At 41.3% G+C, this 57,671-nt stretch carries 51 protein-coding genes and 3 pseudogenes (1 of these 54 running past the window's edge); 16 read left to right on the forward strand and 38 right to left on the reverse strand.

The window, feature by feature from the left end; all coding sequences use genetic code 11:
- Nucleotides 1–132 precede the first annotated feature (132 nt).
- Entirely contained in the window at nucleotides 133–1,527 is a 1,395-nt protein-coding gene (gene mnmE, locus H6G86_RS27070) for a tRNA uridine-5-carboxymethylaminomethyl(34) synthesis GTPase MnmE (protein WP_190936909.1), read from the reverse strand.
- A 207-nt stretch (nucleotides 1,528–1,734) separates the two neighbouring features.
- Here mnmE and H6G86_RS27075 point away from each other — a divergent pair, with 207 nt between their 5' ends.
- Nucleotides 1,735–1,935 carry a hypothetical protein gene (locus H6G86_RS27075; RefSeq protein WP_114082835.1) on the forward strand — a complete coding sequence of 67 codons (201 nt, stop codon included), beginning with the start codon at nucleotides 1,735–1,737 and terminating at the stop codon, nucleotides 1,933–1,935.
- A gap of 369 nt (nucleotides 1,936–2,304) precedes the next feature.
- Here the strand turns inward: H6G86_RS27075 and H6G86_RS27080 are convergent, their stop codons facing one another.
- The 10 genes and pseudogenes from H6G86_RS27080 to H6G86_RS27120 form a co-directional block, all read right to left on the reverse strand.
- Entirely contained in the window at nucleotides 2,305–3,705 is a 1,401-nt protein-coding gene (locus tag H6G86_RS27080; protein WP_190936910.1) for an alkaline phosphatase PhoX, read from the reverse strand.
- Nucleotides 3,706–4,413: 708 nt separating this feature from the next.
- Entirely contained in the window at nucleotides 4,414–6,045 is a 1,632-nt protein-coding gene (locus H6G86_RS27085; protein ID WP_190936911.1) for a mucoidy inhibitor MuiA family protein, read from the reverse strand.
- A 103-nt stretch (nucleotides 6,046–6,148) separates the two neighbouring features.
- The gene (locus tag H6G86_RS27090; protein WP_190936912.1) at nucleotides 6,149–7,090 is read right to left on the reverse strand and encodes a LysR family transcriptional regulator; all 942 of its coding nucleotides are present in this window, start codon (nucleotides 7,088–7,090) and stop codon (nucleotides 6,149–6,151) included.
- A gap of 241 nt (nucleotides 7,091–7,331) precedes the next feature.
- Nucleotides 7,332–8,129 carry a beta-carboxysome assembly protein CcmO gene (gene ccmO / locus H6G86_RS27095; RefSeq protein WP_114082839.1) on the reverse strand — a complete coding sequence of 266 codons (798 nt, stop codon included), beginning with the start codon at nucleotides 8,127–8,129 and terminating at the stop codon, nucleotides 7,332–7,334.
- Nucleotides 8,130–8,185: 56 nt separating this feature from the next.
- The gene (gene ccmN / locus H6G86_RS27100; protein ID WP_190936913.1) at nucleotides 8,186–8,959 is read right to left on the reverse strand and encodes a beta-carboxysome scaffolding protein CcmN; all 774 of its coding nucleotides are present in this window, start codon (nucleotides 8,957–8,959) and stop codon (nucleotides 8,186–8,188) included.
- Between the two features lie 165 nt (nucleotides 8,960–9,124).
- Nucleotides 9,125–9,382, reverse strand: coding sequence for a RuBisCO small subunit-like domain-containing protein (locus H6G86_RS38920; RefSeq protein ID WP_242064997.1), 258 nt, complete (start codon nucleotides 9,380–9,382; stop codon nucleotides 9,125–9,127).
- A 96-nt stretch (nucleotides 9,383–9,478) separates the two neighbouring features.
- Nucleotides 9,479–11,140, reverse strand: a pseudogene (gene ccmM / locus H6G86_RS27105) (beta-carboxysome scaffolding protein CcmM); the annotation flags it as partial.
- Nucleotides 11,141–11,239: 99 nt separating this feature from the next.
- Nucleotides 11,240–11,542: a beta-carboxysome shell vertex protein CcmL gene (gene ccmL / locus H6G86_RS27110; RefSeq protein WP_012410634.1), complete on the reverse strand. Its 303-nt coding sequence runs from the start codon at nucleotides 11,540–11,542 to the stop codon at nucleotides 11,240–11,242.
- A 6-nt stretch (nucleotides 11,543–11,548) separates the two neighbouring features.
- On the reverse strand, nucleotides 11,549–11,893 hold the full coding sequence (locus H6G86_RS27115; protein ID WP_010995041.1) for a carbon dioxide-concentrating mechanism protein CcmK: 345 nt from the start codon (nucleotides 11,891–11,893) through the stop codon (nucleotides 11,549–11,551).
- Nucleotides 11,894–11,982: 89 nt separating this feature from the next.
- Entirely contained in the window at nucleotides 11,983–12,291 is a 309-nt protein-coding gene (locus tag H6G86_RS27120; protein WP_012410633.1) for a carbon dioxide-concentrating mechanism protein CcmK, read from the reverse strand.
- A 658-nt stretch (nucleotides 12,292–12,949) separates the two neighbouring features.
- On the opposite strand from H6G86_RS27120, the gene H6G86_RS27125 reads away from it, so the two are divergent.
- The 4 genes from H6G86_RS27125 to H6G86_RS27140 all read left to right on the forward strand — a co-directional run bounded on the left by H6G86_RS27125 (nucleotide 12,950) and on the right by H6G86_RS27140 (nucleotide 18,620).
- A complete protein-coding gene (locus H6G86_RS27125; protein ID WP_190936915.1) occupies nucleotides 12,950–14,806 on the forward strand; it encodes an NAD(P)H-quinone oxidoreductase subunit F in 1,857 nt (618 codons plus the stop codon).
- Between the two features lie 180 nt (nucleotides 14,807–14,986).
- Complete coding sequence (locus H6G86_RS27130; protein ID WP_190936916.1) at nucleotides 14,987–16,492, forward strand: NADH-quinone oxidoreductase subunit M; 1,506 nt, start codon at nucleotides 14,987–14,989, stop codon at nucleotides 16,490–16,492.
- 114 nt (nucleotides 16,493–16,606) lie between these two features.
- A complete protein-coding gene (cupB, locus tag H6G86_RS27135; RefSeq protein WP_190936917.1) occupies nucleotides 16,607–17,737 on the forward strand; it encodes a CO2 hydration protein CupB in 1,131 nt (376 codons plus the stop codon).
- A 25-nt stretch (nucleotides 17,738–17,762) separates the two neighbouring features.
- Nucleotides 17,763–18,620: an oxygenase MpaB family protein gene (locus H6G86_RS27140; RefSeq protein ID WP_190936918.1), complete on the forward strand. Its 858-nt coding sequence runs from the start codon at nucleotides 17,763–17,765 to the stop codon at nucleotides 18,618–18,620.
- 48 nt (nucleotides 18,621–18,668) lie between these two features.
- Here H6G86_RS27140 and H6G86_RS27145 read toward each other — a convergent pair.
- The 6 genes and pseudogenes from H6G86_RS27145 to H6G86_RS27170 all read right to left on the reverse strand — a co-directional run.
- Nucleotides 18,669–19,370, reverse strand: a pseudogene (locus H6G86_RS27145) (Uma2 family endonuclease).
- An 80-nt stretch (nucleotides 19,371–19,450) separates the two neighbouring features.
- On the reverse strand, nucleotides 19,451–20,410 hold the full coding sequence (locus H6G86_RS27150; RefSeq protein WP_190936919.1) for a hypothetical protein: 960 nt from the start codon (nucleotides 20,408–20,410) through the stop codon (nucleotides 19,451–19,453).
- A 3-nt stretch (nucleotides 20,411–20,413) separates the two neighbouring features.
- Entirely contained in the window at nucleotides 20,414–21,577 is a 1,164-nt protein-coding gene (locus H6G86_RS27155; protein WP_190936920.1) for a DUF3696 domain-containing protein, read from the reverse strand.
- Nucleotides 21,574–22,692, reverse strand: coding sequence for a DUF262 domain-containing protein (locus H6G86_RS27160; protein WP_190936921.1), 1,119 nt, complete (start codon nucleotides 22,690–22,692; stop codon nucleotides 21,574–21,576). Before H6G86_RS27160 ends, H6G86_RS27155 begins: the two co-directional genes overlap by 4 nt.
- Before the next feature lie 68 nt (nucleotides 22,693–22,760).
- Entirely contained in the window at nucleotides 22,761–22,934 is a 174-nt protein-coding gene (locus tag H6G86_RS27165) for a hypothetical protein (protein WP_190936922.1), read from the reverse strand.
- A 109-nt stretch (nucleotides 22,935–23,043) separates the two neighbouring features.
- Nucleotides 23,044–23,172, reverse strand: a pseudogene (locus tag H6G86_RS27170) (Uma2 family endonuclease); the annotation flags it as partial.
- Nucleotides 23,173–23,349: 177 nt separating this feature from the next.
- Here H6G86_RS27170 and H6G86_RS27175 point away from each other — a divergent pair.
- Nucleotides 23,350–25,131, forward strand: a complete 1,782-nt coding sequence (locus H6G86_RS27175; protein ID WP_190936923.1) for a M61 family metallopeptidase — start codon at nucleotides 23,350–23,352, stop codon at nucleotides 25,129–25,131.
- A 111-nt stretch (nucleotides 25,132–25,242) separates the two neighbouring features.
- Here H6G86_RS27175 and pyk read toward each other — a convergent pair whose 3' ends face one another.
- Nucleotides 25,243–27,012 carry a pyruvate kinase gene (pyk, locus tag H6G86_RS27180; protein WP_190936924.1) on the reverse strand — a complete coding sequence of 590 codons (1,770 nt, stop codon included), beginning with the start codon at nucleotides 27,010–27,012 and terminating at the stop codon, nucleotides 25,243–25,245.
- Nucleotides 27,013–27,391: 379 nt separating this feature from the next.
- On the opposite strand from pyk, the gene crtR reads away from it, so the two are divergent.
- On the forward strand, nucleotides 27,392–28,282 hold the full coding sequence (crtR, locus tag H6G86_RS27185; protein WP_190936947.1) for a beta-carotene hydroxylase: 891 nt from the start codon (nucleotides 27,392–27,394) through the stop codon (nucleotides 28,280–28,282).
- 32 nt (nucleotides 28,283–28,314) lie between these two features.
- Here the strand turns inward: crtR and H6G86_RS40210 are convergent, their stop codons facing one another.
- Nucleotides 28,315–28,623 (reverse strand): hypothetical protein, encoded by a 309-nt coding sequence (locus H6G86_RS40210; protein WP_190936925.1) that lies wholly within the window; start codon nucleotides 28,621–28,623, stop codon nucleotides 28,315–28,317.
- A gap of 41 nt (nucleotides 28,624–28,664) precedes the next feature.
- On the opposite strand from H6G86_RS40210, the gene H6G86_RS38930 reads away from it, so the two are divergent.
- On the forward strand, nucleotides 28,665–28,838 hold the full coding sequence (locus H6G86_RS38930; RefSeq protein ID WP_242064996.1) for a hypothetical protein: 174 nt from the start codon (nucleotides 28,665–28,667) through the stop codon (nucleotides 28,836–28,838).
- A 506-nt stretch (nucleotides 28,839–29,344) separates the two neighbouring features.
- Here the strand turns inward: H6G86_RS38930 and H6G86_RS27200 are convergent.
- From H6G86_RS27200 to H6G86_RS27225, 6 genes are all read right to left on the reverse strand, one after another.
- A complete protein-coding gene (locus tag H6G86_RS27200) occupies nucleotides 29,345–29,920 on the reverse strand; it encodes a Uma2 family endonuclease (protein WP_190936926.1) in 576 nt (191 codons plus the stop codon).
- 597 nt (nucleotides 29,921–30,517) lie between these two features.
- Nucleotides 30,518–32,308 carry a sensor domain-containing diguanylate cyclase gene (locus H6G86_RS27205; RefSeq protein ID WP_190936927.1) on the reverse strand — a complete coding sequence of 597 codons (1,791 nt, stop codon included), beginning with the start codon at nucleotides 32,306–32,308 and terminating at the stop codon, nucleotides 30,518–30,520.
- A 9-nt stretch (nucleotides 32,309–32,317) separates the two neighbouring features.
- Nucleotides 32,318–33,298, reverse strand: coding sequence for an ABC transporter substrate-binding protein (locus H6G86_RS27210; RefSeq protein WP_190936928.1), 981 nt, complete (start codon nucleotides 33,296–33,298; stop codon nucleotides 32,318–32,320).
- 432 nt (nucleotides 33,299–33,730) lie between these two features.
- Nucleotides 33,731–34,144, reverse strand: a complete 414-nt coding sequence (gene aroH / locus H6G86_RS27215; protein WP_190936929.1) for a chorismate mutase — start codon at nucleotides 34,142–34,144, stop codon at nucleotides 33,731–33,733.
- A 102-nt stretch (nucleotides 34,145–34,246) separates the two neighbouring features.
- Nucleotides 34,247–35,068: a signal peptide peptidase SppA gene (sppA, locus tag H6G86_RS27220; protein WP_163930209.1), complete on the reverse strand. Its 822-nt coding sequence runs from the start codon at nucleotides 35,066–35,068 to the stop codon at nucleotides 34,247–34,249.
- Between the two features lie 544 nt (nucleotides 35,069–35,612).
- Nucleotides 35,613–35,909, reverse strand: a complete 297-nt coding sequence (locus H6G86_RS27225; RefSeq protein WP_190936930.1) for a hypothetical protein — start codon at nucleotides 35,907–35,909, stop codon at nucleotides 35,613–35,615.
- Nucleotides 35,910–36,368: 459 nt separating this feature from the next.
- Between H6G86_RS27225 and H6G86_RS27230 the strand changes: the two genes are divergently transcribed.
- The 4 genes from H6G86_RS27230 to plsY all read left to right on the forward strand — a co-directional run bounded on the left by H6G86_RS27230 (nucleotide 36,369) and on the right by plsY (nucleotide 39,977).
- Complete coding sequence (locus H6G86_RS27230) at nucleotides 36,369–37,166, forward strand: MlaE family lipid ABC transporter permease subunit (protein WP_190936931.1); 798 nt, start codon at nucleotides 36,369–36,371, stop codon at nucleotides 37,164–37,166.
- A 107-nt stretch (nucleotides 37,167–37,273) separates the two neighbouring features.
- Entirely contained in the window at nucleotides 37,274–37,690 is a 417-nt protein-coding gene (locus tag H6G86_RS27235) for a DUF3119 family protein (protein WP_190936932.1), read from the forward strand.
- 137 nt (nucleotides 37,691–37,827) lie between these two features.
- A complete protein-coding gene (locus tag H6G86_RS27240) occupies nucleotides 37,828–39,102 on the forward strand; it encodes a DUF3086 domain-containing protein (RefSeq protein WP_190936948.1) in 1,275 nt (424 codons plus the stop codon).
- Nucleotides 39,103–39,299: 197 nt separating this feature from the next.
- Nucleotides 39,300–39,977, forward strand: coding sequence for a glycerol-3-phosphate 1-O-acyltransferase PlsY (gene plsY / locus H6G86_RS27245; RefSeq protein WP_190936933.1), 678 nt, complete (start codon nucleotides 39,300–39,302; stop codon nucleotides 39,975–39,977).
- Nucleotides 39,978–40,030: 53 nt separating this feature from the next.
- Here the strand turns inward: plsY and H6G86_RS27250 are convergent, their stop codons facing one another.
- The 11 genes from H6G86_RS27250 to H6G86_RS27300 form a co-directional block, all read right to left on the reverse strand.
- The gene (locus tag H6G86_RS27250; protein WP_041566350.1) at nucleotides 40,031–40,291 is read right to left on the reverse strand and encodes a hypothetical protein; all 261 of its coding nucleotides are present in this window, start codon (nucleotides 40,289–40,291) and stop codon (nucleotides 40,031–40,033) included.
- 59 nt (nucleotides 40,292–40,350) lie between these two features.
- On the reverse strand, nucleotides 40,351–40,590 hold the full coding sequence (locus H6G86_RS27255; RefSeq protein ID WP_114082867.1) for a hypothetical protein: 240 nt from the start codon (nucleotides 40,588–40,590) through the stop codon (nucleotides 40,351–40,353).
- A 570-nt stretch (nucleotides 40,591–41,160) separates the two neighbouring features.
- Entirely contained in the window at nucleotides 41,161–41,733 is a 573-nt protein-coding gene (locus H6G86_RS27260) for a hypothetical protein (RefSeq protein WP_190936934.1), read from the reverse strand.
- Nucleotides 41,734–41,847: 114 nt separating this feature from the next.
- Complete coding sequence (locus H6G86_RS27265) at nucleotides 41,848–43,437, reverse strand: TrbI/VirB10 family protein (protein ID WP_190936935.1); 1,590 nt, start codon at nucleotides 43,435–43,437, stop codon at nucleotides 41,848–41,850.
- An 8-nt stretch (nucleotides 43,438–43,445) separates the two neighbouring features.
- Nucleotides 43,446–44,138 carry a hypothetical protein gene (locus H6G86_RS27270; RefSeq protein WP_190936936.1) on the reverse strand — a complete coding sequence of 231 codons (693 nt, stop codon included), beginning with the start codon at nucleotides 44,136–44,138 and terminating at the stop codon, nucleotides 43,446–43,448.
- A 74-nt stretch (nucleotides 44,139–44,212) separates the two neighbouring features.
- Nucleotides 44,213–45,013, reverse strand: a complete 801-nt coding sequence (locus H6G86_RS27275) for a hypothetical protein (RefSeq protein ID WP_190936937.1) — start codon at nucleotides 45,011–45,013, stop codon at nucleotides 44,213–44,215.
- A 117-nt stretch (nucleotides 45,014–45,130) separates the two neighbouring features.
- Nucleotides 45,131–46,180, reverse strand: coding sequence for a hypothetical protein (locus tag H6G86_RS27280; RefSeq protein ID WP_190936938.1), 1,050 nt, complete (start codon nucleotides 46,178–46,180; stop codon nucleotides 45,131–45,133).
- Between the two features lie 75 nt (nucleotides 46,181–46,255).
- On the reverse strand, nucleotides 46,256–47,086 hold the full coding sequence (locus H6G86_RS27285; RefSeq protein ID WP_190936939.1) for a hypothetical protein: 831 nt from the start codon (nucleotides 47,084–47,086) through the stop codon (nucleotides 46,256–46,258).
- Between the two features lie 230 nt (nucleotides 47,087–47,316).
- The gene (locus H6G86_RS27290; protein ID WP_190936940.1) at nucleotides 47,317–50,064 is read right to left on the reverse strand and encodes a putative type IV secretion/conjugal transfer ATPase; all 2,748 of its coding nucleotides are present in this window, start codon (nucleotides 50,062–50,064) and stop codon (nucleotides 47,317–47,319) included.
- Complete coding sequence (locus H6G86_RS27295; RefSeq protein WP_012410598.1) at nucleotides 50,012–50,389, reverse strand: hypothetical protein; 378 nt, start codon at nucleotides 50,387–50,389, stop codon at nucleotides 50,012–50,014. The genes H6G86_RS27290 and H6G86_RS27295 overlap by 53 nt, the downstream gene beginning before the upstream one ends.
- Nucleotides 50,390–50,403: 14 nt before the next feature.
- Nucleotides 50,404–51,024, reverse strand: a complete 621-nt coding sequence (locus tag H6G86_RS27300) for a hypothetical protein (RefSeq protein WP_190936941.1) — start codon at nucleotides 51,022–51,024, stop codon at nucleotides 50,404–50,406.
- Between the two features lie 436 nt (nucleotides 51,025–51,460).
- Between H6G86_RS27300 and H6G86_RS27305 the strand changes: the two genes are divergently transcribed.
- The 3 genes from H6G86_RS27305 to H6G86_RS27315 all read left to right on the forward strand — a co-directional run bounded on the left by H6G86_RS27305 (nucleotide 51,461) and on the right by H6G86_RS27315 (nucleotide 52,916).
- Complete coding sequence (locus tag H6G86_RS27305) at nucleotides 51,461–51,652, forward strand: hypothetical protein (protein WP_190936942.1); 192 nt, start codon at nucleotides 51,461–51,463, stop codon at nucleotides 51,650–51,652.
- Between the two features lie 397 nt (nucleotides 51,653–52,049).
- Nucleotides 52,050–52,478, forward strand: a complete 429-nt coding sequence (locus H6G86_RS27310; protein WP_179074149.1) for a hypothetical protein — start codon at nucleotides 52,050–52,052, stop codon at nucleotides 52,476–52,478.
- 204 nt (nucleotides 52,479–52,682) lie between these two features.
- Nucleotides 52,683–52,916, forward strand: coding sequence for a DUF3134 domain-containing protein (locus H6G86_RS27315; protein ID WP_114082879.1), 234 nt, complete (start codon nucleotides 52,683–52,685; stop codon nucleotides 52,914–52,916).
- Between the two features lie 117 nt (nucleotides 52,917–53,033).
- On the opposite strand, the gene mltA is transcribed toward H6G86_RS27315, so the two are convergent.
- On the reverse strand, nucleotides 53,034–54,326 hold the full coding sequence (mltA, locus tag H6G86_RS27320) for a murein transglycosylase A (protein WP_190936943.1): 1,293 nt from the start codon (nucleotides 54,324–54,326) through the stop codon (nucleotides 53,034–53,036).
- A 121-nt stretch (nucleotides 54,327–54,447) separates the two neighbouring features.
- On the reverse strand, nucleotides 54,448–55,794 hold the full coding sequence (locus H6G86_RS27325; protein WP_520449385.1) for a proton extrusion protein PcxA: 1,347 nt from the start codon (nucleotides 55,792–55,794) through the stop codon (nucleotides 54,448–54,450).
- A gap of 87 nt (nucleotides 55,795–55,881) precedes the next feature.
- Between H6G86_RS27325 and H6G86_RS27330 the strand changes: the two genes are divergently transcribed.
- Nucleotides 55,882–57,671, forward strand: the 5' portion of a protein-coding gene (locus H6G86_RS27330) for a PD-(D/E)XK nuclease family protein (RefSeq protein WP_190936945.1). Its footprint extends 388 nt past the window's final position; the window shows 1,790 of its 2,178 coding nt (coding positions 1–1,790); the start codon lies at nucleotides 55,882–55,884; the stop codon falls past the right edge of the window.

The following is a 57,671-nucleotide window of genomic DNA, read 5'->3' on the forward strand; positions in this document are numbered from 1 at the left end:
TACCAGCCACCACCGAATCTAGCGCAGCGTTCCCCTGTTGCGTCAATGTTCACAGTCCCGGTTTTTTGTTCACGATCGCTTGACTTTTAAGACAGTCGCTACTAAGATTACCAAAAACAGAATAGTTGGGGTTTATTTACCAATGCAAAACTTGTTAAAAATCCTATCCAAAACTGATTCTGTTACTTCTTCTCCAGTAATCTCTCCCAGTGCTTGAATTGCACCGCGTAAGTCAATTGTCCAAAAATCTAGAGGGAGCTGCTGGACAATTGTTGTTTGTACTTCTTCCAAAGATATTTTAGCTTGAGTTAAAGCTGCTGCTTGCCTTTGATTAATGGCTAAATCCATGTCAGCTGCTTGGACTTCTTCTGCTTTGACTAACTCTAAAATTGCTACTTCTAAAGCATCAATACCTTGATTTTGAGCTGCTGCTGTGACAATTTTAGATTTTGGATTGGGTATTTGAGATTGAAGAGTTTTTCTTTCGCTTTCTTCTACTAAGTCGATTTTGTTAATGACTAGAATTAATGGATGGTGTTGTACTTGTTCGTAAATTTCTTGATCGCCTTCTGTCCAACCTGCTGAAGCATCGATGGTAAGCAAGACTAAATCAGCTGCATTGGCGGCACGACGCGATCGCTCCACACCAATTTTTTCCACTTGATCTGTTGTTTCCCGAATCCCGGCTGTATCTAGCACTTGTACGGGAATTCCCCCGACAACTAGCTGGGATTCAACCACATCGCGGGTTGTACCAGGTAAGTCTGTAACAATGGCGCGATCGCTCCGACTCCAAGCATTCAATAAGCTCGACTTACCCACGTTTGGCCGTCCCACAATTGCCACTTTTAAACCTGCGCGTAGCAACTCACCTTTGTCTTTGGTTGCCAATAACCTCGTTATTTCGGCGGCAATTTTCTCGATTTCTGATATTATTGCTTTATCATCCAACGGCGGTAAGTCTTCTTCAAAATCGATTCGAGCTTCGATTTCTGCCAAAATATCTAGACAGTTAGCGCGTAACTGCCGAATCGGATGAGCTAATTTTCCCTGTAAACCAGCTAAGGCAGTTTGGGCAGCTTGAGGTGATTTAGCTCCCACTAAATCAGCAATACCTTCGGCTTGAGTTAGATCCAATCGCCCATTCAAAAAGGCGCGGAGGGTAAATTCTCCTGGTTGCGCTAATCTTGCACCGTTTTCTAAACACAGTTGTAATACCTGTTGCACTGCCATAATTCCCCCGTGGCAATGGAATTCCACTACATCTTCACGGGTGTAAGAACGAGGTGCTTTCATAATCAGCAATAGGGCTTCATCTACCAACTGTCGCGTTTGAGGATGACGAATATAACCGTAGAGAATCTGGTGAGTTTCCCAAACTTGTCGCCCTGGTGCGTGAAAAAGAGTTTGGGCTAGAGCCATTGCTTCAGAACCGGATACCCGCACAATACCAACACTACCCTGTTGGGGGACAACAGCAGTTGCGATCGCAGCGATAGTTCCAGTAGTAGCAAAAACTTCTGACATGAGTGCCCTTCATAAGAGTGAAAAGTTAGGAGTCAAAATCATAACTCATAACTGATAACTTTCTAAATGGTAGGTGTTTAGACTAATAGGATAGCAACTGGCAAGGTAAAATTTACTTAGAGGTTAATGCCTGATAGTAAAGAGTTTGGGGTGAATATTAGAACTCACAACTTTATAACTTATAAGTTTTAGAGAGAGGAATTTACTGTGGAGCAAAAGATTAACTGTGCTGTCGCCTGTGTTAACGGGTGTGTTTTAGGGGATAAATGTCCGAATATCGAGTATAGAGAGGCGGCCGCAAAATTTATTGAAGATACTCCCCTAGACAAAATGTTGGAATTGGCACAAGAACGTCTGCGGAAAAAAATGACGGAACCGCCAAAATGGGTTTTTCCTGAAGATCCATAACACTGATGTTAATAGGCACAAGCAAGACAGCGAGGAGCTTAAATAGTATCTGGATCTATATTTAATTCTCGCAGTTTTGCTGCCAAGCGATCGCTACGTTGTTTCTCTTATTGTGCAACTTCTTGTGGTGTCGAAATTAGTTATCCACCAGGAGTAAAAAAGGGCCACAGACATAGAAGCACTATAAGTTTAGCCTAGCAGTGAAGAGCGTAGATGCTATCTCTAAAAACCGTTCGATCATGATCTCGTCCACATATTGTTTTATATGCATTCTTGCAATCTCACCCAAAATCTACTAAAAACAGGGCTACTCCGAGAATAAACTGGAGTACCCTGCAAGTTATCAAATCACTTAGATGTAACTAAACCTTATGCTCGGTTTCTGCTCCAAGGGCCCCAAATCGCACAGGTAATTCCAGGGTCTTGAATATTGACAAACATTGTATGGCCATCAGGTGAGAAGCAAGCACCTGCGAATTCACTGCCGTTAATAGCATTTGCTGCAAACCGATAAAGATCGCCTTCGGGGGTAACGCCAATCACGAATTCAGTATTGCTACCGTCTTCGCACAAGAAGAGATCTCCAAAGGGAGCCACGGTAATATTGTCGGGGAAATTCAGTATATCCTCTGCGGGAGACTCTACAATCAGGGTGATAGTACCACTGTTAGGATCATTATTGTTGGGTTTATAAGCAAAAACCTGCCCTTGTCCTGCATTGCCACCGCTAGTACAGGTAAAGTAGATCAAGCCGCCGTTGCCATACTTAGCACCCTCACCCCGCCTAAAGATAGCTGCACCCTTATTTTGCCCCTGAACCCGTACTGAAGTGGCGGTGCTATTGGTAGCGGGATCAACATTATCAATCTTCACCCATTCAACTTCCAATGGTTGGTTTTTATACTGAATAAAATTCGTGCCGGTATCAACTTTAAACATTCCTTTTATAGCTAGGGCCTCAAGCACTCCACCACTAGTCTGAAGGTCGCCATATTTAGTAGGACGGACATTAGGACGGAAGCGATAGAAGCAGCTATTGCCGTCATCTTCAGTTTGATAGATCCATCCACTTTCCGGATCAACTGCGACAGCTTCATGGTTAAAGCGGCCCATTGCCACAAGGGGAATCGGCTCGGCAACCTGAATGTCATCTGTTGCCGGAACCTCAAAGTTATAGCCATGCTTTTTCGTAGCTCCACCCGGTGCAGGAAGAGTCAGATTTTCTTCACAGCTAATCCAGGAATCCCAAGGAGTCTGGCCTCCAGCACAATTGCGTATAGTCCCCCCTAGAGAAACAAATTGCTTTCTCACCCGGCGGTTAGGGCCAACAACAATCGTCGTTGTACCTCCTCCAATCTGGTCATATCGAGGTAAAACATTGATTCCATTAGAACTAGGACTTAGCTCGTGATTTCGCACCAGAATTGTAGTGTTTTTAGGACCAGGAAAGGCGGCCATACCATCATGGGCACCTGGCACTATTCTTCCATCATCCATGGGTTGCCCAGTAATCGATATTGCGGTGTAGTTAAAACCGGGGGGAAGTTCTAGCAGAGGAGTAGTGCCCAAGTTAATTCCACCACGAACTAGTCCAACAAGTTCATCTGCATTTTCTGGCATCTTTGGTGCTATTGGGCCGTAACCAGCAGTTAATCCTACAACTTGGCCATTAGCACGTCTTGCATATAAGGCTTCCAGAGGAGAAAGCATCGTAACACCGACAGCACTTGCACCAGCCAATGTAAAGAAGTTACGTCTTGATAATTTCATCAGTATACTGTCAGCAAAATTTCAGAAACCTAATAGTAAAATTTGGCTTTTAAGAAAACATTAAGAAACAGTTAATAAGTTAGTTTTTAATATCAAAAACTATTTTGCAAACAGTAATTATTAAATACAGCACAATTAAAAAATATTTATTAGAAAACATAAATCGGCTGTAAATGTTCAAGAGCTTGTACCCATAACATATCTAATGCAATACTTTTCGGTTAAGGGGAAAAGGAAAAGGGAAATAAAAAACCTTTAACCCTTCCCCTTTAACCTTTTCCCCAAACCAAATTCTGAGTTCAAAATGCTTAACCGTTTTGGTAGTTTTTTCAAACTTGTATTAACTTGGAAACTGCTATAAGAGATTTTTTATAAAGTAAAAATAAAATTTATGTAGGGTATGTTAGGCGCATATTTCGATATTTTTGATTACGAAAAATATAATTTAAATACCTAACGCACCACCACATAACAGAAAAAGTGGGAATCGGAATCAAAGTCCCCCTTTTTAAGGGGAGCCACTGCGGTCTTGGGGTCTCCCCCGCCGCAGGATGCGCGAAGCGCTGTAGTGGAGCATGTGGTGTGGATTTAGGGGGATCTAAAACGTTTTGCTACCAAGAATAAGACTTTTCAAACATCCTCTAAGATGACTGACTCCTGAGTTTCCAAACCAGAGTTATTGCATTCTGCTCAACGCTTATCTCAATTCTAAATATCTAATCCAACTACCATTAAGTCAGGCGGATGTTCAACATTAAACTGGTAATATATCTCTCTTTGTTCTTGTGCTGGAAGAGTTAACTGCCATTCTAAAATGCCCATTTCACCCAGTTGAATTTGTGGGTTACTACGGCTGAGGCGCACTTTAATTTGCTCGTTGCGGCTAACTGGTAATTGTTCAGTTACTTTCAGATTTACTTCTTTGTCGAGTAAGTTCGTAATTATCAACCGATAACTATAAGTAATTCGGCGCTGGTTGCTAATCAATCTTTTGTCTACCAGGCGTTCAACTAAATCGCGCTCAATTTTCAAACCTTCATCCATCCCTAAATTCAGTTTGAATTCTTGTCCTGGTGCAATATTCTCTAACTGAGTTGTCCCGATAAAAACATTGTTGCGGAAAATATTCGCTTTTCCTGGTAACAAAGTCGCACCATTGGGATTATTTTTTACATTTGCTTGCAGATAAGCAAAACTTACCAAACGCGGCATTGCCACATAATCAAAGTTACAAGGATAATCGTCATTAAAAATTGTCGTTTTATGGGGTGCGCCATCACTGGGAATGTTACCACCACCATTCAATTTAAAGGTAACTACACTCCCTTCTTTGGATACTTCTGCTGTAACGGTTTCTGCTGGGATAAGAACATCATCTGCACCTTCGTCTTCTTCTTGCCAATCTGCTCTGGCAGCAGAAGCAGGCGGTTCTGCTATGCTAGGGAGCAGTGGTGGTTGAGCAGCAAATCGTCGTTGTCGTAACATTTGTGGACGTGGCGCATCAATATACCAGGGTTCAAGTTTAGGTGGGAGAGTACCTAATCCCGGTTTAGCGGTAGAAAGGGTGAGATCTGCACCAATCCAATCTTCGCCACTACTTTGAGTGATTTCTGCAAGGTAGCCCAGATGCACAATATCGCTGGTAGTGCTAAAGCGCAAGTCATAAAGCGGAGTCCAACTAGCGCGATTTACTATGTAAGATACCTCTAATTCAAATTTACCTTCACCTGCAACTTCAACTCCCACAACTATGCTCAAACTCTCTTTAGGATGGGGTGTTTGAATTTTTTGCAATGAGGTGCGGAGTGCTTGCAGTTCTTTGTCTAATTCCTGCTGTTGGGTTTTGCACTCTCCAGATGCGATCGCATATTCACTATACTGGCTTCCAATAAAGTTCAAAAAATCCAAAGTTTCGCTCAGGCTAAGATTTTTCCGAGACAAACTTTGGGCAAAGGGTTCTTCTGTTTTTTCACGTAACCCGGCGATAAAACTAGACTGTAATACTAAAGCATCTACTTGGGCTTGCAGGTGGCGTTTTTCTGCTTCTAACTGCTCAATTTGCCTTGTTAAATGTGCAACTCGCTCTGCCACTGGTTCAGTGGTATAAATGCGATCGCTACTCACTCCCATCAAACGCACTGCCACTGTCCCTGTACCGCTAACCCTGATAGACTCAGTTTCTAGAGTCTCTGGCACTGAGGTAACTACTAATTCCTGTTCAGTTCCTGTTAAATCAACTACACCCCGCCGTGTAACCAATGCTCTGTCAGCATAAACTGTAACAGCTACAATCTCGCTTTGTACTGTTTTGCGCAAAGATGGTATTTCCGGGTTAACCATTGCCAGTTTTCCCCCATTTTTAATTGATTCTGCTGGTTAATTGTCAATGGTTGCCGGTCTAAGAGTCAACCCCTTTGGGTAATTCGTAATTCGTAATTATGAATTACCCGGGAGTTGGTTCAAGTGTACTGGAAGTGGTTTCAGTGTTTTGATCTACAAAATTCCTTGCCGCAGCCAGGAGATAGTCATAATAGGCACGAGCGACGATAGATAGCTGCTTGCCTGCGGGGTAAACCATGTACCAATTTCGCTGAATGGGAAAGTGTTGGACATCTAAAATACTAAAATCTGAAGCGTCTAATAGTAAAGTATGACGAGATAAAACCGAAATTCCTAAACCACCTGCGATCGCTTGTTTAATTGCTTCGTTACTTCCCAATTCCAGCTTGACTTTTACTGTCACCCCTTGTTCTTCAAATAGGCTTTGGACGGCGCGACGAGTTCCTGAACCTGGTTCTCGCATAATAAAAGGTTGGTTAGATAGGCGTTGGATCGGAATATTCTTTTCCTTGGATAACGGATGATTAAGCGGTGCAAAGACGATCAATGGATTTTCTAAAAATGCCTCACAATTCACATCCATATTGTCTGGGACTTGACTCATAATATACAAGTCGTCCAGATTTTGACTCATCCGTTCCAAAATTTGTTCGTGATTGGTTACTTGTAGAGAGATATCAATCCCTGGATAAAGTTCGCAAAACGGCCCTAACAAACGTGGGATAAAATATTTTGCTGTTGTAATCACTGCCAAGCGTAATTGTCCCTGTTTTAGCCCTTTTAAATCTGCCACCTTCATTTCATACTGGGCTATATTTTCAAAAATCTGTCGACAAGTGGCAAATAATTCTCGTCCTGCCTCGGTGAGATACAACCGCTTTCCTACTTGCTCAAATAATGGCAACCCTACCGATTTTGTGAGTTGCTTAATCTGCATAGAAACGGTAGGTTGGGTGAGAAACAATTCCTCAGCAGCCCGCGTAAAGCTACTGTGCCGTGCCGCAGCCTCGAATACCTTTAACTGGTGCAGCGTCGCTTGTTTCAAAGCTGGTTCTCCTCTATATAGTTATTCATCGATATAAAACTAGTATTAACTGAACAGTTGCAAATGGTATAGCAATACCAATAGAAATTTACGAGTTTTATTATAGATAAAACTCTATTACTTCTATTAAAATAAAGGTATTTTATTTATAGATTGAAGAAGCTATTATCAAAACAACAAGAAAAGCGTAAGATTCCTTCCACTTCCTGATGAATGATGATTTTCCCAAATTCATCTATCATCATTCATCATTCCATAATTCTTCTACAACTTCTGCAATTTTTGTAGGTAGTTTAGTTAAATCTGGTAATCTTAGCACTTCTATTTCGGCAACTTGTTCTTTAATGTTCACTGGCAAGTTTAAAGGCTGCTGTGTTTCTATCCAGCAGCTTGCTAATGGTAAAGTTTGCTCCATTTCGTCTAGTGGTCGGGGAATTACCATTACTGCATTTAATTCCCCAATGCGTTCTGCTTCAAACATTCCCGCTTCCACTGCTACCGCCACATTTGCTACGGAACCACGAATAATGGCTGTACACAAACCCCCACCAATTTTTTCGTAGGCTGCTAAATGAACATCAGCAGCTTTGAGCATGGCATCACACGCGCCTACCATCGCTGGAAATCCTCGTGTTTCTACCAAACCAATTGCTTGATTACTCAGACGGCTAGAATTACCCTCTTCCATCAATTTAGTAAAACGGGTTGTGATGGGAAGTACTATATCTAAATTAGGATAAGGCCGAGGAATCACTAAGCTAGAAACTAACTGACCAAACTGTTCAGCTGTTTGCACACCAGATTCTACAGCTAGACGCACGTCAGCAATTCCACCCCGGACGATCGCAGTACAATATCCGCCACCTATTTTTTCATACCCAACTAGGTGAACTCCTGCTGATTTCAGCATCATATCCGCCGTCCCAACTATTGCTGGAAAGCTGCGGGTAGAAACTAAACCTAAAGCAGTATCCTGGAAGGTGTCTCGATGACTCGTTCCTTCGATGGCTTTCATCGACCGTTGATTAGATGTTTCCATTTGAACTTTCCCAGATAATCACAAAGCCTACAACTTACAATTAACACTTACTCGGACTAATCGTCAGAGTTTGGGTTGCTTAAGGATTGTCTATGAGGAAACAATGTAGTCAACAGTCTGCTTATGCTCCCTTGTCCATAAATCTGAGTCCCGAAACCGTTAGGGGATTCTGTAGTTAGCTGATTGGGGTCTGAGTCAGGTTTTGTAGGCTCTTGGGTGGGTTCTTGCAAGGGGGGTTCAGCATCCTTGGCTGGTTCCTCCACGGTAGGAGGCTGACTTTCAGGAGTGGCGGGAGATTTAAAGTAAGAAATCGACTTATTTTGTTTGAAATCCACAAAAGCCGCAGCTGAGAAGTTAGTTGAGGAAGTTACCTTTTCCTTAACTTCCCCTGAGCCATTTTCTTCTTCCTTCTGCGGTGGCGCACTTGTAGCCGTAGGGTTATTCGTGGATGGTTCCTGCTGCTTTGTTTGAGCAATTTGCCGACTGGTGTCTCCTAAAATCGATCCAGGTGGAACTACTTGTCCAGGTTCAACTGAATAGTTAAAAACTGTTGTTGCTGAACCAATACAAGCATTTGCTCCAATTTTGCCCTTGCCAACCATCAAAAAACCGGCTCCCAGGTTTGCCCCCGCTTCTACCTCTAGGGTTCCTTCATGGACTTGGAGAATGGCTCCCATGCCAATACAGACCCCTGGCCCAATGATGATCTTGCTGTTTTCAGCCGCTTGAAGGATCACCCCAGGTGCAAGTACTGCGCTTGGATGAATAGTCACCTCACCACTAATGTAAGAATCAAAATTATTGCTGAGGCGCAGTGACAGCACAGACATGAAAATTTTAACCTCGGAAGCCGGAGTGGGGATGAGGAGCAGGGGGAGCAGGGGGAGCAGGGGAGGCAGGGGAGGCAGGGGGAGCAGGGGAGGCAGAGTTATTGATTAATTCCCAATGCCCTATTTCCCATTACCCATTCCCCATTCCCCAGTCCCCAGTACCTACTATGGTCTTTGGATAATCGTTTCTAATACCCGACGCTTGGCTTTGGGGTCAATACCAATTAAGCGCACATATTCCCCTTGGTATTCGCCAAGGTATCCTTCTACGGCGGCGATCGCTTCTCTTTCTGAGGAGGCTTGGATCTGACCGGTACTCGTCCAGGAACCTGTACGGAACCGCCGTTGGTCTACGTGTTCAAGGCTAATTTTAGAGCCGCCAGCCAATAATTGTCGGAGTTGGCCTACAACTTCAGCACTCAAGCGGGTACTCGTAGCTGTAGCTGTAGCTGTAGCTGTAGCAGAAGGCGCACTGCTAGTAAATGATTTCTGACTGCCAGAGGAGGCTACTTGGCCATTTGGACGTTGGATAATTGTTTCTAATACCCGACGCTTGGCTTTGGGGTCAATACCAATTAAGCGCACATATTTCCCTTGGTATTCACCAAGGTGCCCTTCTACGGCTGCGATCGCTTCTCTTTCTGAGGAGGCTTGAATTTGACCAGTACTAGTCCAAGAACCTGTACGGAACCGTCGTTCGTCTACGTGTTCAAGGCTAATCTTATACCCACCAGCCAGTAATTGCCGGAGTTGGTCTACTACTTCAGTACTCAAACGGTTACTGGTAGCTGTTGCCGTAGCACTTCCAGAGCTTCCACTGCTAGTGAATGATGATTTCTGACTACCAGAGGAGGCTACTTGACCATTTGGACGTTGGATAATCGTTTCTAATATCCGCCGTTTAGCTTTGGTATCAATGCCGATTAAACGCACATACTCGCCTTGATGGCTTTGTATACATTCTTCCAAGCCGGAAATTACTTGATTTATGGAAGTTGCTTCAATTGGCTTGCAGCTAGTCCAGGAACCAGTACGGAAACGGCGCTCGTCTACGTGTTCCATGCCAATTTTGTAACCACCTGCCAAAAGTTGGCGGATTTGCTCTACAGTTTCGCCATTGACTTTGCCACTGCTAGAGCCGTTACCGTTACCATTACCATTACTGCTGTAGCTGCCATTGCTATGACTACTAGCCGGAGCCTTAAAATTGGTAGCTGGTTTAAAATCACCATCCGGGCGTTGGATGATGCTTTCTAACACACGTCGTCTATCTTTGTCAATACCAAAAAGGCGGACATATTCGCCGCTATGGTCACTTACACAGCTTTCTAATGCTGCGATCGCTTCACCGATGGATCTCGGTTCAATTGGTTGGCAACTTGTCCAAGAACCCGTGCGGAACCTTCTCTGGTCTACGTGTTCTGTACCAATCTTATATCCTTGTTCCAATAGATAGCGCAACTGCTCTATTGTTTCTGCACCCAAGCTATTGCTCGCCACTTCACTACTCCTTTCCAACTCTAAAACAGTAATACCATTACCTGTATAAGATTTAGCGTTCTCATCCCGAATGGGTGCTATACATTTGCTATCCGCAGCACAAAGATAACCAGCTCGTAGCGCCTGATTAATCCCAACCACATGATGAGCAAATTCCTTATCTTGATCTTGCACATCTGGCAAGCGGTCAGCTTGCTGCTGGCTAGTAATTACCGCTCCCGAAGGTACATATTTACCTGGGGGAATTTCTACGTCTTGAATCAAAGCGTGCATCATCACGATGCAACCTGCACCTACCCTGGCATTAAACACTGTAGAGCGAAAGCCAATGAAGGAATTATCGCCTACATAAGCTGGCCCGTGAATTAGAGCCATGTGGGTAATGCAAGCATTTTTACCTACCCATACCGAGTATTTCTCTTGGTCATCACCAATTACTCGACCTTGCTCTAACCCATGAATGACCACACCATCTTGAATATTGGTGTTTTCACCAAGATAAAAAGGTGTTCCTTCATCCGCTCTAATCGTAGTCCCCGGAGCAACGATTACATTTGCACCTATTCGTACATCCCCAATCAGATTGGAGAATGAATGTACAAAAGCAGTTTGATGGATTTTGGGTTCAGCTAAATTCCTTGACCACGGAGTTGGGGGTGCTGCCGTGCTGCGGACTGCCATTGCGAGATTCCTCCTATATTGTCATAAGTCATTTGTCCGTTGTCATTTGTCCTTTGTTATTCACTAATGACCAATGACCAATGACCAATGACTAAATGACTATCGATATTGATCTTTTTTGCTGTAAATCATGCGATCTTCAACATAAATTGTATCTATGATCGCCACTACCACTGCATCTAGTGGTCGCTGTTCGTTGCCAATAACTTGACGAGCAACACTGCCACGACTGACAAGTACCCACTCATCTACACCTGCTCCCACACTATCTGCTGCTACCTCATATTGTGGGAGGATGTTTCCGTCTTCATCTACAAATTGTAACAACAGTAGTTTCACACCTCTGAGACTTGGATCTTTTTGGGTGCTAACTACTGTGCCGCGAACTTTGGCGACTTGCATTACAAATTACGGTCTTCTACCGAAAGGACGAATTGCGTTCACATTTTCCCGGAATTGCTCTACGTCTTCTGTATAACGAATTGGTAGGACGTATTCCAAGTTTTCGTGAGGACGAGCAATGATGTGAGTAGACAGCACTTGTCCACCATTGACTCGCTTCACTGATTCCACACCTGCGGCTACGGAAGCTTGCACTTCCGAAACGTCACCCCGGACAATTACTGTAACTCGACCACTGCCGATTTTTTCATAACCGACTAGAGTCACACGAGCAGCTTTCACCATCGCATCAGCAGCTTCCACTACTGCTGGAAAGCCCAGCGTTTCAACCATTCCCACTGCAATTGACATTAGTTTTAATCCCTATTTAAAGTTTTAGACTTGGACAAAAGTGATGCTCAAAAAAGCAAAGAGCGTTAATTACTTTGTTTAAACAGCTTTTAGGTACGGAACTGTTCCACAGCTTCGGTGTAACGAATCGGCAAGACGTATTCCAGGTTCTCGTGAGGACGAGCAATGATGTGAGTGGACAACACTTCACCACCAAATACTCTTTTTGCCGCTTCAACCCCAGCAGCTACAGAAGCTTGCACTTCCGATACATCTCCCCGAACTATCACGGTGACGCGAGCGCTACCAATTTTTTCATACCCTACTAAGGTGACACGGGCGGCTTTCACCATCGCATCAGCAGCTTCCACTACTGCTGGAAAGCCTTTCGTTTCAATCATTCCAACTGCAATTGGCATCGCAGAACTCCTACAAAATTAATGCAATCTGTACTGTCGTTTGAATTTTTTGACGGGGAGAGCCTGATCTTATAGCTAAGAAAACACTTCCAAATTAAGCATAGGAAAGCTTGGCGTTCCTGGCAATATAAATTACTATAATAGTTTATGATAAGAAAGTTTTAAAAAACTTAACAAATATTTATCTAGGCTTTTGAGCAATTAAAGTTTACTGAATTACTTGAGCAGCCACTTATGCTTTATAATTTCTTTATCACATTTACAAAACGACATTCATAACCAAGACTAATTCTATCTGGCGAGGGAAGAGCGGCGGCTGTATCTTTTACTGTATCTATCTTTCCTCGAATTTTGCTGGATGTACAACGACTAGGTGAAAAGCATATAATCTTTTCAAATATATCGTATAAATTACTCTGCTCAAAGTAGAAATACAAATGTAAAAACAGAGATGAGGTTAAGGCAAGTAAATGCTTTTGCGTATGTAAAGTTATATTTTATCAAAGTTTAGTAGGGGAAAGTAAAGTAAAAATACTTTGGATAATTTAGTTTAAACAATAGTAAAAAAATGTTGATATTTTACTAAATTTATTTTTTAAATAAATAATTGTTTGAAAGATTTTTTAAAATAAAGGCTGAGTCATAAAGGTAAATTTAAATGGATCAATTTCTATTTTCAACAAGTTGGTTTGTGCCTTTATATAGCTTACTAGGCGCAATTTTGACGTTGCCCTGGGGAATAGGAATAATTCAGCGAACAGGGCCAAGACCTGCGGCATACATAAACTTGTTGACAACTGTTGTGGCCTTTGTCCATAGTCTATTTGTATTTAAAAATATCTGGGATAGAGAACCAGAAAATTTACTGGTGTCGTGGTTTAAAGCTGCTGATTTAGACTTATCTTTTAGCTTGGAACTCTCACCAGTCAGTATTGGGGCAACAGTTTTAATTACAGGTTTAAGCTTACTGGCACAAGTTTACGCTCTGGGTTACATGGAAAAGGACTGGTCGCTGGCGCGTTTTTTTGCGTTGCTAGGATTTTTTGAAGCAGCGTTGACTGGTCTAGCAATCAGCGATTCTTTGTTTCTCAGCTATGCCCTTTTAGAAGTTCTGACACTTTCGACTTACTTGCTAGTGGGATTCTGGTATGCTCAACCGCTAGTAGTGACGGCGGCGCGAGATGCGTTTTGGACTAAACGGGTAGGAGACTTGTTGCTGCTGATGGCTGTGGTGACACTTTCCACCTTGTCCGGTAGTTTGAATTTTTCGGATTTATATGAGTGGGCGCAAACAGCTAATTTAAGCCCAGTCACATCAACATTGCTGGGGTTGGCGTTAATTGCTGGGCCGGCTGGAAAATGTGCCCAATTCCCACTGCACCTGTGGTTAGATGAGGCGATGGAAGGGCCCAATCCTGCTTCGGTAATGCGAAACTCGCTGGTAGTCGCTGGTGGTGCTTATTTACTGTATAAATTTCAACCATTGTTAGCACTGTCGCCAGTTGCCTTGAATGCTTTGGTAATCATGGGTACAGTAACGTCAATTGGGGCGACATTAGTATCTATAGCTCAGATTGACATTAAGCGATCGCTATCTCATTCCACCAGTGCATACATGGGGTTAGTGTTTTTAGCAGTGGGGTTACAGCAAGGGGGTGTAGCGCTGATGTTGCTGTTAACTCATGCGATCGCTAAAGCATTATTATTTATGAGTTCCGGTTCAGTCATCTTAACTACCCAAAGCCAAGACTTAACAGAAATGGGCGGACTTTGGTCACGGATGCCAGCCACCACCACCGCCTTTATTGTCGGTTCGGCGGGCATGGTAACGCTTCTACCATTGGGAAGCTTCTGGGCAATGCTAGGATGGGCTGACGGTTTTGTGAATATTAGCCCTTGGGTGATTGGGGTTTTATTATTGGTCAATGGCTTGACAGCATTGAACTTAACTAGAGTATTCAGATTAGTCTTCTGGGGAAAACCACAACAAAAGACCCGACGCACGCCAGAAGTTGGTTGGCAAATGGCCTTCCCGATGGTGACTCTTACAGTCTTGACTTTACTTTTGCCTTTGATGTTACAGCAATGGTACTTACTACCAGATTGGGAAAGTATTAATTGGTATGTAGCATTAGCGTTGTTTGCTTCTACTGTGCTGGGAGTAGTTATAGGTTCTACAGTTCATCTGCACAAAGCTTGGTCAAGATCGAGATTCTTGGCGTGGAGATTTGTGCAAGACTTATTAGGTTATGATTTTTATATTGACCGAGTTTATCGCGTAACGGTGGTGAGTGCAGTCGCACTGCTATCTAGAATTTCTGCTTGGAGCGATCGCTATTTAGTCGATGGTCTAGTAAACTTAGTTGGGTTTGCGACAATTTTTGGTGGACAAACTTTAAAGTACAGCATTTCTGGGCAATCTCAGGGCTATATGTTGACCATCCTCGCAGTTGTCAGCGTCCTGGTTTTCTTCATCGGCTGGTCATCGGGTTTACTAGATAAATTGCCTTTTTAAAGATGTTGGCACAAATTTAGTGGGGATTGTCATTTGTCATTTGTCACTTGTACTGAGCATAGTCGTCGGCGCAGCCTCTCGTAGAGAAGTATTGGTGATTGGTCATTTGTCATAGGGAAAATTCTCCCCCATTCCCCATTCCCAATTTCCCATTCCCCATTCCCCATTCCATATCTGCTTATGCTTAGTGTTTTAATTCTAGTGCCGTTAATCGGTGCAGCTTTAATTGGTTTCTCGCCCTCTGGTATCAATGGGAAATTTGCCCGTGGGGTAGCTTTGGTCTTTGCCACCATTGCTTTCTTGTGGACAATCGTACTAGCAATTCAGTTTCATCCAGGAGAAATCACTCAACAGTTTGCTGAGTCTGTACCTTGGATAGATGTCTTAGGTTTAAACTATAACCTCGGAATCGATGGTTTATCTTTGCCACTGCTGGTTTTGAATGGACTGTTAACTTGTATTGCCATCTACAGTAGCGATGAATCTCTACAGCGTCCTAAATTTTATTACTCTTTGATCCTATTATTAAGCGCTGGCGTGACTGGAGCATTTCTGGCACAGGATTTACTGTTATTTTTCCTGTTTTATGAATTGGAACTAATTCCGCTATATCTGTTGATAGCTATTTGGGGTGGGGAAAAGCGGGGTTATGCGGCTACAAAATTTCTTATTTATACCGCCGTTTCAGGAATCTTAATTTTAGCAAGTTTCCTCGGCATGGTTTGGCTAAGTGGTTCCTCTAGCTTTGCACTAGCAACCTTAAACGCTACGACTTTACCCTTAGCAACACAGCTTTTACTGCTAGCGGGGATTTTGATCGGTTTCGGGATTAAAATTCCCTTAGTTCCGTTTCATACTTGGTTGCCAGATGCTCACGTTGAAGCTTCTACACCAATTTCGGTGTTGTTGGCTGGGGTGTTGTTGAAGTTGGGAACTTACGGCTTACTGCGGTTTGGTATGAACTTGTTACCAGAAGCTTGGGCTTATGTGGCTCCTTGGTTAGCGACTTGGGCAGTGGTGAGTGTACTGTATGGTGCATCCTGCGCGATCGCTCAAACCGATATGAAAAAAATGGTAGCATACAGTTCCATTGGACACATGGGCTATGTGCTGTTAGCGACGGCGGCGGCTACACCATTAAGCGTGTTAGGTGCTGTAATGCAGATGATTAGCCACGGCTTAATTTCCGCTATGCTGTTTTTGTTGGTAGGGGTTGTGTATAAAAAAGCCGGAAGCCGAGATTTAGATGTTCTCCAAGGATTGCTGAACCCAGAACGGGGTATGCCTGTAATTGGTAGCCTAATGGTTTTGGGAGTGATGGCCAGTGCTGGAATACCAGGAATGGTAGGGTTTATTTCCGAATTCATCATTTTTCGTGGCAGTTTCCCAGTTTTTCCAGTGCAAACTCTACTCTCAATGCTTGGTACTGGCTTAACTGCGGTTTACTTCCTCATACTCCTTGACCGGGCCTTTTTTGGCCGCTTGTCTGCACAAGTTACTAACTTACCACGTGTGTATTGGAGCGATCGCGCCCCAGCAGCAATTTTAGCTGTGCTGATTGTGATTTTCGGCATTCAACCCGCTTGGTTAGCACGCTGGACTGAACCAACAATTACAGCAATGGTGAATAGCCAAAATGTAGTAGTAGCAGTGTCCTTGGAGAAAGCAATGGGGACTGGGGATTAGGGATTTTTAAGAAGCAGAGGGACAGTGGGCAGAGGAAATAACCAATGCCCCATGCCCCATGCCCAATGCCCCAATCCCAATGCCCCAATCCCTATACTTTTTGGAGAGATGGTAATGGTAACTATTAAAAAGAAAGCGGCTCACAATCCCTTAGCTGAGTATATTGAACGACTGCAAAAAGGAGAAGCATTACTCCCCAATAGCCCAGAAAATGTATTAGAAGTAGTTGGTATTCTTAAAAGCTATGGTGTAGTTTTAGATGCCTACTCAAAAAATCTTAACTATATTGCCGAGCATCAGTTTTTAATATTTTTCCCATTTTTTAAATACTTTAATGGAGAGGTTTCTGTTGAGAAATTACTCCGCCACTGGTGGCATAATCGAATTAATTTTGAGTATGCCGAATATTGTATGAAAGCCATGATGTGGCACGGTGGTGGTGGACTAGATACATATTTAGATACAACAGAATTTAAAGAAAGAGCGCAAGCCGTTATCGCCGCAAAATTTAAAAATAATCCCTTAATTTCGGGTATTAACCAACTGTTTCCAGATTTCTTAACAGAACAATTGCGTGTCTCTGCTTACTACACAGGTTTAGGTCAATTTTGGCGAGTCATGGCTGATATTTTTCTCAGCTTATCAGACCTCTATGACCAAGGCAAAATAAAATCGATTTCCGAAGTTGTAGAACATATTAAAGCAGGGTTAGTGGCAAATGCATCGAACCCAATTACATACGCTGTCAAAATACGAGGTGAAGTCTATGAAATCATTCCTAAAAGCGTTGGTTTGACCTTCTTAGCAGATACAGCAATACCTTATGTAGAAGCAGTATTCTTTCGGGGAACTCCTTTCCACGGTACAGTTTCATACAACGCCCAAGGGTATCAAATTCCCCCAGATCAAACGCGATTTCAATATGGTGCATTGTATGCCGATCCTTTGCCCATTGGCGGCGCGGGTATTCCTCCCACCTTGTTGATGCAGGATATGCGTCATTATCTTCCAGAGTATTTGCACGAAATTTATCGTCGCAGTCTTCGGGGTGAAGATGATTTGCGGGTACAAATTTGTATGAGTTTCCAAAAATCGATGTTTTGTGTTACCACAGCAACGATTTTGGGACTGATGCCTTATCCTTTAGATACTAAAGATCCAAATGAGGAAAAAGGTAATCGAATTTATTTAGAAAAGTGGATGAGTCGGTTAGAAACTTCGCGGTTGCTGGATGTGAATAAATAACTGAATTGATACAGAGAAATTTTAGATGCTTCTCAATCGCTATCAAAACCTTCACCTAATTCAGCAACTTGACCCAGTGGAAGATCATTGCCGAATTTATCACTTAATGAATGGCTATGAGTTTCCCTGGGATATGACGCGATCGCTCGAAGTTGCTTTGATGCGAACTTATTGCGTTCCTAGTATTTCTAAATTGCTGAATCATACAGGAGAATTTACCCATTGTCCGCAAAAACGCTACGATGATACGTCAATAATTGTTGGAGAGATGATTAAGTGGGGTTATGATAGCACCCGTGGCAAAGAAGCCCTACAACGCATGAATACACTCCACGGACGCTTCAAGATTGACAACGGTGATTTCCTGTATGTACTTTCAACTTTCATTTTCGAGCCTATCCGCTGGAATGTGCAGTTTGGTTGGCGGCTGATGTGCGAACAAGAAAAATTAGCGTCTTTTTACTTCTGGCGAGAAGTAGGTAAGCAAATGCAGATTCAGAATATCCCTGAAACCTACGAAGAATTCGAGCGCTATAACCTTGACTACGAACGCCAAAATTTTCGCTATTCAGATACAAATCGTCGAGTTGGGGAAGCTACACGCGATTTATTTTTGAGTTGGTTTCCTTCGTGGATGCGTTCTTTCATCAAACCAGGTATCTACGCTTTACTGGATGACACAATGCTCGATGCCTTTGGTTTTCCCTATCCCTCGCCATTGTTGCGATCGGCTATGGTAAGTCTACTAAAAATCCGAGCCAGATTAATCCGGTTATTCCCACCTCGGAATCACCCTAATTTTTATATTGACTCTCCTATCCCCAGCTATCTCACTGGTTATGAAATTGCCAATGTGGGGCCACCGGAAAATTTTAAGCAATAAAGCTCCGGTTAATTAAGTGATTGGCATCTATCAGAAACTCTTGCCATATTAGGCTTCTGGTTCGATACCTAGCGATCGCAATTGAGCAGTTAGGCGATCGGCTCTTTCCTCACCAGTCAATAACAAATTACCTTGCAAATCCCACTAGCGTAGCCAAGGTAATTCCATATTGTAATATTGTCCCTGCCAAATTCCTAACTCAACTCCTAAAGGATTTATGGCATAATGTCCGCGTTCATTTGCTGTTAATAACTGATATTGTCCCCCAATTAATTCATAAACTTCTACGCTGGCTTTATTCACTTCATAAATGCCGTAGAAGGGAGGACGAATCACCTTGCTCATAAATCCAAAATTTCCCTTTCCAAGGAGTTTTATCTCGCTCCTCACTACCATCACCAGAGACAAATTCTAATGCAATCATGGGGCAATAAACTCTCGCCATAATACATAAGACCTGCGCGTTTGTCCATCCAGAGTAGGTGGTACATTCCCTACATAGAACCAGTCTGGTGCTTCTGCGCCTTTTTCTGGGGGGTCAGTGATGCGCCAGTAGATACCGCTATCTTGACCAATACAGTATTGTCCATCAGGATGACGTTTTTGTAATATTGGTTTAATAGAGTCCGTTAGGAGAATGCTTTGGGGATGTTCCTGAAAGTTTTTCACGAATGTACCATCAGACTCTGGTAGCTGCGTATGGTCTGGGAACGGGGTCAGCGCGATGGATGGGTCGGTTGCAGAGGTCATAAGGCTACCTTTGCAGGAGTAAGGGTTGTTTATTTAGTTTAGCAGTGGAAGAAGGGAGAAGGGCGATCGCAATATTTCTGTTAAGTTCTATACTTCACTGTTGGAAGATGGCGACCAACATAGCCAATAATAATTGTTCCTGGTTCTCTTGGAAAGAAATGAATTCGCCAGTTGCAAAATCTCAATTTGATATGCCGTTCAAATAAACGTTCTTTGCCATCAGGACAAAGAAAAGTTCTTTGTTTGCCATAATTATTCAATGTTGCTTCACTTTCTCCAGACTCATCAAGAGCATAACCTTCTACATTAAATGCTCCAGTCTTCCAGTTTTTGCAACAGTTTTGAAGCTCAAACAATATTTTGACAACAGATTGTAATTCTAATTGTCTAGCACGGATATTTGTTAACTGTTTACCAACAGCATTACAAAATTCTAAGTTAGGAAACAATTCTTCTCTTCTATCCCAAAGATCATCGCCATCCAATACTCCGGTACGAATGCGGTTTTTTATCCATTCTACGTGTTCATGTACATGGTGAGCGCGGCTTGCATGAAAAATTTCTAAAGTTTCTTTTACTATCTCTCCATCTTGATTAATTTGTATAGCCTCGATTTCTAAGCGGCTTAAATTCCAGCATTTGTCAGATAGAAAGCTTACGCCTACTGCATCAAGTAAATGAGCAATACCAAGTCCAATTACTAGTTCATCCTGATAATAAAATTCACATAATCCCGAATTATTTTCAATATCTTGAATAGCTGAATTTGATAAATCTAGTGATAAAGGCGCTTTAATAGCAAGAGCTTTTATGAAGCCTCGTTCTAATTGATCTGCCTCATTTAACCAACGACGTAAAGGATAATTAGGAGCCAACATGATTGTATGAAAATGTTCTTTAGAACGAAGACTCACCTTAACACCTTGTGCTGTAAAGGCTTTAATGGTTCTAATTAACTCAGACATCCATTGTTGTGCTATTTGCTCATTTGGAGCTAGATTTCGCAGAGATAATTCATTTAATATTAAATCAAACTCCACACTCTAATCTCCCGCCACAGGTTCTAACAAAGCATCTAAGCTTTTTTCCCATTCATCGAAAAACCCATCAGGCCATCGGTCAATTCTACCGTCCCTATCAATGTGAGGTGATACTACATTTGTCTGAGCCTGTCCTTGTTTTTCTCGACGTTGAAAGTAATGTAATTGCACATCTTCTGGCTTAATTTTACCGTCATGAACAGCAAGACGAATTCCGTTTAAAACATGATCGCTATGAGTTTCTATCACCACTTGAACACCACAACTAGCAGCCAGTGCTAACAATTCACCCATTTTTGCTTGTCCTCTGGGATGAAGATGAGCTTCTGGGTTTTCAACTAGAATTAGTGTATCAGGTTCTGAAGCGAGTATAGCTACTATGATTGGTAAAGTGTAGGTAATTCCGAAGCCAACATTAGTTGCACGGTAAGGGTTGCTATCTCCATACCCGCATTGCAAATTTATCAAATCCATGTCTGGATTTGATTTTATCCTTATACGTGTACCTGGGCTAATTTCTCCCATCCATGCTTCTACTTGATCTATTAAAGCTAGTGATTTTTCCTCTGGATCGTCGTATTGTGGCTGTGAACTTTTTACATTAGGATGACTTAACTTTTGATGAGCAATAATTTTATTCTCATTGACTGCAAGAAAATGTAATGTATATTCACATCTAGCGCCCAGCGTTCCAAGTAATTGAACTTTGTCATATGACATTTGATTAAATGCTCTTGGCCCTATACGCTCTGCCTCAATGTAATGAAAATTTTGATTAAAAAGACTGGATAAGTGATATAATTGGTCATCTACATACTCCGAAGTCAAATATAAAAAATTAGCTCCTATATCTTCTTCTTCATTTTTAAATTTCCATATACTTTTTGTCCCATTTTTCCAAAGTATTTCAAATACTAGTTGTTCTTGTTTAGATGCGCCTTCAAAAATCGCATCTTTAGCTGTACCAATATTAATCAAATCTCCATTGAGTACTAAGCCTTTTTCTGACAATAAACCTTTTTGATAAGATTGCCTTAATAATAATAATGCTTGTAAAACAGAAGACTTACCAGTACTGTTAAGTCCAGATAAAAGGGTAAGTGGCCTAAATGTAAGGGGTTGATTTTGAAAAGGCTTAAAATTTGTGAGTATCAAGTAATCAATCATAGAAGTACTTCCTGAATTATTTTTTCTATAGTACTAAATCTATACTGCACTTTCTCAGCAGCCTGAGATATAGATTCTAAAAAATCTTTGTCATTGTCAATATATGTCTTGAATATATCAATCAATTTTTGTTTTCTATCTATTAGAATTTGTATTTGATCCTCAGTCAATTGGCTGAGAAGTACTGACCAAGATTCAAATAGAGCTTTATTTATAGGAAACTGTCTTTTCTGAGAATGAGATATTTTCCGAAATGCATCTTTGCCAAAGATGTTCCAATTAGCTAGAATTGTTATTTTAAAATTATTTTCAATGTCATATAGCTCAGTTTCAGAGAGTTTATTTGTCTTAGATAGTGCTTTAGTTAAAAAGGTATCTCTATTGTCGGCATAATCTTTATAAGAAGTCAAAGTAAAGGCTAAGAAACCTAGTATAAATTCCCGATCATCCATACGCATTATCCGCTTATCTCCAAGTTTCACTACCTGTTGAAATTTTGGATATGCAGCAAGTTTAGTTAAAAACTTTGTTCCCTTACCAGGATTAAGAGCATGGCGTAATTCTTGAGGTGATAAAGCTAGACCTCCTGTATTAATACGTTTGAAAATATTATATTTAATTTCTGGAGGTGTGCCTTTTTCGATTAAATATACTGTTAGTTGAGTTTCTTCAAGACGACGTTGGTACCTGCGTTCAATTTGATCGAAGGTTTGACCTTCCAGATTTGTAAGATATTCTAATCCAGATAGTTTGAGTTTCTTGTCGAGAATAAAGCGCTTTAGTGCAAATAGACGCTGTAATCCATCGACTACTAACCATTTATCTTCATTAGTAGCATCTATATAAAATGCTGGTATGGGAATGCGGATAATAATAGATTCTATAAGCCTGCTTTGGGCATCTTCTTTCCATATATCCGCATGACGTTGGAAATCAGGTGCTAAATCAAGGGCTTCTTCATTGATTCTTTTAAGCAATAACTCTATTGTTGGTTCCCTAGTTACAATGTTAATTTTATCAGGATCATATTGGAAAGTAACTTTTTCTTCTTGATCTTCTTCTTCTGAAATTTCTTCATCAGCTAATTCTGCATTGTCGTTACTCAAATCTGTCACAGTGCTTACTCCTTAGTATTAACATTTGTTTGTTCACTCAGGTATTAGTGATGTTTTTTGTTGATACATCAACCAATGAGGCTTTTTAACTGGTGTACTTCAATCCTACTATCTCCCCAAATTACAGAGACGCGAAATTTCGCGCCTCTACGTACATAGTTTATTATTTGTTTACCTTCGCTAGCCAAATCCCAAATTGGTGCGATCGCCTCCGGTGAAGTCAGAGCGATGTCTGATAACAAGATGCTTCGTCTCTACGCACTTTTAGCCACAGTCCAAAAATATAAGACTTCTGGTTCAACACCAAGCGATCGCCTTTGGAATAAAATTACTTAACGAAGCAGAAGCGAATTAAGCTTCTGGTTCAACACCGAGCGATCGCAATTGGGCAGTTAGGCGATCGGCTCTTTGTCTTTCCTGTTCGGCTCTTTCCTCACCAGTCAACAATAAATTACCTTGCAAATCACACCAACGCAACCAGTGAAAATTAATACAAATATTTTGGAAGTTGCAAAGATTGCTTTGGCAGCAGGCGATCGATTGCAAGGTGGGAAATAAACTAGGTTTTGACTACCGCAGCCAATAAAAGGCGAAACTTAACATGCAAATTTGTCATCATGAGAGAAATTACCTATCGATTATTAACTCAGCACCAAGATGACTGAAGCAACAGCAACTCGTCCCAACGCATATATCCAGGAAACTGGCCCGACGATTCATTACCTAGTAGCAATGTCTCAACCAGAAACTCATCTGTTTGAGGTAACTTTACGCATTGTCGATTACCCCTCGCCGATTCTCGATTTAAAATTGCCAGTATGGACACCCGGTTCCTACTTAGTTCGAGAATATGCCAAGAATTTACAGGATTTTGTGGTTTTTGCAGAGGGTAAGCCTTTACCTTGGCGGAAAATCAGCAAAAATCACTGGCAGGTAGACAAAACAGGTGTTTCAGAATTAACTATACGTTACCGCATTTTTGCCAATGAGCTATCGGTACGGACAAATCACTTGGATGCTACCCACGGTTATTTCAATGGTGCAGCATTATTTTTTAGATTACCGGGCTGGGATAAGCAACCCATTCGCGTTACCATCGTACCGCCATACCCGGAATGGCAGGTAACAACTGCTCTACCTCCCGTGGGTGAGGAAACAAATACTTTTTGGGCGAGCGATTTTGATACTTTGGTGGATACTCCCTTTGAGATTGGTAGCCATCAATTGTATAAATTTGAGGTCTTGGGAAAACCCCATGAACTGGCAATTTGGGGGAAAGGTAATTACCAAGTTCAGCACCTGATTGCTGATATCCAAAAAATTATTCAGGTAGAAGCGCAGATGTTCGGCGGTTTGCCTTATGAACGATATGTGTTTCTGCTACATTTATTTAGCCAAGCTTTTGGCGGTTTGGAGCATAAGGACTCTTGCTCATTAATTTACCAACGTTTTGGATTTCGCACCCAGGAAAAGTACGATCGCTTTATCCAATTAGTTGCACACGAGTTCTTTCACTTGTGGAATGTCAAACGAATTCGCCCAAAAGCATTAGAGGTTTTTGATTATGACCAGGAAAACTACACACCATCATTATGGTTTTGTGAAGGTACTACTAGTTACTATGACTTGTTAATTCCTTTGCGGGCAGAAATTTATGATGTTAAGTCGTATTTGAATAACTTGAGCAAAGAAATTACCAGATATGAAACGACACCGGGGCGAAAGGTACAACCCGTTTCCGAGTCGAGTTTTGATGCCTGGATAAAACTTTATCGCCCCGATGCAAATAGCGGTAATTCCCAAATTTCTTACTATTTAAAGGGAGAAATGGTATCGTTATTGCTGGATTTACTGATTCGTTCCACTCACGACAATCAGCGTTCCCTCGATGACGTAATGCTGAAAATGTGGCAGCAATTCGGGAAAGATGAAATTGGTTATACTCCAGAACAGTTGCAGGAAGTTATAGAATCTGTCGCCGGAATCGATTTGACTGATTTCTTTAAACGCTACATTGATAGTACTGATGATTTACCTTTCAATCAGTATCTAGAACCCTTTGGTTTGCAGTTGGTAGCTGAACAGCAGGAAGAATCTTACCTGGGTGTGAGAATAAATACAGAGAATGGGCGGGAGATGATTAAGTTTGTGGAAACTGATTCACCTGCACAAGTAGGGGGAATTGATGCAGGTGATGAGTTGTTAGCAATTGACGGGATTAAGGTAACGGCGAGTAGTTTAAGCGATCGCCTGAAAGATTACCAAGCAAACGATACCATCCAAGTCACAGTTTTCCATCAAGACGAACTGCGTACTTATTCCATTACCCTCGCGTCACCACATCCCACTCGATATCAGGTAAAACCTGTTGATCATCCTGACTCCACACAGCAAAAAAACTTTGCTGGATGGCTTGGGGTTGCGATCGCAACTGTTTAATTTTGGGAATTGGGAATTGCCAATTGGGAATTGCCAATTGGCAATTAGGAATTGGGCATTGAGAATTCCTAACTTTTCCAGTCCCCAGTCCCCAGTCCCCATTCCCCACTTCTAAGGCGTTCTCACTGCCCCAGAGTAAATCAAACCCCGTTGCAGATCCAGGGTTATAATCGCTCCATCTCGAATCACCTGTGTTGCCTGCTTCACGCCAACAATCACTGGCACACCAAGACGTAAGCCGATAACGGCAGCATGACTTGTGAGACTTTCCTCTTCCGTAATAATCCCGGCAGATTTGCGAATAGCTTCAACAAAATCGGCACTAGTGCGCGGTGCAACTAATATGTCTCCAGGATTAAAGTTACTAACATCCATGCCAGTATTCGCTACCCGTGCGCGACCACTCACTAAACCTTGTCCTAATCCAATTCCGTGACCTAGTACCGCCGTCACCACTTCAACCTTAATCAAATCTGTGGAGCCAGAAATTCCCTGGAGTGTGCCAGCAGTCATGACTACTAAATCACCCTCAGAGAGTAACTTCAACTCCTGAGCCACATTAATCGCAGCTTGAAATGTCTGACCAGTGGAAGGTAATCCTAGCACCAATAGCGGTTTTACTCCCCACACCATTTGTAGCTGCCGCGCTACATTCACATGGGGGGTAACAGCCAAAATCGGTGTATTGGGACGGAATTTAGAGACATTGCGAGCTGTAGCCCCAGTTTGCGTTAGGGTCATGATTGCAGATGCACCTAGTTGTTCGGCAATTTGACCTACAGCTTGACTAATCGCATTAGGAATGGAGCGCCTAGCATCTCTCACGGAACGCAAGTTTAAGTGTTGGGCTTCTTCCTGCTCCATCCGCTCGGCAATCCGCGCCATCGTCGCTACTGCTTCTACAGGGAAGCTACCGACGGCGGTTTCGTTTGAGAGCATTACCGCGTCTGTGCCGTCTAAAATCGCATTTGCTACATCCGACACTTCGGCACGAGTGGGACGGGGATTGCTCACCATGCTGTCTAACATCTGGGTGGCGGTGATGATGGGAATCCCTAAGCGATTTGCCGTAGCAATTAGCCGCTTTTGGAGTACGGGAACATCTTCTGCTGGCAATTCTACGCCTAAATCGCCTCTGGCAACCATCACGCCATCACACAAAGCCAGAACTGCCTCCATTTGCTCAATAGCTTCATGTTTTTCAATTTTGGCAACCACCGGCACTTGCTTGCCTGTACTGGAAATTAGTTCTTTAATTTCGATCATGTCCTGCGGATTGCGGACAAAGGAAAGTGCCACCCAATCGACACCTTGATCTAGACCAAACATCAGATCCTCTCGGTCTTTGTCGGTCATTGCCTTAATTGACAGGTAAACGCCGGGAAAGTTTACGCCTTTATTGTTAGAAAGTTTACCAGGCACGGTGATGCGACAATGCAAATCACCTTTGTCTCGGTTAATCTCCTCCACGACCATTTCTACTCGTCCATCATCGAGGAGGATTTTTGCACCAACGGGGACTTCTTCGGCTAAATAATCGTAGGTGACGCAGCTAATTTCCTGCGTGCCTACCACCGGACGGTTTGTCAAGGTGAAGCGATCGCCTTTTGCCAAAACTATAGACCCGTTGTCAAACTTCCCCAAACGAATTTTTGGGCCCTGCAAGTCTTGAAGAATTGCCACTGGCTGATTTAATTCAAAAGCGGTTTGCCGAATTAAGCGAATACTACGCTGATGGTCGGCATGAGTTCCGTGGGAGAAGTTTAGCCGCAGCGTCGTGGCTCCCGCTTCAATAATCGCCTTGAGCATTTCAGGACTGCTAGTGGCGGGGCCAATAGTAGCGACAATTTTTGTCCGGCGCAGAGAATCTCTTAATTGCATAGGGGCTGAAGTGAGGGAGCTATCTGGGAAGTCATCGTAACTTAAGTTGCATCTCCTTTTCAGTCACTGCTATACCAATAGATATAAGCAGTTAGAGAGGTTTTATGGGAGAGTGAGGGCTGTGGGATAGACTAGATATAGTACATCAATCTTGTATCCATCCTCCCAACGAAAGAGTTTATCCCATCAACTTTTTGCCAATTGCCATACCCCACTTATCAGTAAAGATTAGTTCTTGTCTGGAATCATAGCGTTATTCATCTACTGATATGCAAAGCTGTGGATAAATATTGCTATACAAAAGGTTACAAAACTTTATTCTTCACTAATATTTATCGTATATTCGTAATGTTTGATTAAGAAGGAGTCAATGTTAGAAATGATCACATCGGAGGCACAAAAGCCACTGACAATCCCGCCAAAGGAATTTTTAGCGCCTCCTGGTGATTTTAATCCCACGCTATTGCTGTTTTTGGTAGCTGTAGCAATGCTGGTGTTATCTAACTTTGGTTACTGGCTTTGGGAATGGCCCCACTGGCTCTGCTTTAGCGTTAACACTATTGCGTTGCATTGTGCTGGGACGGTTATTCACGATGCTTGTCACCAATCTGCCCATCGCAACCGGGTGATGAATGCGATATTAGGACATGGCAGTGCGTTGATGCTAGCTTTTGCTTTTCCAGTGTTTACGCGGGTGCATTTACAACATCATGGCCATGTCAACCATCCCAAAGACGACCCAGATCATTATGTCTCTACGGGTGGCCCACTATGGCTGATTGCAGTGCGGTTTTTGTACCACGAGGTATTTTTCTTTCAACGGCGACTGTGGCGTAAATACGAACTACTAGAATGGTTCATCAGTCGCTTAATTGTTGGTGTAATTGTTTATATATCAGTGCAATACCACTTTTTGGGTTACATTCTCAATTTTTGGTTTATACCAGCTTTTGTAGTGGGGATAGCACTGGGATTATTTTTTGACTATTTACCGCATCGTCCCTTTGCAGAGCGCGATCGCTGGAAAAATGCTCGCGTCTACCCGAACCAAGTTCTCAATATTCTGATTATGGGACAGAATTACCACTTAATTCATCATTTGTGGCCTTCTATTCCTTGGTATAATTATCAACCTGCGTACTATGTCATGAAGCCCCTCCTAGATGAAAAAGGATGTTATCAAACTTCAGGATTGTTGCAGAAAAAGGACTTTTTTGAGTTTGTTTACGACATCTTTCTAGGGATTCGGTTTCATCATCAAAAAGAATAGAGTTATTGTATACAGCTATCGCCCACTAATGGCTAGCACTGGGAAATTGACACAAGTACATCATGACCAAGGCTAGCCTTCAAAGTCAACTGAGTGCGATCGCTGCACAGTTCCAGATTTTTGAATGTGTTCCCTGTGCGTAGACGCGTAGCGGCTTGTCGCCAGACATCGCCTTGCGCCAATTCCTCATCGATCAAAATATTTCTGGTAAACAGGTTAGTCTCTTTACGGGTAGCACAGAAGATCCTTTCTGCAATATCTGACAACATCCACCCCGAAGGAATTTCCAGAGTAAACTGGATTAATAATCTATACTGCCCTGCTCTAGATTTAGGCGGCAATTTCCAAATCACCGAAACCGATTTTTAAGCAAGAGGGACAGATGGTTGATTTGTATGATCTAATCCACAATATACGGAAACGTCCTGCTATGTATTTAGGACGACCTTCTATATCCAATCTCCGCACTTTTCTTGCAGGTTACTGCTTTGCCCGTCGCCAGATAGGAATTCCTCAAACACAACAAGAACAGGAATTTTCAGAATTTCAAACCTAGATTCAGCAGAGGTTTAATTTAACTTCCAATCAGACTTGGGATCAGATTATTTTATTTTTTTCCCAAGATGAACACACTGCACTAGATCAGTTTTTCAAATTGTTTGATGAATTCATTCAAACAGACCATCCTAGAGAACTTCAACCGAATACAACGAATAATTTAATAATGGTTTCAGGAACCCAAGATTAAAAGAAGCTTGAAATGGATGCTTTAGTGCAAGAACTCTACACAAATCTTTGATTTCAATAACCACACCTGGAGCGATCATTGCTAGGATACTGCCAACGCTGGGTATTAATGGAAGTAAATCAGGTAGGCGATCGCTCTCCAAACAAAGCCAAATCAGTAATTTTAGTTGGTGATGGATGCGATCGCTTACATGGGGTGACTGTAAATAACCACGTAACTTAGCACAACTGTATCCAATTAAATCTTCTAGGTTATTTAAGTAAGCCCAGAGTTTTACGGTCTTGTCATAACTAGGAGAGGGGATGGTTTATTTTCTAACCAACATTACCCGCAGCTAATACTTGTTCAACTGTAAGTGCAATTTCCGGGAAAGTTACAGACACAATTTGCTGACTCCCGCTAAACTCTTTCTCTTCGTACAATCCTTCTGACAACAATAAAATCGTAATTTTTGACTCTATTGGATCTACAATCCAATATTCAGGAATCTCTAACGCTGCATATTCAGAACGTTTATATCGATAATCGCGTTTTACTGAATCAGGACTGACAACTTCCACTACTAATATCGGCGCAGACTGACAAACAGCAGACTCATCAAGGAATTCTATTACCTGTTCAGCCCTTACAACATAAACATCAGGCAATCTTGACTTTCGCCATCCCGTTCTTACACCTGCCTCTCTAAAACATAGCCAAGGTAAACTCAAGCGATTGATTTCTGTGTCAAATGTCTGTTCAAGGAATTTAGCAAGTAGTAAATGTCTAAAAGTTGGTGGATTCATGCGTTCTAGTTTCCCATCCACCAGTTCATAACGGCTATCAGTACCATCGTTATAAGCGAGATATTCTTCAAAAGAGTATAGACGCTCTGTAGTTGTCTGTGTCATCGCGCAACTTTTAAATAAAGGTTTTTTTTGAGGTAGTACTCAAAAAATCATGAGTAATTGCACATTGGCTTGTATTTATAAATTCTTTGAATTGTTTTTAACATATAGCTAACCTTTTACATAAATTTTAATCTATAGGACTCATCTTTGATTGTTGAAAAAATTTAGTATAACTTAAAGAAGCTTCTTGACTGTTGCCTATTGTATTACTACGCAAATAATTTCATAAATGAAATCGGATCGCTATATAAAAATAACCTCTCGAAGCGATCGCACCTTTAATTGGTACTATTATTGAATCGAATTATTCCTACACTTAGAGAATAACGAACCGCATAGGCGCAGAGAAGCCAGTGCGTTAGGCGGGTTCCCCGACTTGTTCGCGCAGCGTCTCCGACAGGAGAAGCAACTGGCGCGACACGGAGAAATCTGAGTTTGAGAAATATTTTGGGTCAGTCTTAACAAGGAATAGAGTTGTTGTATGAAGCGATGCCTAGGTTGGGCTGCGCCAACGTGTCAAAAATCTTTGATTTCAATAACCACACGTGGAGCGATCGCTGCTAGAATCTGCTAACACTGGGTATCAATGGAAGTAAATCAGCAAAACGTACAATAGCGATCGCGCCCCTTTTGTTTGGCATTGTACATTGCTTGATCGGCTGAAGCGATAAGTGTATCTGGCTTGATGTCCCAAGTGGGTATGACAGAAGTAATACCCAAACTAAGTGTGACGATATCCTTGATATCAGACTTTGCATGAGGAATGACCTGATCGTAAATTGCTTGTTGAATACTTTCTGCTACTTTGATCGCTCCTACTAAGTCAGTATTGGGGAGGAGTACCGAAAATTCTTCTCCTCCGTAACGCGCTACTAGATCAGCAGGACGAGGAACTGTCTGTTGCACTGTTTGCGCTATTCTGATTAGACAATTATCGCCTCCAAGATGCCCATAGTAGTCGTTGTAAGATTTAAATTTATCAACATCGAATAAAATCAGTGAGAGGGGTTGTTGTTCTCGTGCAAGGCGTTTCCATTCTGCTTGCAATCGTTCATCAAAGCAGCGACGGTTAGCCACCTGAGTCAAACCATCTAGATTTACCAGTTGTTCTAGTTTCTGATTTGCATTTTCTGCTTTTTCTTTAGCAATTACTAGCTCTGCTGTTCTCTCCTGTATCCGTTGTTCTAAAGTTTCAAAAGATGTTTGTAACTGAAGTGCCATATTGTTAAACGATTTTGCCAGTTGACCTATTTCGTCTTTTGAGCTAATTTTGGCGCGGATATCTAAGTTACCTGCGGTAAATTGGAAAACTATATTGGTAAGGGAAATTATTGGCTTTGTTAGCACTTGCCCAATGGCAAAAGCAATGATTGTCACTACTGAAGCGATAATTGCAAATAGAAACATTGCGTCACGAATTTGCTTTTCTACAGGTGCTAGGGCAACAGCAAGGGGTTGTGCGAACAACACAGACCAAGGTTTATATTTTAAACAAGCGATCGCAATCAGATTAACCTGATTACCTGTTGCTGACAAAGATGTAATTAAATCCGACTGTTTATTATCCAATGCTTGCTTAAGTTTTGACTCATTAGTTGCCAATTCTTTGACAGGATAATTAGGCAAACGTCTTTCTTGTTGCAGTTGAGTTACAACATCGGCAGGCAGAGGCACAATTGATTTAAAAAGCAGTTCTGAGGCAGTGCTATGTGCCAGATAAATATTATTTTCATCTAAAAGAATAGCAAATGATTTTGCCCCAGCTCGTTCAGTTTCTCTAGTTACTAACTGCTGAACAACAGTCGCATTGTATGAAACACGCAATACACCCAATATATCTCCCTTGGCATTACGAACCGGACTGCTAAAAAACAGGGTAATAAGGTCAGGAATTGTCGGCGATCGCTTCATGCTAGAAACAAAGGATAACCCAGTTTGTAGCGGTTTTTTAAAATAATCTTCAACTGATTCATCTTTGCCAATATTCGGTGTTATATATGTATCCAATACATTTTTCCCGTTTAAGTCGAGCAAAGAGTATGAGAGAATATTGAGCATATCTTTGCGACTGAGACGGATTAATGTTTCTGTCGCCAATTTCATTTCGGGACTGTGATCTCGCTGTTTTGGAGTTAGGCTGAGGTAGCGTGCCAAACCTGGTAAAATCGCCTCTACACGCACGGCATTAAGGTTTTCATCAATAAAGGCATCTATTCTGTTAGCAGTTTCGTTAGCCGCCGCAGATAGGGCTTGTTTCGCGTTGTCAGTTAGTGCTTTTTCAGTTGTCTGTTTGTTGATAAATGACAATAACAGCAACGGAATCAAAGCAACAATCAGAAACGAAGTGATCAACTTTGTACGGATACCGCCCAAAAGAGATTGCTTCATGGCTTTAAACTAGGAGGGAGGCTTCAAGAATGAAGAATTGAACAAAGTTTTTAGCTCAGGAATGCGTGTCACGTTTCCAGAGCGAATAAAAAAGTCTGCATATATCTTGGCAGTTTTGTAGATGGAGTTAGAGCTGCTAGATTGCAATAATTTTTGGTTTTCACCTAAATCAATTAGGTTTACTCCCTCCAGAGAGATTGTATTGCTAGGAATTTTTAAGACTTTGCTGATGATAGCGTTTCCTTCCTGAATATTTGCTTTCCAGTAGTTTACTGCTTGCAGCCATCCTCGCACGAATGCACGAACATCTTCAGGCCGATCGCGGATTATCTCACCGCGAAAGACAATCATATCTAAAATCAAGCCAGGGGTTTGTTTGCTGGTAAATAGGATATGTCCCCCTAATTTTCTCGCTTCAGAAAGATGAGGTTCCCAAGTGTGTCCAGCTTGAATAGTATTATTTTTCAGGCGTTGAGGAATTTCTGAAGCCTCTGATTTAACTAAGTTCACATCATCGCTGGTTAAGTTAGCAGTTTTCAACATCTCAGTTACGAAAACTTCGCTAAAACCGCCTAGATTTGCACCCAGGTTTTTCCCTTTCAAGTCAGCAACGATTTTAATTTGTGATTGGGCGACAACTACATCTGCTCCTGTTGATTCATCTACAACCATCACGCCTTGTATATCTGGATTTGTGGCGCTCAAGATGATAAAACTTCCCAAAGAATACATAGCACCATCATACTTACCCGCACTGAAATTTCCTTGTTCCAATTGGATGTATCGTTTATGAAGAATTAGTTCTACATCTACCCCTTGGGCTTTGAAGAATCCTTTTTCTTGAGCAATGATGCCTGGATACTCCCCAACAAAATATCCAACTGGTATTTTCAAGGGAGGGCGTTTGAATTCGATTGGTGCCCTCTGACAAGCAAATAGCAAACAGGCCGTAATGATAAAAATACGAGCGTATTTAAGTAGTTCAAACATAGAATATTTGATATTTTGTAATCATTACCAAGCAAATATTTAACTAAATTAACTATTTGTTCAAATTCAAATTAATAGGTAATTTTTTTTAAAAATTGAATGAAAAAAGTTCTGATTTTATGAATTTATCTAATTGATTTTATGACAAGATTACTATTTGCTTCTAAAGCAGTCTCAGAAAAGTGATTAATCCTTTTTTGAAACATACAAATTGGGAGCATCCCAATGCAAACAAATCTACTAAGATAATAAGTCGTCATTGCGTTCGCCTCTGGCGTTCCCGAAGGTATGAAGCGTAGAGCCTTCTCTTCTCTTTCAGAGACGCTAATGCGAACGAGAGACTTGTCTGCGACACGCTACGCGAACGGCATAGCTTCGCTTAACGCGGTAGCGTCTCGTAAGAGAAGCGGAATGTACTCTTTATAATTCAATTTACACTTTTGACTTAACTGCTGGCTGTGATGTTTGTAAAGGCTGGGGCAAACTCCAGTCGGGACGCAAGCTAGCGGCGTTGCGTAAATAAATATGATGAATTGAGGCGGAGGCTGGCAGATAGGCGTGGATTAAGAACCGAATGCAGCGCTGTAAGCTACCTTCGACGTGCATTTGCTGCACATCCAACATGGCCACATTATCCCAACCAGGACGCGCTCTAGCGATCGCAGCTGGAAAAATCACATCCAAATCGCGTGTCACCGAGAAAGTCACACTAATCATGTCTGTCGGCTGAAATTGATTCCGATTTTCCAATTCATCTAGTAGTTCTGTCACTACCTCTCGGATTGCCTCAACAGTATTTTCTGAAGCAGTTGTTGCTCCACGAATAGCCCGCATTTGCCACTCCACGCCAAAATCCTCCTAAAAAGATAAAAGTTAGGAGTTAGAAGTTAGGAGTTAGGAGTTAGGAGTTCAAACTCTCAACTTCTCACTCCTAACTCCTAACTCAAGCTAGGGTCGATATAACCACAGAGGTAAACCACTAGTAGAGACTTCAAATTCGAGCCAATCAATTCCAGATCGAATTCCTGATGAAACCTGACGGCTTCCTGGTAGAAGTCGACTCAATAGGGGTTTACGTTCTTCTAGGGTATAGCAGAGAGTTTTTTCCGGATCAAGTCCAACTAATTCTGCTGTCCAGCGACGGGCATCTTCTTCAGTACCCAGGCGGTCTACAACACCCAATTCTAGGGCTTGCTGTCCAGTAAAAATCCGACCATCGGCGAAACTTTTTACAGCTTCTACTGTTAAAGAACGGCCATCAGCTACCGTTTGGACAAACTGCTGATAACTTGTGTCAATCAACTCTTGCAAGATGTTTTCTTCTGGTTGAGTCAGCTGCCGATCAAAAGCCAAAATGTCTTTGTAAGGGCCAGACTTAATTACCTGGAAGGAAACACCGATTTTTTCTAGCAAGCGTTCCAAGTTATTGCCACGCAAAATCACACCAATACTACCCGTAATTGTACCTGGATTAGATACGATGTGTTCTGCTCCCATGCCGATGTAGACACCTCCAGAAGCCGAAATATTGCCAAAGCTAGCGACGATTTTAATTTTTTCGCGCAAACGCTTCAGGGCGCTGTAAATTTCTTGAGAATCTCCGACTGTACCGCCAGGGCTATCGATACGCAGCAATAATGCCGGAAATTTTTTTTCTTCTACAGTTTTCAGTGCTTCTAGGACGCGTTTGCGAGTCGCACCGGCGATCGCACCAGTAATTTCAATCCGCGCAATTTGTTTTCTAAACTTGGGCTTAAACGGCCAAACCATGAGCTGTAAACATTCCTCGTAATAAACTCAATATAAGATCCCCAGAGGTCAGACGACCTTTTTTGCTCTGTTAAGAAACATGAGCAGGCATGATGTTTATCAGGATTTTAAGGAAATTTTTATATTTTGCAGTGAGTTTTATTTGATATTCTCGATGAATGCTGATAAATTCCTTAAACATTGCAGCCAACACAAAATGCCAAACTCTAGTTTAGCGTCCAATGTGGTGGTTTAGCACAGACTATTTTAGCTATTTTGCATAATTAAAAGTTTCAAAGCCCTTATTCTGCTAGCTTTTTGACTGTTTTCGGATTGTTTTATTACAGCCGGGCACACAGAACATTTATCAGTAATTAATAACTAATAACTAATTAACAATAAGTATTTAATTAATAATTTCGGTACTCAATTTAGTTAATAAAATTTCATTCAGCAACACTAATCACTATTTAGTTTAAGACCAGTAATACTTTCATTTTGGGGAATCTCAATTTTTCCTCTCTTGTACAGCCCATGAACACCTGACGAAGACTATTCAGATCATTCAGGAGTCTATTCGTAAAATTTGATACCGATAGTAAACATAAGTATCAAACAGTGACCCGACGAAACTACAGGTCAAGCTAATTACAAATAATCCACGCAAGGGAGCCCCACTGCCAAAGGTGGCGAGAAAACGTATAATCTCAGTGGCGATCGCTTCAGTTAACTCTTGTAAACCCGGAAAGGAACCGATAAGGGATAAAAAGAGCAGTCCACCGCCAACGAAGAAGATGGGAGCGACAAAACTAAATATGATCGTGAGTACTAAGGAGCGGAGAAAGTTAATGAAAATAGTCATTTAGGACAAACTCCGTGAGTAGAGATGACAATAGCTAGATAGCGGTTTGTCATTTTCTACAATACGTGTGATCGCTCCCAAGCAGACAATCTGTCAAAAATCTTAAGTTTTCATTAAAAGAAATGGCTACTAGTTACAACACGTGCTGGGACTTTCCAAAATTATTTAAATCAATCAAACCCTTGCATAATCAAGCTTGTAGTCAAGATTAGCATCCATTTATTGGTTTGCAGCACGTTTAATAATAGCTTTTTTTTCTGAGAGCATTTTTAATCTAAGTTAATATTCAGCCCCCTTGAGAGTGAGGGGCATAAGAGAAATGATTTAGAAATAACCATTTCCCATTCCCCATTCCCCATTCCCCATTCCCCATTCCCCATTCCCAATTCCCCATTCCCCATTCCCTATCCCAACGACTTCCGCTATTCTTAAGGCAGTTACCGAGTTAGCTACAGAACATTGAACCAGACTACATCCAAATCCAGTTTAGGAGAATGGAGTCAGCGATTGCTGGCAGCGATTTTTCTGGGTGGGCAAGTACTAGTTCACCTATTGAGGGGCAAAATCCATCGGCGCAACACCTTAGAACAAATGGCAGCAGTTGGGCCAGATTCCTTATTTATTGCCCTATTGACGGCTATTTTCGTCGGCGCGGTGTTTACCATTCAAGTGGCACGAGAATTTATCAACTTTGGTGCAGGAAACATTATCGGGGGGGTGCTTTCTATAGCCTTGACACGAGAACTCTCTCCCGTGTTGACGGCAGTGGTTTTGGCAGGGCGAGTCGGTTCTGCCTTTGCAGCCGAAATCGGTACCATGCGCGTAACAGAACAAATCGATGCCATGTTGATGTTAAAAACAGATCCAATCGATTATCTGGTTATTCCCCGCGTTATTGCTTGCTGTTTAATGCTACCAATTTTAACCCTCCTGTCTTTGATAACAGGGATGTTCGGAGGATTCGTAATTGCGACAAATGTCTACAACCTGTCTGATACCGTATTTCTAGACTCAGCCCGTAACTTTCTTGGGATCTGGGATATTATTAGCGCCATGCTTAAGGCGTGTTGCTTTGGGATTTTAATCGCCGTAATTGGTTGCAGCTGGGGATTGACGACAACAGGAGGAGCCAAAGGAGTAGGACAGTCAACCACAACTGCTGTTGTGACTGCCTTGCTAATTATATTTGTTAGCAACTTCTTTCTTTCTTGGTTAATGTTTCAAGGACTTGGCAGTGCATTTTTGAAAGGCTTATAAAAGTGAGAAGTGAGTATTTAGGAGTTAGGAGTGATGAGTTAAAACTCCTCACTCTTGTAGAGACACAATTAATCGCGTCTCTACTTCTGACTTCTAAAATAAGAGATATGTTTACTAATAAAGCAGGATTTAAAACTGTGACCAGTTCATTTGCTCCTAACTCCACATCAACTGTGGAACTCAAGCCTAGTTACAATATACCTATAGTGTTGGTGATTACCGCTATTCCACTACTGTTGGTACAACCGTGGATAGGCGCTGTTTTCACACTGTTTGGCTTATTCCTCATGTTTCAGGCGTTAACGCTGCGTTTGCAATTTACCGTTACCGACTTAGATATTTACAGAAATGAAAAATTGATTCGGCGCTTTCCTTACCAGGAATGGCAAAACTGGCGGATCTTCTGGAATGGAGTCCCCATTTTGTTTTACTTTAAAGAAATTAAAAGTATTCACTTTTTGCCGATTTTATTTGACCCCAACACCTTGAGAACTTGCTTAGAACAACGTTGTCCGCGTATTTAGTGCTGAGTGCCACAAGTGCTGAGTCATTTTGCTCTCAACTCATAACTCAGCCCTTGTGACTCAGGACTTTTATGGCAGGTTAATTGTAATATTTCTGAAAGCTATTTATTCGCGTCATAGGAATTACACTATTGTTTATGAACCCAGAGGCATCTCAAACCCCAGAACCAATTGATGAGCGGTTGGCAGAAAAAGAAGAGCAAAACAATGCAGTTGAACCTCCAGTCAATCCATCTGTTGAGTCAGTGGGAGAAACAGGAGGCGTTAGCTCATCAGAAAACTACGCAACTTTTGAGCCACTCATCTCCAATGCAGAAGTGGTAGATACTACAGTAGAGCTAACAGAAAATTCAAATGGCGAGTTTGTAGCGCAGTCGGAACCAGAAAATACCGCACTGGGGTCAGAAATAGAATCAGAAAATCATTCATTATATGCAGAAGCAGAGCAGCGAGTAGCAGAGTTGCAAAAGGCTGAAGCAGCCCTCAAGGAAGAAATAGTTAAGCTGCAAGCTTCTTACAAAAACCTTCAGGTACAAGTGAGTGAAACTCAAACCTCACTGGGACGACTTGTGCAAGAGTCGTTGGTACAGTTAGAACAACGCAAACAAACCCTACAAATTTCTGTAGAACAACTAGAACGCCGTCAAGAACGTATCCGCAACGAGATGCGAACCACTTTTGCTGGTACATCCCAAGACTTGGCAATTCGGGTGCAGGGTTTTAAAGACTATCTCACGGGTAGCTTACAGGATTTAGCCGTTGCTGCCGAACAGTTGCAACTAACACCAAGTGTGGTGGAACGAGAAAAACCAGCTGTAAAAGAAGCTAAACCTGTTGAATCCCAACCTGGAATACCGCAATTTGCCCAACAGCAGTTTCAAGATACTACAAAGCAAATTCGCCGCCTAATTGACCAATACCGCAATAAACCAGATTATTACGGCCCAGCATGGCAACTACGCCGAACCTTTGAACCAATCCATGCAGAGCGAGTCTCGAATTGGTTTTTTACCCAAGGGGGACGGGGTGGTTTGCGGACAATGGGTAGCCGCTTACAGAATATTCTGATTGCCTCAGCTGCAATTTCGATATTACACAAGCTGTATGGCGATCGCATTCGTACTTTAGTCTTAGCTAATACACCAGAGCGATTAGGTGAATGGCGGCGCGGCTTGCAAGACTGTCTGGGAATCGGTCGCCCAGATTTTGGACCAGACCGGGGTGTAGTATTATTTGAGGCTTCTGATGCTCTCGCTCAGAAAGCAGACCGATTGACGAAAGCCAATCAACTGCCCTTTATTATCATTGACGATTCAGAAGAGCAAATCAGTTTGTCACTGCTGCAATTTCCTCTGTGGTTAGCCTTTGCTCCTGACCCCAAAACCGTGAGAAACTATGATGATGACTTTTAATTAGTTATTGTTCATTGGTCATTGGTCATTGGTCATTGGGCATTGGGCATACCAATTCTATGTGAGACTGAACTTTATTTACGTAGGGGCAATTAATGAATTGCCTCTCTAGTATTTATTTCTGTGTAATTCCTGTAGGTGCATCTTCTTTCAAGAATGGTATTAAGAGATATTTCTCTAGATTTTTAAACTTTATTATGGCTATCTGGTTAAGTCTGTGCGGCGTAATAGTGCTTATAGCTTACCTGCTGGGTTCCTTTCCCACTGGGTATATTGCTGTGAAGAAGTTAAAGGGTATCGATATTCGGGAAGTTGGTTCAGGTTCCACCGGCGCAACTAATGTGCTAAGAACCTTGGGGAAAGGGCCAGGAGCATTCGTTTTAATACTTGATTCCTTAAAAGGAGTATTAGCGATCGCTCTAGTTTACTGGTTATTCAAGTTTGCCTCTAGTCAAAATTTTATCCCTGCAACGGTAGATGCACAAGTGTGGCAACCGTGGGTAGTAATTTTAGCTGGGTTAGCTGCCATTCTGGGACATAGTAAATCGATTTTTTTGGGCTTTAGCGGTGGTAAATCTGTTGCTATCAGCTTGGGGATTTTATTGGCCATGAGTTGGCAGGTAGGTTTAGCAACAGCCGGTGTGTTTGCCATCGTTGTGGCGATATCGCGGATTGTCTCTTTAAGTTCAATTGTAGGTGCGATCGCTGTTTCCATTTTCATGGTAATTTTGCACCAACCGTTACCCTATATTCTGTTTGGGATTGCCGGTGGATTATATGTAATTTTGCGCCATCGCACTAATATTGAACGACTGTTTGCTGGTACCGAGCCAAAAATTGGGCAAAATGTAGCGGCACCAGAACAAACTACATAATTTACCAACCGCAAATAGATATATTTTGTCCCCAGCTTCAGCCAGGTTTAAGTTTATGAATTAACGTTCCCTTTCATTAAACGGTGGATGAGGCGGCAAGGCCAGAAAAAAGCTCCACAGATACTTACTGAAGCGATAGCGGCCACAACTCGCCAAGTCGAATTGGTTCCAGTGGCAGACTCTGAAGGGTGAGCTTGTTGTGTACTTTTAGCTAGTTCTGGCACTGAACGAGATAGCTGGCTGGCTGTACTCACCCCTTCTATTGCGGCTCCAATTAGATAAGCTACTAGGGCGATTACTAGCCAGTGATTCATAATATTCAACTGTTTCAACTCTGAGCGTATGCTTGGCATTAAGCAATCGATTTCTCGCGCTAATGATTGCCGCCTTGCCCGAAGGATAACCGACCTTCAGCCGTATCACGAATGAGAGGCAGTTTAGATTTTATATAAGTATTGAGGCTGCTATCTGCCTGGGCATCAAGAACCTGCTTCGCTTTTAACTGCTGGAGGAGTAATTGTACTAAAGCAGCATCGTCAAAATGGAGCAGGGTGTTGACCTGGGTAGACTCGATTACAGCCCAAAGCTGTTGCATCATTTTCGCAGTCACCATGAGTCTGTAACCTCTTAAGCTTTTCTTTATAATTACACAGATTTTTAATTTCTGCTTGATTTTTATCTGAAGAATTATAAAGATGTCGGCTTACAATGCCTGATTAAGTAAGTTGGGCGTAAATAATTGTCGTTTGGATTAGGCAAAAGGCAAAAGGCAAAAGGCAATAGGTATAAAGGTTTTAGCCTAGTTAATTTTTATTTACATAGTTTGATTTTATTGTGCCAACTTAACTTAAGCCAATATGGTTAAGTTATAGCGTTTTTCGATTGATTGAAATACAACCCTTCTCATTCATGATTCTTTACCCTAATGGTGGTGTATAGCGGTTCTAAATTGTATGGAACCCTTGTACCCTCTCTTTTTTTAGAGTTGCCCATTAGACATCTCCAGAAATTAAATATGCGTTACCCAGAAACCTTGTAGAGACGTAGCATTGCTACGTCTCTACTTTTTCGGAGATGTCTATTAAAGCAAGAATTTTAGAAAGCCACAATGCAGATATCCGTAAGGATCAGCACTTTTTGTTAAAACTAAACTTCAGTCGTTGTTGAGTGCTACTTTTGAAGTTTATCGTGGAACTTTCGCACAAGCTCCTTCTTGACCAGAAGGATCGGAAAAAATTGCTAAAGTGTGATACTCAGGATTATCTGTTCCATATATCACTCGAAAAGTATATAACTTATTTCTACCTTGCGCTTCGGTAACAACTGTTAAAAGTGTATTCTTAGTAAGAGGAAGTCCAGGAATTTTCAGCTTTTTAATTCGTCTGAGTTGAATTACATTTGCTGCGGAGTTTTTACAATCTCCTATATTAGTATTAGCTTCTTGACCAAACTGCATACATACAGGGCCATCAAAATCTAGAGTTACCTGTGATGGATCATTTAACCAAACTTTTTTAATTACTTCTCCAGATGGAATAAAACTTAAGTTTGTTCCTTGTTGATACCAAATCTTAATTGTAGGTATTAGTCCACCTAAACCCTGCGCTTGACAGGAAAATATGGAACGTAGAACAGCATTATTAGCACCAGCACGTCCTACCAACAATAACATAGCAACCGAGAAAATTAAGGAAGCTAGAGGTAGGAAATAAGAATTATGTGAGCTATTTCCTGACAAGTTAGTATTCTTTATCATGGTTGCAAATTAGGAGATTGATAGAACAGGTGAAAATAGGGAAGATGGCAAGAAAACTAATTACTTAGTTACCATTACCCAATGCAAATTTAAAATTGGTATCAATCCTACCTCTTAAAACTGGGTTACTTGATTAACGTATATTTCAATATTTGTACCGGCTGGCAAAAACCAAATATTCGTTTGCTGTGACATTTGGGCGATCGCCTGTTGATTACGTTGGGCAATTTGGGGGACTACAGAGTTCAAACCACCTTCCACAACCCCGGCTGCGATATCGCGTCTGTTTTTAGTGACAGTAGTAAGAGTTGTGCTGCTACTGGTGTTGCCGTCAACGGTAGTTTGTGAAGTAAGTGGTTGCAGTTCAGTATCACTACGATTTATTAACTCTGCTGCTTTGCCAATACCTCCCAAAACGAATAGTCCTAAATCCATCGATGCTATGGACGAACCTTGACTGGGAAATTTATTTGCGATTAAAGGTTTACCTTGGGTAGCGCGAATAATAATTGCATTGTTAGGTAAGCTTCGTTCTATCGGATTGCCATCATTTTGCGAGACAACTTTGACTACGTTCATCTGCAAAAGACCTTGTTCGGAGAGGGAGCTAATTTCAGCTAGGAATTCGGTATTTGCAGGTAGAGCGATCGCACCATCGGTAGATTTTAGCGGTTCTTTCAATCGAACCACAAATACGTTTTTCTGTTCACCTGTATCACCACCGCCACCGTTTGACTTGGTAGTTTCCCCAAATATTGCCGTCGCCAACACAGCTTTGGCACTACTTCCTACTGCTACAGATTTTTGTCCCTGCTGTTGCGCTTGACTGACTAGAGGAGCAGGAGTTTGCTGTTGTGGAGTTTGCTCAGGATTGGGGTTTGGTGTTTGTTGCTGCGGCTGTGGATTGTTTGGAGGTTCAGAAGCAGCTACCGTGTTATTAGGTTGCTCGTTGGCATTTACTTGACCGTAGCTACCTAACTTTGATAATTTTGTCCACTCTTCAAATGGGTTTGGTGGAGCTGGTGGAGTGATATTAACTACGGGTTGAGTATTTGGCTTCACAACTGGCAGTTGAGAAGCAGGTACTTTAACAATGCGCTCAACTGTCACTGTTCGAGGTGCGTAAGCTATTGGTGGGGGTGTTGGGATCACTTTCTGTGTACCTCTAGAAGAAATTGATGGTTCTCGTAAGGCTACTTTAGGCGTTGATTTGGCAATTCTGAGTTGTTGTTGGGCGGCTCTTACCAACTGTGCTTGTTCAGTCAGGGCTAATTTCGTTTTCAGAGTATCTACTTCGACTGCTAGCTGTTGAGAGGTCGATTCATTAATTGGTTGCTCACGTACCGGTGGGGAAACAATATTTTTTGGCTTCTGATTGCTGGTACCCATCAACTGGGACAAAAACACACCACCCACCAAAACGATCACTAAAGTAGCAGCCCCTACCAAGCCTAATTTTGCAAAGGGGTTAGATGAGAGGGGTTGCTTAGTCTGAACTTCTTGTGGTTGATAAGGAGACTCTTGCGGCATTGCAGAGTCTTCCGATCCTTGAGGATCGCCAGAAAAAGATTCTTCTTCTAAGCCGACCAACCTTGATATCCGTGATTCCCAATCAAAAGATTCTACTTCTGGTTGGCGATCGTCGGTAGTTAGAGCAAATCCATTTTGAGGAGGCGTTTGGGCAGGAATTGAGTATCGAGTCATGGTAAAGCTTAGTTGGGATTTCCAGAACAATTTTTATCTTGGATTTCACAGACATTATAAATTTCTAATCTGGCTTCACCAAGGCGGTAAGCTGCGAAGTGCGTCGGTAGTGGCGCATTGGGTAGTGAAGTTGCTGGTTCATCTATTGCTCTAACTAAAATTTGTTTATTAAACGAAACTGATTTTCCCAACCTATCATAACCGCTAAAAATTAATTGATTGGCAAACATCTCTACTTTCCAGTTTCCCTTACTGATTTCTGTTGGTTGAGAAATTTTTTGGATGACTAATACATTCTCAGTTCCTCTACTAACATTTTCAAATTGACTATCTGGATTTAAATTAGTAATTTCTGATTTAAGTTTTTGTTTAAAATCATCAGCTACCAGTTGAGAAGTAATTTCCCAGACCTGTGTAGGTGGTTGTTGTTGTGACCAGTTAAGCATTAAGCTCATCGTTTCAGCCACAAAGCGCCGAATAGCCTCTGGCTGTCGCTCTAAATTTGGTTGAGCGTCTACTGTTATAGTGCGGCCATCAACAAGTTGTACCAAACTTTGAGGTGTAAGTTGCCGACTTAACTGTTGTAACATAGACCCATGAAATATTAGTAAAAGCAAGGTTAATACATGTAAACCAAATGTTCCTACTGCCAAGAGTGGTAATGGGCTATTTCTCTTATTTTCTGGTTTAAGTAATTGCATTAATAATTGATTATATAAATTGAACTATGAGTCGGGGAATTAAAAATCTCTTATTTGATAAAGCTATCAGAGGTTTATCCGGCCCTACATTGCTTTAAATTATCTTCGTTAAGGTTGTTATACCCATCTAGCAAACATAAATTACGAATTTCATAAATTTCTAGTTTATCAGTGCGGACACTATAAATTGCTTTTTGCAAGTCTGTGCCATTATCGGCTTGGGGATTACCAAAATAATCTACTGCACGGACAAGAAAATCTTTGTTAAAAGGAGTGACGATTTTTTCACCACCAACTCGATTTTTTTGAATTAAGTCGGCTACCATCCCCACTCGCCATTTACCTGGTGCAATTTGTTTTGGTGGATACACTCGCTTAATAATTAATTGTGATGTCATAACCTGGTTAGGATTTTCCGAGAAAACTTCTGGCGGGGTCATTTCTGCAACTGTGCTTAAGAAACCTTTGCGAAAGTCTTCTGATAAGGCAAAACTTGCTATCCAAGTGCTAGTACTAATTTTTTGGCTACTACCTTGGGGTGTTCTAATTAGAATTCCTAAATCTGATTTAGGATTTGCAACTTCTTCGATATTTTGTGGTGGTAAGGTTCCTGACCAGGTAAACATTGATATCATCGTTTTGCTGATGAATCGGCGGATTGCTTCTGGTTCTCTTGCTAAATCATCAATATTGCGTACTGGTTTACCATCTATTAATTGCACAAAGTTGGGAGGTTTTCTCAGACTGAGTTGGCGAATATTTAGCCCTTGAAATATGAATAAAAGTAAAACTAATACATGTAAACTGAAGGACGCGATCGCAAAAATGGTCAAAACACTTCCCGTTCTTTGTCTGTTTTCTAGTAGACGCACCATTTATTCATCTCCTCCTGCAAAAAACTTCAGCCATTATATATGATGATTTGTGTATAGTCGGCAGTTAGGAAAGTAGCCAATATTTAGATAGATTCTTCTTTAGAAATTTTGAGTTGCTTATATCCTCTCCTTCACTAAAGAAGCCGTATTGCTAATAGCACTGAAGACTGCAAAACCGCCAGCCGCAGCTACAAGTAAGGATAAAAGTGGTGCTAAAATTCCTAGAAAAATAATGAACCACATTAAATCTGGATCAACATTAGCATCTTGACCTGGCCCATTGACAATAACTGCGGCAGTCAGCACCGCAATAATATTGAATGAAATCTTGGCAATTCCAATAGATAAAAATCCAGTCAGCCATGCGAAGATTGGTTTCCCCGCTACAGGTAGTAAAGACCCACCTACAGCTATTGGTCCTAATGCTGCTATCAGCAACATCGTAGCTTCTATCAAATTCTGGAAGGCATATTGTAACGAGACTAAAAAGTTTTTGATACTCGTTTGGACTGTAGAACCTAATAAAGAATTAAATGAGGTTTCTGATACAATTCCAGTGCCATATCTAATGTTATCTACCTTAGTTTGTAGTCTAATTATCCAATTTTTATTTCCATATATATCTCTATATTTTTGCCAAAGAATGTTAACTTTTTCGGCAGCTTTGACAAAGCATTGACTTTGTTGTTCGCCGGTCAGTGATTGACATGGACGCAGCAAAGAGCCAGCTACTTCTTCGGCAACACTCATATTCAGTGCTTGCTGGTACATTTTGTCTGCATCTGCTGATACCACAACTTGCTGATTCACAGTGTTTAGAAAATTTCGCACTCCTAGTGTCAGATTAGAAAGAATACTTCCATTGGCTGAATTACTTAAGAGAATCACCACAATAAAAGGCCAAATTAAAGCTGATATGGGACGGGTATATTCATAGGATAGTAAGTCTTTGAGGAATTGTATCATGAAAAACAACAGGGTTCCTACCGCAAAAAAAATACCCAGATTTGTCAGCGCTCCATACAAGTTATTACTGGTGTTATTTTGTAATAAATCTAGCCATTGCTTATCCCAACCTTCGGCAATACTTTGAGAGGTTGCAGCACCATTATCAAGAATCTCATCAATGCCTACTTGGGCAAAAATTTGTTGAATAGCAAGTTGCATGTTCAGTTAAGTAACTGTCTTTTAAAAAAAGTATTTTCTAGAATCAGAAGAATTGAAATTTTTCAATTTTAAATTTCAATTATTAAGCTTTCTGCCAAACAAATCTAGTTGAGAAGTTGCTCGCAAAAGTCGTGCAGCTTCTGTAGATGTTTCTACTCTCCGAGCGCGATTTGTCTCTTCTGCCTGCTGAGAAATATTTGCCAAGTTTAAATTCGAGTATTGCAAAGACTGATTATTCTGTAATGTCTGGGCAAATGTTTCAGCTACGATTTTCGATTGTTCCTGTTGGATTTTAATGGTTTCTTGGTTAGTAGTTAACAATGCTAATAAGCCCTGACCTAGTAAGTTGTCGGCAATACTTATAACCTGTTTAGCAGCTGTATCAATACCAGTACTCTCTAATTTATTCTTAAAGCTATTAATCTGATTATCGGCATCATTTGATCCGGCAATATCTTGCAGACTTCTCTCTGTATTTTCTAATTTTGATTTTGTCCGAATTTGTCCCTTTTCACCAAGAATCCCTACCGCTACTCCACGGGTAATTACACGATTGAGTTCATTACTAATTAAATTTCCCCGCACTGCTGAATTATTCTCAAAGCGACCCCCTCTTGAGTCGGAATTAGAAGAGTAGAGAATCAAATTATCACGAACTCTCTGTCCAGCGATAACAGGGTTAGGTATATTCAATTCTCCTCTGGCATTACTCAGAGCATTTTGACTCTGTACTTCTACAGGCTTTAAGTTGTCGCTCAGATTATATTGAAGGTAGTTTTGCAAATCTGTGGAATATGATTGAAAATCAGTCCAAACCTGACCTAATGCGCCCGTCTGAATTTGTGCCATTGCTGGTAGGATTGCCAAAGATAGCAATGTCAAAGTAAAAATGGTAGTTTTTCTCATATTTCTGTACCTAAAAAAGGTAGATGCAATTAAGTTTGCTGTAAGTAAGATTTGATTTACAAGAAAGTTGCAAAACAAAATTAAATTCTTGTGGGTTGGGCAATATGAGCGCCCTAACTAAGTTAAATGTGTAACTATATCTTTGGGGTGAATATCTTGTCTGCCTTTGCTTACAGGCGACCGAGATGTCCATCCCCTAATCAGGTATTTGCTCATGATAAACTCCACGATTAACTACTACGTAAAGTAGCCACTAACTGACGTGCAAAGGCAGAAATTGCTTCATATTTATTGTTGTGGAGTTGCATTATTTTACTGCGGGCAGTTTGTTCAGAGGGGTTATTAGCAACTGCTGCCAATTGTTCATAACCTGGATAATAACGACAGAATGTATAAATACCGTTATCATCTAATAGCCATTGGCTATAGACACCTTCTTTGCGGGGAAAAAAGCTTTCTGAAGCATTACGAGAAATAATGTTGCGGGGATATTTTAAGATATCTGCAAAACTATCCACTGCAACTGGTTGAATCCTTCCAATCAATCGTGTTGTCAAGTTTTGCAAAATTTTAGATGCAGCTTTAGATTTGGCAATGGTATCAGGATCTTGTCCTGATAAGATGACTCTGATACCTGCTTTAGCACCGTTGGCACAAATTCTGCCAACTAAGTCAGAGATTTGCTCGAATTCAAATAAAATTGGTGCTTCATCAATAAAGAATATAGAAGCTGGACTACTTAATGCCCGTCGTAATGCTGCTGAATAGGCACTCAAAGATAGTACGGCTGCATCTTCACTATCCGATAAGTTTCTCAGAGCAAAAACTAACAGTTGTGCATCAGTAGGAAAGCTAGATGGTGCAGAAATAGCTTGTCCCACTCGGCTAGAGAGCCAAAACCGCAAGCGTAGTTGAATTTGACTCAGAGCGTCTTCTACTCTGCCACTTAAAGAATCTAGCTGCAAGTATTCTGGCGAGCAGAAATAAAGAAAATCTTTTAAGGTAGGGGTTTTCTGCCAAGCCAGAGTGCCGAATCCTGCCATCATCGCCTGTCGATATCGCTCTTTGATGCCTTCATCTGTAAAGAAGGCTTCTAAAGCTAGATTGAGCAGCGATCGCACTGTTTGCGATAAAATTTGACTTTCAGTAGACGATCCTAAAACCATTGTCATTAAAGCTGATTCTAGGAAGGCAGTATAATCGTTAAAGCGATCGCGCTGTTGTTCTGGTTCTAGCGATCGCAAATCTGGCTGTTCAAATAAGTTATTTGATTGTTTGGAAATATCAAAATAGGCTCCATTCCCCTCCATAAACTCTGTATAGTCTGTAAAAGTTGATGTACCATCAGGTTTAGGGAAATCTAACGCCACTACAGGAATGCCATGCGCCAAAGCCTGAGTTAAAATCCCTGATACTAATACCGATTTACCAGCACGAGTTGTCGCAAACAAAGCTAAATTTTTGTGTTGATTAAACAAATCTAAATGTACGGGTGTTCCGCCTTCTTCGGCAATCAATTCAAAGCCTTCTTTATCACCCCGTTTAGTTAAAACTAAAGGCATTAATCCGGGAACTTCACTGGTTAGATATAGCTGGCGACGGTTAAATGGTGTTGCTAATAAACCTTCCCAAACTATCGGTAGAGTTTGCAGCCAAATTTTCCAAGCATATTCAGTTTCCCTAATTACCCTTGCTGGACGTTGAAAACAGTTTTCAATATACCTTGTTGCCTCATCTAATTTTTCGACTGTTGGACGATGTACCAAAATAGCAATACTCGTATAAATCGGAACTGCACCTTCAAATAATTGTTCTTGCGCCGCTACCGATTTCTTCAACTTTAATTGAGCGTTGACATCAATGGTTTTACTTTTTTCTTGAGCCATGATTGTTGTCATGTTTGACTGCTTCAGCACTCGTTGCAAAGTCGTTTTTACCATTGCTGGATTTGCGGCAGTCAATTCACAAAAAATCTCTGTATCTACAACTCTTTCTCTGGCCAACAGTTCCCATAAATAGCGCAGTTGGGAAGATTTATTTGGCCAACCTCCGGGTTTTTCAAGAAATGACAGTGCGCCAATATAACGATTGTTAACATTAACCCAACGGCGATCGGCACAAGGTACGCTAGATTCCATTAGCAAAGTTGTGCCGTGGATATTGTCTATGAGCAATTTAGTACTAGCTAAATCTGAATTAGCTTGCTCGTGCAATCCTTGTTCATCTAATGTCATCAACTGAGGAATCTCTATTGCCTCTGTATCATTAAACCTTTTCCAGACCTCTTTCCATAGTTCATCTGCTGTCAAAGGTTTAATATCCAATCCCATTTGGTTAGATAAAATCTGTTCCCAGCGCAGAAAACCCTGCTTGTAAGCATTTGTGATTAGAGTTTCGATGCGCTGATTTTCTACTTCTGAGAGTTCACCTTTGAATTTCAACCACCATGATTCAGCTTTGACTAAAAGCTTCTCTATCCAATCATCTGCATGTTGTGAGTTAGATTCAATGGTGTAAGTGACATAAATCCGCAAAAATTTTGGTTTTCTAACACCAGAAACAGTCAGTTCTTTGACTCTGGCTCTCTCTGCCATCAACAAGTATTTGATATCTCGTGATGGCGCATTTTTGATTAGTGATGCTAATTCCTTTTGGCGCTCTTTGTCGGAACTAAAAGATCCCAAATGCAGCGTCATTCTTTCACCGCTAGGGATATCTTTTAATCCAGCTTCAATGTTATTAAAAAGTGTATCGATTTGTTCGGGTCTTAAAGTAGTATGAATTCCCTTACAGTCAAAACCAAAAACAAAGCAAAACCGATCTTTTTGAGTGCCTTTTGTCAAAAGGTACGCGCCAATATCGCGTCCATTTAAGGCGACACGTAACATTGTCGCCAAGTGTAAGGCATCTTCAAATGGTGTTAATCTACTTTCGTTTCCGGCGATGCCGACGCTTTGTTTTCCGATTTTTTGCTTCATGGTTAACTTCCAGTAAGCTTTGATAACGAGCAAAGCCTCTTGTCCAAGCGGGAACGCCAATAAATTTACTTAAAAAACTCCAACTCCTACCACCAGTTAAAATCCACCAGGTTCCTATTCCCCAACCAGTCATTAGTACTGTCCACAACCATTTTTGAAACTCTTCTTGGAAAAGACCCCCAAAAATTCCATTGATAATAAAGTAGGAGGCTAAGGCAATCACCGTCCAAGGAAGAATTTGATCGGCAGGGATGGGCCCTAGAGAAGGTTGGCTTCCCAGAACCTGATTAACTGGACGAAATTCTTGTTCCCGCTCTTGAGACATTTGAAATATCTGAATTATTTACTGCTATCGCCAATTACAAAGCGTGTGAGTACATCAGCAATAGTAACAGCAACAACGACTAATAGGGGAGTTCTGGCTATGCTTTGCCAATCTTCATCTTTACGCACTGCGTTGATCACACCAACCAGGGAGATTGCAATATATAGTAAGTAAATCGCCCGCAACACATTAAATATCAAACTTACAGCTGTGTTGCTACCACCACTATTAGTTGTTGAACCATCACTTAAGGTTTTTTTGAAAAACTTTTCAGCTTCCCCGAAAAACTGTGCTTGTGCGGGGCCTGCAAAACAGTCTAACCAGTAAAAACTCAGGATGATGGCTGCTGCTATAATTTGCAATAATATTAGCGATCGCTTTGGTAAATTTACCTGCTGCCCAATTTGCTGGGTGATGACTGCAATTAAACTACCAACGAGTAAACAAAAGAGCAGGATAGGACTTTTTAGACTGATAACGCTTATAAGTACAGCACAAGCAATCAAAAAAGGAACAGATTCCACCAAAATAATCAAGCTGGATTCCAGTCCCAGTCTTAACTTATGAGATCCTTTGACTGCGCTACCAGTTAAAGCTTTGAAAAAGTTTCTCTTGTGAGAACTTTGTCTAGACATTTGCTAATTTTCCTATGGTGTACTTGAGTGTTGGTTGTCTAAAATTTTACGCTTACTTAGAACTTAACATGATTGAACATTTATTTGTAATGGAATGATGAAGTTCGCAGTAAAGTCTTACATTATATACAAACTATTATTAATTTAAATTAATAAAATATTAATTTTAGTTTAATAAGGTAAGTATGCGTGGTTTGAGAAACTAGGTTTCAAGCTTTAAACCATAACTGCCATAGTTCTCCTAAACTCTTTCTATCTCAGTGCTTTTGCCTCAATTAGAAGCTGGGGAATTCAGTAGAAACGCGAGCCAATACTTGAACGCGTAGTTACAAGTTCTATAGAAAACATTTTATTCCTCCAAGTAACCGTTTTGTGAGGTGTTATCTTTTTCTTGTATATTACAATTTACGACATACTTGTTACAAGTTGAGTAAGTTTGCAACGTAGTGGCTACAGTATCCCACTGGTAAAAGATGGGAATACTTTTGCAGATTATGTTATACCACTAATTCTCTCAGCTATTGCCAACCCACTCAATGGGTTCAGTAACAGTCCTGTAAATAATTTATTCGGATTCTTAGATAGAGATGATGCGATCGCACTAACTATTCATCTTCTGTGTCTTTAATTATCTAAAAATCGGAATTGAATACAACTTAATGCTGTTGTTGACCTTGCATCTATGGGTCAGATATAGTTGAAAAAAGTTCAACCGTCAACTATGTTATGATAAAATAGTTGAGAAATATTTTCGGTCATGTAACTGACTATGTAGACACCTCTCCGAATCTAAATCTCCACAAACTTTGCTTCTGGAGGTGTTTTTTGTCAGTTTATATTGCAAATTTATCCTTTAAAGATGAAAGTCTTTAAGGATTGCAAAAATTGAAATTTTTAGTGAGTAGAACTGTATTGCAATACCTGGCGTGAAACTAATACCTCTCACTTTCAAAAAATATGCTAAAAAGAACGGACAAGTTTAGTGTGTCACAAACGCAGATAACATACGGATAGTACTTAAACTTATGCCAACGGATATAATTACCCGTCCTGAGTCTCTCACAGAAGATTGTTTCTTTACTTACGCCCTTGGGACTGATTTGCACGATACTAATTCCACAGCCAAATATTTACGCAGAATCAGAAAAGAAGATAAACCTTATATCGATATAGCCGTTTCTCCCAGACCTGGCTATCGGTTTGAGGTTTGTCTTATCCCTGTTGAAGGGTTCGCTCAAGAAACAATCTTAACAAAAGATGGGTTCGCCAAAGCTTTAGCGATTATTTGTGCTGTATCTAACAAAGCCAGAAAGCGATTTCCTTCTGGAAATGGACAAGAGATTGTCCGGTGTCAATTTAGCAACTTAGCTGATGCAGTCGCAGTAGCGAACAGATTGTCTGCATTACCCTCTGATATGTATGAAACTCTCGCCAAGGTACCAAATGCTTTGTGAGATTGTGTCCGCTTTAAGATTTATGATTAAGGCTGACGCAAAGACATTTTAATGGTAAGTAAGTAGACGGACAAAGAGAATAAAAAACTCAATAGTTCGTATTTCATTTGTTCATAAAAGTCTTGCTTAACGAGCCTTTTAACCTTAAATGTACAATTTTTTTGTTTTTGTACAGTGATCCATAATTCAAAGTGAGTCTTTTTTATGCCTATTAGTCCTTTGCGTGAAGAACCTCGTAACCAACGAGCGCCTGTAATTCGTACAAGTAATGAATTTATTCTTTTGGAATGGCTAAAGTCAACTGGTCGTCTAATTGAGCGTGAACATCAAGAATCTGAGTATCTAAATGAAGTAGAAGAAATTTCAGAAATGATCGACCTTGATGATATCCCTTACGATCATGACGATGATGATGGTGATATGGATATAGAAGCGTAATTCGTAATTCGTAATTCGTAATTTGTAATTCGTAATTATCCCAAGCGTTTCATTAATGCCAAGAATCCCGGCTTTTTTAGAGAAGTCGGGATTCTTAGTATGAAAATGCGAGTGGGTTTAATTCTTGGACTTGAGTAGTAGATAAAATAATTGTCCATTGCTGACTGTGACACCAGCGCGATCGCCTGCTAATTTACCGGTACCTAAAAAATAATCTACCCTACCTGCACCTTTAATTGCGCCACCAGTATCTTGGTCAAGAACATAGCGGCTAATGATACGCTCCTCCAGTTTTCCGGTAGGATTAGCGAAAGGAATAGAAGCGCGAATCAACGCTAAAGCACCAGGAGGCATAAGAGATTTATCTGTAGCGATGGAACGCTCTGCTGTTAGGGGTACGTTGATCGAACCTTGAGCTGGTTCACCGTGATTTTCTTGGAAAAAAACAAAACTGCGATCGCGCGGAATATAAATATTTAATTCTTGGGGATGCTTTTGAAAATAGTCGAGAATAATTGGCATAGTCATCCCTTCTAACGGTAATTTGCCATCATTCGCTAATTCTCGCCCAATGCTTTTGTAGTTATAAGCATTATTCCCAGCATAGCCGATCGCAGTCTGAGTCCCATCGGGAAGCTGAAGTCGCGCCGAACCTTGAATTTGAGCTAAATAGGGTTCGAGGCGATCGCGAAACCAAAACAACTCTAATCCTCGTAATTTCCCTTTTGCGCCTTGTAAACCATCTGCTCCTTCTAACTCCTCTCGTGTCGGATGCGGCTTAGGCCAAGAGTTTAAATCAGGAGGTAATCGATAAACAGGATAGCGATATTCTGGTGTAGGGACGCGACTGGCTGCGTAAATCGGTTCATAATAGGCGGTGAATAAAACAGAACCTTGGTTATCTTTACCGACTGACTGGTAAAGAACAAATTCTCGCTCGATGGCTTGATGTAATTCTGTTGCAGAATTAGTTGTCAAGACGAGTTCGCGGAATCTTTTCAAGCTTTTGAAGACGCGATCGCGTGTAATCCCAGTTACCTGGTAGTTCTGATAAGCAGTTGCAGCATTAGCCGTTTCCAAGTATTGGAGACTCCGAGCGATCGCGCTCAATAGCGCCTTTTTGTCTGGTATTTCTCCATAGAGAAGTTCATCCAAGCAAGATGTATCACTTTGACAACAAGTAATTGGTAGTCTCTGAATTAATGGTGCTTTTTGCTTTTGTGGAAGTACATTTTGGTTTTCACCAGTCAAGGAAACTGGTATATCCCACTTTTTCAACCGACATTCTGACGGACTGAGTTCTTGATGCGCCAAAGATTGCATCCGCACTAGAAAAATCGACAAAACCACAGGTAAGCCAATAGCGATAAATTTGCTAAACTTTCCTAACTCAGCAAGTGTCTTTTTCATCAAAATTCAAAATTTTTGAGATTATCCCACTTCGCTCAAATTCAAAAACCAAACCGCAAAGCGAGAGTCATTAGTCATTCTCTGTGCCATGCCCAATGCCCAATGCCCCATTCCCAATAACTTATTCATTCATATTACGATAAGTCGCAACTGCCGAAGGCGATATCCGGTTCAAATATCGGAATATCCAATATTTGAAAATGGTATCTAAAATCACTGGGAATGTAGCAATAAATAAGAAAATAAAATCTCGATTTGCTGGTAATCCCCAATGACGCGATACACCTTCTAGAAGTACTTCCCAGCCATGAGGAGAGTGGAAACCTACAAATATGTCAGTAAACAAAATGATGATAAATGCCTTGGCACTATCACTAAGTCCATAGACGATATTATCAAAGAAATCTTTGACTACAGCAATAGAAGACTTGCTAACAAGCAAAAGCCAGATAAAAGCACCAACCGAGAACATATCTGCAAAAACATTTTTGATCGCATTAGAGCTTTCGTGACGAAATTCTTCAGCAAGCTCTACAGCCTTATCTGCCATTTTAGCTTCCATCTGTTCAGGCGACAGTGGAGGAGCATTTATAATGAGATTTTCAAACTTGAGCTTTTCTTCAAATCTTTCTAATTTTTCAAGAGCTTCTTCTTCCATTTCTGAGTTGATAAATATCTGCATCTGATCGCTACTTCTAAAATGCTCAACAGATGGCCCGACGACGAAAGCTTTTGCTATCTGATGCGTCAAAAGTGGTATGATAATTAATAGTAAAATAAACCTGATAGATATTATTGTTCTTCTTTGAGTTTGACGAAAATTCTGAATTACTTCTTTTTCAGAATTAGGATCTAATTCGACTTGCAGACGAGTGATAGTACTTAAAATAGAACGGGGTAGAACGCCTGTTGTATCTACTTTACCCTTGGGTTTTGGTTTTTTCTCCGAGTCTTGAGTTGGTATTTTGGGTGGTAACGTTGGAGTATTGACGAGCAGCAATTTGTCGTCAGATATGGCAGAGTTAATTGGTAGATTTGGAGGTTTGACTGCTAAAGCGTTAGAAGTTATTTGATCGGAACTTATGGTGTATTTGGATATAACTTGATCGATAAAGTTTAGCTTTTCCAAAACCACAGAAGGACTGGGATGTTCTATACCTGCTTTCTGAGCAGCTTTTTGATTCTCTTCATTTAGAAACCAACGGCTTGCTCTAAACTCTGTCAGCCGCATCTTAGCAATTTTTAAAAGCTTGTTGAGGTCTGACTCAAAATAATCCATCACGCTGTTACTGTACGTGGCTGAACCAATGTCTATTTTATTACCACTGAAATGCTTATCTTCTATTTCCTTAATCTTTAATGCTGCATCGTAAGCTTCATGTAAAGAACGTTCAGGAGTCTGTAAGTACCATCGATAAGCAGCAAGTAAAAAAGAATAGATTTTTTGGCTAAAAACAGAATTTTTCATTGGAAACAATCATCCAGCATTATTTGGTGATTCTTAACCTTAAGTTAACCCACGAGGTATATTAGCAAATCTACAAGGAGAAAGTTTGTGGTTTCTCATTCGGTTTGGATTTTTGGCACTAGTCGCACTGGTAAGACGGCTCGCTTGGTAGAGCAATTTTGTAGTTGGGTACAACCTGAGAAGCAGCATACCGAATTATTTTATACTAATAAGGAAGCACCTAAAAAGGGCGAGCGCATACCTGAATTTTTATATCTTAAACAAACAGAGCCAGGAGTTTTAGTCTTAGCTGCTAATGATGATAATCGCCGAGAGTTGGGAGATATCATTGTTACATCCACATTAGGGAAATATCCAGTGCGTGCCAAGACACCGCTAGGCTTTTTCCAGGATGAAGTTATTTTATTTTGGCCGTTGCTAATTAACTCGTTGAACCTGAAGGCCCAGTTTCCGGTAAGGTTGCGGCCAGAAACGGAACAAGAGTTAGCAACCAAACTCTGGCGTTCGCAATTAGACGAAGAAATTTTACGAGTTGCGGGAGTGAATGAGTCGCGCTTGGTGCGTCGCATTTTAGACTTATTGCAATTAGCTGCTTACAGTGGTGTACATTGCGAAGATATTGCCCAGATTTTGACAAGGGGTCTGGGGGAAAATACTACAACTTTAGAGCCGGAATTTTTGGCATCTTTGCTTATTAATTGGCGTAACTGGTGTTTAGAGAGGGGGTTACTAACTTATGGCATTATTACCGAACTCTATAGTCAATATTTATTAAGCGATCGCAACTACCAACAGCACCTAACTAAACGCTATCAAGCAGTATTGGCAGATGATGTTGACGATTATCCTAGCGTAGCGCGTCTTTTGTTTGAATTGCTATTAGATCGAGGCGCGATCGGCGCGTTTAGCTACAATCCCGACGGTGCAGTGCGATTGGGATTAGGAGCAGATCCCAAATATCTAGAAGGGTTAGCAAAGCGTTGTCGGGTAGAAATCTTAAGCGAGCCGCCTCCAGAGTCTCTGGGAGAACAAGCTAAACAGATAGTGGAATTAGTCACAGAACCAATGGTGTTGGTGAGTTTACCTGAGATTGTACATTCTATTCAAACAACCTCCCGCGCTCAACTATTGCGACAAACAGCAGAGGTAATTGCTGATGCTATCCAATCGCAGCAAGTACAAGCAGAAGAAGTAGCGATTATTGCACCAGGTTTAGATGCGATCGCTCGTTATACTCTAGTAGAAATCCTCGTCAAACAAAACATCCAGGTAGAATCGCTCAATGACCAACGTCCCCTAATTAGTTCGCCCGTTATTCGCGCTTTACTCACCATGCTGGCACTAGTTTATCCCGGCTTGGGTCGCCTCGTAGATCGGGATGCTGTGGCAGAAATGCTAGTTGTATTGAGCAGGAAACAACAACCACCAGAAAACTCTACAGACGCGATGAATCGCGTCTCTACAAATATTGATCCGGTACGCGCTGGTTTGATTGCAGATTACTGCTTTGTACCTCATCCCGATCGCCCCAACTTACTACCAGTGTCAGCCTTCGAGCGCTGGGATAGAATCGGCTATGCGGCTACTACAGCCTATAATGAGATATTGGAGTGGTTAGAACAGCAGCGATCGCAACAAGAACTGCGGTTAATTCCCAGTCCCATTTCCCTTTTAGACAGAGCAATTCAGCGTTTTTTGTGGAATGGTAGCAATCTCCCCTACGAACAACTAGCAGCATTGCGCGAATTATTAGAAACCGCCCAACACTACTGGGAAATTGACACCAGGTTACGACAAATCGCCCCAGTTGAGACAACGCCTCACACAACTATTATCGAATTTATTCAATTACTGCGACGTGGTACAATCACCGCCAA

Source organism: Nostoc sp. FACHB-133 (assembly GCF_014698055.1).
Classification (GTDB): domain Bacteria; phylum Cyanobacteriota; class Cyanobacteriia; order Cyanobacteriales; family Nostocaceae; genus Nostoc.

Excerpts from the sequence above, each read along its gene's own strand:
- H6G86_RS27270 (WP_190936936.1), bottom strand. The coding sequence starts at position 44,138 with ATGCAATTACTTAAACCAGAAAATAAGAGAAATAGCCCATTACCACTC.
- cupB (WP_190936917.1), top strand. The coding sequence starts at position 16,607 with ATGGTAACTATTAAAAAGAAAGCGGCTCACAATCCCTTAGCTGAGTAT.
- H6G86_RS38930 (WP_242064996.1), top strand. The coding sequence starts at position 28,665 with ATGGTTGATTTGTATGATCTAATCCACAATATACGGAAACGTCCTGCT.
- H6G86_RS27315 (WP_114082879.1), top strand. The coding sequence starts at position 52,683 with ATGCCTATTAGTCCTTTGCGTGAAGAACCTCGTAACCAACGAGCGCCT.
- H6G86_RS27210 (WP_190936928.1), bottom strand. The coding sequence starts at position 33,298 with ATGTTTGAACTACTTAAATACGCTCGTATTTTTATCATTACGGCCTGT.
- H6G86_RS27295 (WP_012410598.1), bottom strand. The coding sequence starts at position 50,389 with ATGTCTCAAGAGCGGGAACAAGAATTTCGTCCAGTTAATCAGGTTCTG.
- crtR (WP_190936947.1), top strand. The coding sequence starts at position 27,392 with ATGATCACATCGGAGGCACAAAAGCCACTGACAATCCCGCCAAAGGAA.
- H6G86_RS27125 (WP_190936915.1), top strand. The coding sequence starts at position 12,950 with ATGGATCAATTTCTATTTTCAACAAGTTGGTTTGTGCCTTTATATAGC.
- H6G86_RS27225 (WP_190936930.1), bottom strand. The coding sequence starts at position 35,909 with ATGACTATTTTCATTAACTTTCTCCGCTCCTTAGTACTCACGATCATA.
- H6G86_RS27260 (WP_190936934.1), bottom strand. The coding sequence starts at position 41,733 with ATGATAAAGAATACTAACTTGTCAGGAAATAGCTCACATAATTCTTAT.
- H6G86_RS27140 (WP_190936918.1), top strand. The coding sequence starts at position 17,763 with ATGCTTCTCAATCGCTATCAAAACCTTCACCTAATTCAGCAACTTGAC.
- H6G86_RS27310 (WP_179074149.1), top strand. The coding sequence starts at position 52,050 with ATGCCAACGGATATAATTACCCGTCCTGAGTCTCTCACAGAAGATTGT.
- H6G86_RS27120 (WP_012410633.1), bottom strand. The coding sequence starts at position 12,291 with ATGCCAATTGCAGTTGGAATGATTGAAACGAAAGGCTTTCCAGCAGTA.
- H6G86_RS27175 (WP_190936923.1), top strand. The coding sequence starts at position 23,350 with ATGACTGAAGCAACAGCAACTCGTCCCAACGCATATATCCAGGAAACT.
- pyk (WP_190936924.1), bottom strand. The coding sequence starts at position 27,012 with ATGCAATTAAGAGATTCTCTGCGCCGGACAAAAATTGTCGCTACTATT.
- H6G86_RS27290 (WP_190936940.1), bottom strand. The coding sequence starts at position 50,064 with ATGAAGCAAAAAATCGGAAAACAAAGCGTCGGCATCGCCGGAAACGAA.
- H6G86_RS27285 (WP_190936939.1), bottom strand. The coding sequence starts at position 47,086 with ATGAGAAAAACTACCATTTTTACTTTGACATTGCTATCTTTGGCAATC.
- H6G86_RS27280 (WP_190936938.1), bottom strand. The coding sequence starts at position 46,180 with ATGCAACTTGCTATTCAACAAATTTTTGCCCAAGTAGGCATTGATGAG.
- mltA (WP_190936943.1), bottom strand. The coding sequence starts at position 54,326 with ATGAAAAAGACACTTGCTGAGTTAGGAAAGTTTAGCAAATTTATCGCT.
- H6G86_RS27300 (WP_190936941.1), bottom strand. The coding sequence starts at position 51,024 with ATGTCTAGACAAAGTTCTCACAAGAGAAACTTTTTCAAAGCTTTAACT.
- H6G86_RS27155 (WP_190936920.1), bottom strand. The coding sequence starts at position 21,577 with ATGATTGATTACTTGATACTCACAAATTTTAAGCCTTTTCAAAATCAA.
- H6G86_RS27255 (WP_114082867.1), bottom strand. The coding sequence starts at position 40,590 with ATGGTGACTGCGAAAATGATGCAACAGCTTTGGGCTGTAATCGAGTCT.
- H6G86_RS27085 (WP_190936911.1), bottom strand. The coding sequence starts at position 6,045 with ATGGTTAACCCGGAAATACCATCTTTGCGCAAAACAGTACAAAGCGAG.
- H6G86_RS27200 (WP_190936926.1), bottom strand. The coding sequence starts at position 29,920 with ATGACACAGACAACTACAGAGCGTCTATACTCTTTTGAAGAATATCTC.
- H6G86_RS27250 (WP_041566350.1), bottom strand. The coding sequence starts at position 40,291 with ATGAATCACTGGCTAGTAATCGCCCTAGTAGCTTATCTAATTGGAGCC.
- plsY (WP_190936933.1), top strand. The coding sequence starts at position 39,300 with ATGGCTATCTGGTTAAGTCTGTGCGGCGTAATAGTGCTTATAGCTTAC.
- H6G86_RS27325 (WP_520449385.1), bottom strand. The coding sequence starts at position 55,794 with ATGAAAAATTCTGTTTTTAGCCAAAAAATCTATTCTTTTTTACTTGCT.
- H6G86_RS27115 (WP_010995041.1), bottom strand. The coding sequence starts at position 11,893 with ATGTCAATTGCAGTGGGAATGGTTGAAACGCTGGGCTTTCCAGCAGTA.
- mnmE (WP_190936909.1), bottom strand. The coding sequence starts at position 1,527 with ATGTCAGAAGTTTTTGCTACTACTGGAACTATCGCTGCGATCGCAACT.
- H6G86_RS27265 (WP_190936935.1), bottom strand. The coding sequence starts at position 43,437 with ATGACTCGATACTCAATTCCTGCCCAAACGCCTCCTCAAAATGGATTT.
- ccmN (WP_190936913.1), bottom strand. The coding sequence starts at position 8,959 with ATGTCTGTGCTGTCACTGCGCCTCAGCAATAATTTTGATTCTTACATT.
- H6G86_RS27275 (WP_190936937.1), bottom strand. The coding sequence starts at position 45,013 with ATGGTGCGTCTACTAGAAAACAGACAAAGAACGGGAAGTGTTTTGACC.
- H6G86_RS27240 (WP_190936948.1), top strand. The coding sequence starts at position 37,828 with ATGAACCCAGAGGCATCTCAAACCCCAGAACCAATTGATGAGCGGTTG.
- H6G86_RS27205 (WP_190936927.1), bottom strand. The coding sequence starts at position 32,308 with ATGAAGCAATCTCTTTTGGGCGGTATCCGTACAAAGTTGATCACTTCG.
- ccmO (WP_114082839.1), bottom strand. The coding sequence starts at position 8,129 with ATGGAAACATCTAATCAACGGTCGATGAAAGCCATCGAAGGAACGAGT.
- H6G86_RS27235 (WP_190936932.1), top strand. The coding sequence starts at position 37,274 with ATGTTTACTAATAAAGCAGGATTTAAAACTGTGACCAGTTCATTTGCT.
- H6G86_RS27080 (WP_190936910.1), bottom strand. The coding sequence starts at position 3,705 with ATGAAATTATCAAGACGTAACTTCTTTACATTGGCTGGTGCAAGTGCT.
- ccmL (WP_012410634.1), bottom strand. The coding sequence starts at position 11,542 with ATGCAAGTCGCCAAAGTTCGCGGCACAGTAGTTAGCACCCAAAAAGAT.
- sppA (WP_163930209.1), bottom strand. The coding sequence starts at position 35,068 with ATGGTTTGGCCGTTTAAGCCCAAGTTTAGAAAACAAATTGCGCGGATT.
- H6G86_RS27130 (WP_190936916.1), top strand. The coding sequence starts at position 14,987 with ATGCTTAGTGTTTTAATTCTAGTGCCGTTAATCGGTGCAGCTTTAATT.